Annotated in this window: 44 protein-coding genes (1 of these 44 running past the window's edge); 38 read left to right on the forward strand and 6 right to left on the reverse strand. The window is 67.4% G+C overall.

The window, feature by feature from the left end; translation table 11 throughout:
• From ACZ54P_RS37965 to ACZ54P_RS38000, 8 genes are all read left to right on the forward strand, one after another.
• A protein-coding gene (locus tag ACZ54P_RS37965; protein ID WP_465466451.1) for a phage tail tape measure protein crosses the window boundary here: on the forward strand, window positions 1-881 show its final stretch. It extends 2,131 nt beyond the left edge of the window; only the last 881 of its 3,012 coding nucleotides appear in the window; its start codon lies beyond the left edge, outside the window; the stop codon is at window positions 879-881.
• A gap of 15 nt (window positions 882-896) precedes the next feature.
• A complete protein-coding gene (locus ACZ54P_RS37970; protein ID WP_465466452.1) occupies window positions 897-1,520 on the forward strand; it encodes a hypothetical protein in 624 nt (207 codons plus the stop codon).
• Window positions 1,521-1,562: 42 nt separating this feature from the next.
• Window positions 1,563-5,321, forward strand: a complete 3,759-nt coding sequence (locus ACZ54P_RS37975) for a hypothetical protein (RefSeq protein WP_465466453.1) — start codon at window positions 1,563-1,565, stop codon at window positions 5,319-5,321.
• Window positions 5,322-5,425: 104 nt separating this feature from the next.
• The gene (locus ACZ54P_RS37980; RefSeq protein ID WP_465466454.1) at window positions 5,426-5,980 is read left to right on the forward strand and encodes a hypothetical protein; all 555 of its coding nucleotides are present in this window, start codon (window positions 5,426-5,428) and stop codon (window positions 5,978-5,980) included.
• Window positions 5,981-5,994: 14 nt separating this feature from the next.
• A complete protein-coding gene (locus ACZ54P_RS37985; RefSeq protein WP_465466455.1) occupies window positions 5,995-6,576 on the forward strand; it encodes a hypothetical protein in 582 nt (193 codons plus the stop codon).
• 10 nt (window positions 6,577-6,586) lie between these two features.
• On the forward strand, window positions 6,587-6,862 hold the full coding sequence (locus tag ACZ54P_RS37990; RefSeq protein WP_465466456.1) for a hypothetical protein: 276 nt from the start codon (window positions 6,587-6,589) through the stop codon (window positions 6,860-6,862).
• A gap of 82 nt (window positions 6,863-6,944) precedes the next feature.
• Entirely contained in the window at window positions 6,945-7,934 is a 990-nt protein-coding gene (locus ACZ54P_RS37995) for a glycoside hydrolase family 25 protein (protein ID WP_465466457.1), read from the forward strand.
• A gap of 428 nt (window positions 7,935-8,362) precedes the next feature.
• Entirely contained in the window at window positions 8,363-8,767 is a 405-nt protein-coding gene (locus tag ACZ54P_RS38000; RefSeq protein WP_465466458.1) for a hypothetical protein, read from the forward strand.
• 1,228 nt (window positions 8,768-9,995) lie between these two features.
• On the opposite strand, the gene ACZ54P_RS38005 is transcribed toward ACZ54P_RS38000, so the two are convergent.
• From ACZ54P_RS38005 to ACZ54P_RS38015, 3 genes are all read right to left on the reverse strand, one after another.
• Entirely contained in the window at window positions 9,996-12,206 is a 2,211-nt protein-coding gene (locus ACZ54P_RS38005) for a hypothetical protein (RefSeq protein ID WP_465466459.1), read from the reverse strand.
• Window positions 12,207-12,286: 80 nt separating this feature from the next.
• Window positions 12,287-13,876 carry a hypothetical protein gene (locus ACZ54P_RS38010; protein ID WP_465466460.1) on the reverse strand — a complete coding sequence of 530 codons (1,590 nt, stop codon included), beginning with the start codon at window positions 13,874-13,876 and terminating at the stop codon, window positions 12,287-12,289.
• 23 nt (window positions 13,877-13,899) lie between these two features.
• Window positions 13,900-15,243 carry a hypothetical protein gene (locus tag ACZ54P_RS38015; RefSeq protein WP_465466461.1) on the reverse strand — a complete coding sequence of 448 codons (1,344 nt, stop codon included), beginning with the start codon at window positions 15,241-15,243 and terminating at the stop codon, window positions 13,900-13,902.
• 80 nt (window positions 15,244-15,323) lie between these two features.
• On the opposite strand from ACZ54P_RS38015, the gene ACZ54P_RS38020 reads away from it, so the two are divergent.
• The 5 genes from ACZ54P_RS38020 (at window position 15,324) to ACZ54P_RS38040 (ending at window position 19,270) form a co-directional block, all read left to right on the forward strand.
• Entirely contained in the window at window positions 15,324-16,094 is a 771-nt protein-coding gene (locus ACZ54P_RS38020; RefSeq protein WP_465466462.1) for a GntR family transcriptional regulator, read from the forward strand.
• Between the two features lie 11 nt (window positions 16,095-16,105).
• On the forward strand, window positions 16,106-16,864 hold the full coding sequence (locus ACZ54P_RS38025; RefSeq protein WP_465466463.1) for a protein phosphatase 2C domain-containing protein: 759 nt from the start codon (window positions 16,106-16,108) through the stop codon (window positions 16,862-16,864).
• A gap of 91 nt (window positions 16,865-16,955) precedes the next feature.
• Window positions 16,956-17,246 carry a helix-turn-helix domain-containing protein gene (locus ACZ54P_RS38030; RefSeq protein WP_465466464.1) on the forward strand — a complete coding sequence of 97 codons (291 nt, stop codon included), beginning with the start codon at window positions 16,956-16,958 and terminating at the stop codon, window positions 17,244-17,246.
• A gap of 161 nt (window positions 17,247-17,407) precedes the next feature.
• Entirely contained in the window at window positions 17,408-18,808 is a 1,401-nt protein-coding gene (locus ACZ54P_RS38035) for a hypothetical protein (protein WP_465466465.1), read from the forward strand.
• 54 nt (window positions 18,809-18,862) lie between these two features.
• Window positions 18,863-19,270: a hypothetical protein gene (locus ACZ54P_RS38040; RefSeq protein ID WP_465466466.1), complete on the forward strand. Its 408-nt coding sequence runs from the start codon at window positions 18,863-18,865 to the stop codon at window positions 19,268-19,270.
• Window positions 19,271-20,294: 1,024 nt separating this feature from the next.
• Here the strand turns inward: ACZ54P_RS38040 and ACZ54P_RS38045 are convergent.
• Window positions 20,295-20,492 carry a hypothetical protein gene (locus tag ACZ54P_RS38045; RefSeq protein WP_465466467.1) on the reverse strand — a complete coding sequence of 66 codons (198 nt, stop codon included), beginning with the start codon at window positions 20,490-20,492 and terminating at the stop codon, window positions 20,295-20,297.
• 83 nt (window positions 20,493-20,575) lie between these two features.
• Window positions 20,576-21,790 (reverse strand): helix-turn-helix domain-containing protein, encoded by a 1,215-nt coding sequence (locus tag ACZ54P_RS38050; protein WP_465466468.1) that lies wholly within the window; start codon window positions 21,788-21,790, stop codon window positions 20,576-20,578.
• Between the two features lie 652 nt (window positions 21,791-22,442).
• Here ACZ54P_RS38050 and ACZ54P_RS38055 point away from each other — a divergent pair.
• From ACZ54P_RS38055 to ACZ54P_RS38120, 14 genes are all read left to right on the forward strand, one after another.
• Window positions 22,443-22,922, forward strand: a complete 480-nt coding sequence (locus tag ACZ54P_RS38055; RefSeq protein WP_465466469.1) for a hypothetical protein — start codon at window positions 22,443-22,445, stop codon at window positions 22,920-22,922.
• A complete protein-coding gene (locus ACZ54P_RS38060; protein WP_465466470.1) occupies window positions 22,919-23,791 on the forward strand; it encodes a deazapurine DNA modification protein DpdA family protein in 873 nt (290 codons plus the stop codon). The genes ACZ54P_RS38055 and ACZ54P_RS38060 overlap by 4 nt, the downstream gene beginning before the upstream one ends.
• Entirely contained in the window at window positions 23,788-24,555 is a 768-nt protein-coding gene (locus tag ACZ54P_RS38065) for a zinc finger domain-containing protein (protein ID WP_465466471.1), read from the forward strand. The genes ACZ54P_RS38060 and ACZ54P_RS38065 overlap by 4 nt, the downstream gene beginning before the upstream one ends.
• On the forward strand, window positions 24,552-24,959 hold the full coding sequence (locus ACZ54P_RS38070) for a hypothetical protein (RefSeq protein WP_465466472.1): 408 nt from the start codon (window positions 24,552-24,554) through the stop codon (window positions 24,957-24,959). Before ACZ54P_RS38065 ends, ACZ54P_RS38070 begins: the two co-directional genes overlap by 4 nt.
• Window positions 24,956-25,333, forward strand: a complete 378-nt coding sequence (locus tag ACZ54P_RS38075; RefSeq protein ID WP_465466473.1) for a hypothetical protein — start codon at window positions 24,956-24,958, stop codon at window positions 25,331-25,333. The genes ACZ54P_RS38070 and ACZ54P_RS38075 overlap by 4 nt, the downstream gene beginning before the upstream one ends.
• Complete coding sequence (locus ACZ54P_RS38080) at window positions 25,330-25,830, forward strand: hypothetical protein (protein WP_465466474.1); 501 nt, start codon at window positions 25,330-25,332, stop codon at window positions 25,828-25,830. The genes ACZ54P_RS38075 and ACZ54P_RS38080 overlap by 4 nt, the downstream gene beginning before the upstream one ends.
• Complete coding sequence (locus ACZ54P_RS38085; protein WP_465466475.1) at window positions 25,830-26,066, forward strand: hypothetical protein; 237 nt, start codon at window positions 25,830-25,832, stop codon at window positions 26,064-26,066. The genes ACZ54P_RS38080 and ACZ54P_RS38085 overlap by 1 nt, the downstream gene beginning before the upstream one ends.
• Before the next feature lie 494 nt (window positions 26,067-26,560).
• Window positions 26,561-27,898 carry a hypothetical protein gene (locus ACZ54P_RS38090; RefSeq protein ID WP_465466476.1) on the forward strand — a complete coding sequence of 446 codons (1,338 nt, stop codon included), beginning with the start codon at window positions 26,561-26,563 and terminating at the stop codon, window positions 27,896-27,898.
• Window positions 27,895-28,272: a hypothetical protein gene (locus tag ACZ54P_RS38095; protein ID WP_465466477.1), complete on the forward strand. Its 378-nt coding sequence runs from the start codon at window positions 27,895-27,897 to the stop codon at window positions 28,270-28,272. The genes ACZ54P_RS38090 and ACZ54P_RS38095 overlap by 4 nt, the downstream gene beginning before the upstream one ends.
• Window positions 28,273-29,187: 915 nt before the next feature.
• On the forward strand, window positions 29,188-30,012 hold the full coding sequence (locus tag ACZ54P_RS38100; RefSeq protein ID WP_465466478.1) for a hypothetical protein: 825 nt from the start codon (window positions 29,188-29,190) through the stop codon (window positions 30,010-30,012).
• Window positions 30,006-30,569, forward strand: a complete 564-nt coding sequence (locus tag ACZ54P_RS38105) for a hypothetical protein (protein ID WP_465466479.1) — start codon at window positions 30,006-30,008, stop codon at window positions 30,567-30,569. The genes ACZ54P_RS38100 and ACZ54P_RS38105 overlap by 7 nt, the downstream gene beginning before the upstream one ends.
• Window positions 30,570-30,590: 21 nt before the next feature.
• Entirely contained in the window at window positions 30,591-30,980 is a 390-nt protein-coding gene (locus ACZ54P_RS38110; RefSeq protein WP_465466480.1) for a hypothetical protein, read from the forward strand.
• Window positions 30,977-31,423 carry a hypothetical protein gene (locus tag ACZ54P_RS38115; RefSeq protein WP_465466481.1) on the forward strand — a complete coding sequence of 149 codons (447 nt, stop codon included), beginning with the start codon at window positions 30,977-30,979 and terminating at the stop codon, window positions 31,421-31,423. Before ACZ54P_RS38110 ends, ACZ54P_RS38115 begins: the two co-directional genes overlap by 4 nt.
• On the forward strand, window positions 31,420-31,950 hold the full coding sequence (locus tag ACZ54P_RS38120; protein WP_465466482.1) for a hypothetical protein: 531 nt from the start codon (window positions 31,420-31,422) through the stop codon (window positions 31,948-31,950). Before ACZ54P_RS38115 ends, ACZ54P_RS38120 begins: the two co-directional genes overlap by 4 nt.
• A 57-nt stretch (window positions 31,951-32,007) precedes the next feature.
• Here ACZ54P_RS38120 and ACZ54P_RS38125 read toward each other — a convergent pair whose 3' ends face one another.
• Window positions 32,008-32,835 carry a hypothetical protein gene (locus ACZ54P_RS38125; protein WP_465466483.1) on the reverse strand — a complete coding sequence of 276 codons (828 nt, stop codon included), beginning with the start codon at window positions 32,833-32,835 and terminating at the stop codon, window positions 32,008-32,010.
• A 303-nt stretch (window positions 32,836-33,138) separates the two neighbouring features.
• On the opposite strand from ACZ54P_RS38125, the gene ACZ54P_RS38130 reads away from it, so the two are divergent.
• The 11 genes from ACZ54P_RS38130 to ACZ54P_RS38180 all read left to right on the forward strand — a co-directional run bounded on the left by ACZ54P_RS38130 (window position 33,139) and on the right by ACZ54P_RS38180 (window position 41,074).
• The gene (locus ACZ54P_RS38130; RefSeq protein WP_465466484.1) at window positions 33,139-33,516 is read left to right on the forward strand and encodes a helix-turn-helix domain-containing protein; all 378 of its coding nucleotides are present in this window, start codon (window positions 33,139-33,141) and stop codon (window positions 33,514-33,516) included.
• 87 nt (window positions 33,517-33,603) lie between these two features.
• Window positions 33,604-34,866, forward strand: coding sequence for a DUF6248 family natural product biosynthesis protein (locus ACZ54P_RS38135; protein ID WP_465466485.1), 1,263 nt, complete (start codon window positions 33,604-33,606; stop codon window positions 34,864-34,866).
• Window positions 34,867-34,936: 70 nt separating this feature from the next.
• Entirely contained in the window at window positions 34,937-35,626 is a 690-nt protein-coding gene (locus tag ACZ54P_RS38140; RefSeq protein WP_465466486.1) for a hypothetical protein, read from the forward strand.
• A 99-nt stretch (window positions 35,627-35,725) separates the two neighbouring features.
• Window positions 35,726-36,289: a hypothetical protein gene (locus tag ACZ54P_RS38145; RefSeq protein WP_465466487.1), complete on the forward strand. Its 564-nt coding sequence runs from the start codon at window positions 35,726-35,728 to the stop codon at window positions 36,287-36,289.
• 140 nt (window positions 36,290-36,429) lie between these two features.
• Window positions 36,430-36,771 carry a hypothetical protein gene (locus tag ACZ54P_RS38150; RefSeq protein ID WP_465466488.1) on the forward strand — a complete coding sequence of 114 codons (342 nt, stop codon included), beginning with the start codon at window positions 36,430-36,432 and terminating at the stop codon, window positions 36,769-36,771.
• 102 nt (window positions 36,772-36,873) lie between these two features.
• The gene (locus ACZ54P_RS38155) at window positions 36,874-37,377 is read left to right on the forward strand and encodes a hypothetical protein (RefSeq protein WP_465466489.1); all 504 of its coding nucleotides are present in this window, start codon (window positions 36,874-36,876) and stop codon (window positions 37,375-37,377) included.
• Between the two features lie 22 nt (window positions 37,378-37,399).
• Window positions 37,400-37,723 (forward strand): hypothetical protein, encoded by a 324-nt coding sequence (locus ACZ54P_RS38160; protein WP_465466490.1) that lies wholly within the window; start codon window positions 37,400-37,402, stop codon window positions 37,721-37,723.
• A 135-nt stretch (window positions 37,724-37,858) separates the two neighbouring features.
• Window positions 37,859-38,203 (forward strand): hypothetical protein, encoded by a 345-nt coding sequence (locus ACZ54P_RS38165; protein WP_465466491.1) that lies wholly within the window; start codon window positions 37,859-37,861, stop codon window positions 38,201-38,203.
• 33 nt (window positions 38,204-38,236) lie between these two features.
• Window positions 38,237-39,643 carry a DUF3560 domain-containing protein gene (locus tag ACZ54P_RS38170; RefSeq protein WP_465466492.1) on the forward strand — a complete coding sequence of 469 codons (1,407 nt, stop codon included), beginning with the start codon at window positions 38,237-38,239 and terminating at the stop codon, window positions 39,641-39,643.
• A gap of 37 nt (window positions 39,644-39,680) precedes the next feature.
• On the forward strand, window positions 39,681-40,109 hold the full coding sequence (locus tag ACZ54P_RS38175) for a hypothetical protein (RefSeq protein ID WP_465466493.1): 429 nt from the start codon (window positions 39,681-39,683) through the stop codon (window positions 40,107-40,109).
• Window positions 40,110-40,327: 218 nt separating this feature from the next.
• Complete coding sequence (locus tag ACZ54P_RS38180; protein WP_465466494.1) at window positions 40,328-41,074, forward strand: hypothetical protein; 747 nt, start codon at window positions 40,328-40,330, stop codon at window positions 41,072-41,074.
• The last annotated feature ends 106 nt before the right edge of the window (window positions 41,075-41,180 follow it).

Consider the following 41,180-nt stretch of genomic DNA (forward strand, 5'->3'; position numbering starts at 1 on the left):
AAACCGCCTATGAAGCGACCGTGCGCTTTCTGCGCGAATTACCAGGAAACATTATTGGCTTTCTTTCGGATGCGCACAACTGGTTGGTGCAGAGGGGCCGCGACCTGCTGCTCGGGCTGGGGCGCGGCATCATCAACGGCTACGAGAACGCCAAGCAGTGGTTCATCGAGCTGCCGGGCAAAGTCCGGCAGTTCTTCGCTGACGTCACTAACTGGCTTGTCCAGAAGGGCATCGACCTGCTGACCGGTCTGAACCGGGGCGTCGTCAACGGCTATGAGAACGTCAAGCGCTGGCTTTTCGACCTGCCGGGCAACATCGGCCGCTTCTTCTCCAACGCCGGATCGTGGCTGTGGGATGCCGGAAAGTGGCTGGTCCAGGGTCTCTGGAACGGCATCACGAGCGCCGCCAGCTGGATCTGGGGCAAAATCCGCGACTTCGCGTCCGGGATCGTATCCGGATTCAAGTCCGCCTTGGGCATCCAATCCCCGTCGCGGATCATGGCCGAACTCGGCCAGTTCCTGGCGCAAGGCCTCGCCATGGGTATCGACGACCACGCGGACCAGGCCGTCAGCGCCGCTACCTCGATGGCGCGGCGGGTGACCGACGCCTCCGCGGTCGCGGTGAACGTCTCTACCGGCGTCACCGGACGCCCTGCGTCGAGCACCCGCGGCCAGGCCGGTGGGGCGGCAGCCGCCAACGGGGGAGGGCTCGCCCCGGTCGTGCCGGTCTCCGGGGGCGGCTCCACGCAGATTGTGAACGTCTCCTTGAACGTCGCAGGGTCGGTCCTCACCGAGAACGACCTGCAAAAACTCGTCCAGAAGATCGTGATCCGGTTCGCCGGGCGCAACAACGGGCCGGGCTGGTCCCCGGCCTTCAGCTGACCAGAAGGGGGCCTTGTGGCCAAGTTCTACCGGCAGGCGCTCGCGCTGGCCGCACAAGCGAAATGGAACTGGGTGACCGACAACGTCGTCGCCACCCTGCACGGCACCGGCTACACGCCGAACCTCGACACCGACGCCTATGTTGCGTCGCTGGCAGGGGAGTTGCCGACCGCGAACGGCTACACGGCGGGCGGGGTGGCGCTCACCAGCAAAGCGGTGTCGTACGTCGCTGCGAACAGCTGGAGCACCGCGTGGGCGGGGGCGACGGCGTACGCGGCGGAGTTCACTGTGCGGCCCGCCCCTGGTAACGGGTTCCTCTACCGCGCCGTATCGGGAGGAACGTCGGGCGCGTCGGCGCCGACGTGGCCCACGGTCGTCGGCGGCACGGTCACGGACGGCTCAGTGGTGTGGGAATGCGTCGGCTCCGGCGCCACCCAGTTCACCGCGAGCAACCCGGCGTGGGCCTCGGCCACGTTCTCCGGAGCCCGGTATCTGGTCCTGTCCGACCGGACGCCAGGTTCGGCGGCCGCGCAGCCGTTGCTCGCGATTCACGACTTCGGCTCGAACCAGGCCGGGCAGGGCGGAACGTTCACAGATCAGTGGTCGCCACAGGGAACGCTGTTGATCTACCACCCGTAGTCGTCGGCGGCCGCGGGGCTTCGGGTCGGGGGAGGGGTGGCCGTGTCGTTCGCGTTCGTGAGGTCGTTGGGTACCAACGGTTCCAACAGCACGATCATCACCGGTCTGTCCATTTCGGTACCTGCAGGCGGGGTTCCTGCCGGTGACCTGCTTGTGCTGCGTTTCGCGAGCTTTAACTATCGCTCCGGATCGAATCCGCCCGCCGTGTCAGACTCGCGCGGGAACGCCTGGCAGGCCGACTACACGCGGACGTCATCCAGTGACGGCATGAACATCGTCTATTCGACGGTCGTCAGCACACCGTTGCAGGCAGGCGACTCGATCTCGGTGGGGTTCACCGCGAACAACGCAAACTACGCGCTCGCGGTGGATCAGTTCTCCGGGGTGGCACCATCCGGATGGCGCTGGATGGTCGATCCGAACGGCACGAAAGCCGTGACGACGACGCCGACGAACTCGCTGTCACCGACGCCGCCGTATCCGACGTACACGTTGGTCGTCGGGGTGCTGTTCGTGCCGCTTCCCAGCACGGACGCCTACACCGAGGACACGAGCCAGGCCGGCGGGGACTCGTGGCACACCCTGCCGGGCGCTTTCAGCCCGGCGGGATCGGCGACGCAGGCGGTCCGCGCTTCCTACAAGATCCCCACCTTGGGATCGACGGGCGCCGTGCAGACCTGGGCGCCGACGCTGGGGACGGCGAAGACGACGCTGGAAACCCTGGTGATTTACCAGGGGAAACTGGTCCCGGTCACCATCGAAGGGCCCACCGCGGCCGCGCGCACCGGCAACCCACGCGAAGCCGTCACGATCGGGGTGTCGCTGGCCAGCGATGTGCCTGTGGCGGCCCGCACGGGTGTTCCGGAGAGCAAGCTCGCCGGAACCGCACCCGAACCGATCACGCTCCTCGACGTACCGCTCGCCTCGCGAACCGGGACACCGGTTGACCTGGTTGCAATCGACGTCCCGCTAGAGATCGGTGTTCCGGTGCCTACCCGCACAGGGGCACCGGTTGACGCGGTCGCGATTGGCGTCACCGTTGAGGACGTCCCGTTCCCGGCCCGAACGGGAGCCCCTGCGGATGGGCCGGTCCTCATTGGCGTGACGGTCCAGGACACTGTCTGCGCGGCCCGCTCCGGCGCACCAGGCACCACTCTGGCCATCGGGGTCACGCTGGTCACCGACCGGCCGACCGGAGCTCAGGGAGGAGCGCCCGGCGCCACGATCGGGAACACGGTCACCAACGACGCACCGGCCGCTTCTCGGGCTGGAGCGACGGTGTCGGCGCTGGGCGGCGCGGGGCGCTTCCCTGTGTCCCCCAGCAGTTGGAACGGGGATATTCCGAACCCGAACCGGCCGCTGCTGATCCCGTACGCCGACTTCACCCTGGGCCCGCCGAAGGTGGTCGGGTTCGAGACGCGGCGTTCGTTGAACTCGCGGGCCCGTCGTACGGTCGCCCGGAAGATCTCGATCCAACGTGGACGCCAGTACGAACTGGATCAGGTACAGGCCGGCACTGCGACCTTCGAGGTGACGGACCCTCTGGAGAACCTGAATCCGGTGAATGCTGCCAGCCCGTTGAATCAGAACGGGCAGCAGATCAAGCCGTATCGGGCGATGCGGGTGACTGCGCTATGGCCCAACACCGGCAACATGATCAACAAGTCGCTTGTCGGTGACGATGCTGACGCATCCTTCGAGACCGGTTTCAGCCGGTTCGGGCCAAGCGGTGCGGGCACCACTCAGGCGACGTCGACCGCGCACTTCTGGACCGGTACAAGGTCGATGCAGGTCACGCAGACGACGGCGGGCCGCGGATTCGGCGTGAGCCTGCCGATCGTCGTGGGCCCAGACCTGCGCATGGTGATGTCCGCGTACGTGCGACCCACAGCGGGCACGACGGTGCAGTTGCGGATCACCGACGCTGCGGGTATCGAGCACATTTCACCCGCGGCGACGGCCCAGAACGTCTGGACACGGATCTTCGTGTCGTGGCGGGCGGTCGACATGGCCGAGAAGGTGGAGATCTTCGGCAGTGGAGGGGCGCCGACGCGGTTCTACGTCGATGCCGTGCAGCTGGAGTTCGGGTTGAATCCGACTCTCTTCACCACTACGGGCCCGACCGCGTACCGGCTCTACTCCGGCTACATCGAGCGGTACCCGCTGCACTACGACATGCACGGCACCCGAGGAATCCGTCCGCTCACCGCGGTGGACGCACTCGCGATCCTGTCCCGCACGGAGATCGCGGAAAGCTACCAGGCGACGATCTCAGCGGACGGACCGAACCTCATCGCGCCGCTCAACGACGCCAGCGGCCCGCAACGGATTCTCCGGCCAACTGGTGGCCCTCCCATGGCGGGATACACCCAGCTGGGCAGTAATAGCGCCGCAGTTAACTGGGGCGGCGATTCATTCCTCGACGGCACACCAGCGCTGTCGATAACGCAACAGAACACCACGCCGCCTGTGAAGGCCGATATCACGCAGGTGACGTATGTCGGTACGCGTGGCGGTTCGATCTCCATGAACCCTCGCTCATTTACCTACGAGGGCTGGTTTAGATTCCAAGACGGGTGTATATATTTCGGTCTGGCTTCAATGAAGCGAGGCGAAAGAACGGACACAATCGATACCGTTTTCGGGCCACAATTTGGCGTTCGCTTCTTCACCACGGGTGGCCGATTGGCGGCGGAATTTACCGACCCTAATGGAAGTTCGACCCCCCTGTGGACGATAGATACATCGAAATACAACGCATTACCAGGCGATGAATGGCATTATTTCGCGATAGTTTTTTCCAATGGGAATTGGTCGTTGTATGTCGATGATCAGGCCAGTTGGCGCGATGTGTCGTTGGGATTTTCCCCGTCGTCCTCGGTTCAGCTTGACAACATGTACTTCGACGTGACGACCGTCAACGGTGATCCGGTGTCGACGGCGTCCTTCGCGAACTTCGCCACCTACCCGTACGCGCTCACCGCCGAGCAGGTACTCCGGCACTACCAGCGTGGCGTCGGCTACGAAGGCGAGCGAGCAGGCGTGCGAATCGCTCGCCTGCTGCATAAGTACTGGGCAGGGGACTGGAGGCTGGCACTCGGTCGCCTGCGGCTCGCGCCTGACACCGACTACACCAAGCGAATGCTCCTGGATGTGCTCCAGGAGATCCAGGAGTCCGAACGTGGCCTGGTGTACGCCGATCAGGGCGGCGTGGTCATCTTCGACGATCGAGAGTCCCGATACCGGGGAGAGCAGCAGATCCCGGCGATGGTGTTCGGCGAAGACACCGCGGCGGGGGAGATCCCGTATGAGGACTACGAAGGCGACGTCGACCCCACGTACGTCTTTTCTCAAGCCAACTTGACCAGGCCGGGAAACAACGAGTTCCCGCCGATGGTGAACGCGGCCGCGAAGGCGGACTACGGGCAGCGGATCCTCAGCCACAACGTGCAGGCCACGAACGACTTCGACCTCAGCCAGGCCGGGACGTTCTACCTCGCCCGCTACGGGCAGGCGAAGCTGCGCATCGAGAAGCTGACGGTCAATCCCGTCGGCTACCCGGGCGCGTGGGGTCCGCTGCTTTCGCTCGAGCTCGGACGCCGGGTCACGATCCGTCGCCGATCGGGCCAGCTGGTCATGAGCGGGGACTACTACGTCGAGCAGATCAATCACGACATCGACGCGGACGCCGGGACGTGGCGGATCGATCTCCAGTGCTCGCCGGTTTTCGTTCCCTCGGCATGGGTGCTGGGGGATCCGCAGTACGGGGTGCTCGGCTCGACGACGACGCCGATCTACTGATCAATATCTGGGCCAGTGCCGTGGCCACCAACCTGAACGGAGGTGGCCACGGTGCCAGCCTTTGACGTCCACCCTCGGCTCGTTCGGTTGCGGGGGTGCCACTCGTGACAATGCCGACGTTCGCGGACGGCTCCTTGGTCCACCAGGGGGATCTGAACCTGCTGTCGACGGGGATCAACAACCTCAGCACCATCGTGACGGGCGCGCCCACGCCGCGGTCCTACGTCCCGCACGCAAGCGTGAAGCAGACGATCGGGCAGTCCCTTCCGCCGAATCAGGACGTGCTGATCAACTTCGACGTCGCCGAGTCGAACCCAGACACCATGTGGGTGCCCTCGGTGGCGAACACGATCACCATCCGCACCGCCGGGTCCTACGAGGTCGACGCCCAATTCCCGCTCCAGACCGCCGCCTCCGACATCTACATGTTCCTGCTGGTTAACGGCACATCCACGTCGGTGTCGAACGTCGGCGGCGAGGACCACAAGCCGGGCTTCAACTCCAACGACGGGCAGATCCTGCACGCGAACGCGTTCTTCCCGAGTCTCGCTGTCGGGTCCGTGGTCTACATGTCGGTCTTCCACACGGCCGGGTCGGCGGTCACCACCGTGGTCGGGCGCACCTGCGCCCGGCTCAACATCCGCCGCATGGGCCCATAGAACTGGAGGACACCGTGACCAGCAGTACCGGTTTCGGCGGCGGAACCCGCGTCGTCTCGACGATCACCGTCACCCCGGAAGAACCGACCGGACTGTTCCGGCCGGACGCGATGAGCGAATGGGTCGGACACCTCGTGCAGGTCGCCGGCCTCGACCCCGCGCACGAGCACACCTTGCAGGCGGTCAAGGTCGTACCGGGTCCGCGGATGGTGATGGACATGAACCTCGGCCGGTACGTGGAGCAGGTGGTTGACGGCGGTGCCGCCGAACTGACCGTCCTGACCGAGGCCCCGTACGTGCCCTGCTACGCGAGCTATGTGCGGGTGATCGCCGGGGTGCCGCCCGCCCGCGCGCGGATCGTCCACTCCGACACCGGGGAAGTACTGGTCGAGCGCGGCCGCTACCCGGCTCCCCTCTACAACGGCCAGCTGCTCGCCGTAGGCGAACAGCACTACCGAGTCACGGCGACGGCTTGGCCGAACCGCAACCCCGAGACCGGATCGGCGGGGAAGTCCGAGGACTACCAGCTGGTGACCGTCACCCCGATCCCCGACCAGGAGCCTGTCGCTCCACTGCCCATGCCCAAGAACCCATGAGGTGATCCCCGTGCCCACGGATGAATCCGCGCTGGCGCACAGCTTCGGCCGCCTCGAAGCCAAGCTCGACCACATCGACGGCAAGCTCGACACCCACACCGAGAAGCTGGCCACCCATGGTGTCCGGCTGGATCGGGTGGAGGTCGACGTCACGAAGATCCAGACCGAAATGGCTTCCGACGACAGCCGCATGAGCGCAGGCCGCCAGATGTTCTGGGTGGCCATCGCGGGTGCGGTCGCGTCCGGCGCGGTCGGTCTGATCGTCCAGCTCGCCACCCGCCACTGATCCATCCCCGCGCGCACGAGAGGCCCCGTCATCCGCCGGGGCCTTTTTCGTGCGCGCCGAACCCGAAGAGAGGAGGTGCCCGTTGGGTGACCGAGCGATCGACGTCTACGAGGCGTACCAGGGCCAGGTCAACTGGCCACAGGTCGTCTCCAGCGGTGTTCGCCGTGTGTTCGTGAAGCTCACCAACGGCAACGGACCGGCCCGCGTCCGTGGTGACCGGTACGTCGCCGGGGCCCGCACAGCCGGCGCCCGCGTCGGCGGCTACCACTACGCGTTGGGCGGTGACCCGGTCGCGCAGGCGAACGCCTTCGCGAACGAGCTGATCCGGCTCAACGCGCTCGACCTGGCGCCCGCGCTCGACTACGAGGACCACTCGCTGCCGAAGGGCCCGGCCGCGCAGGCGTGGATCCGCCGCTTCCTCACGCAGCTGAACGACCGGCTCCCGCAGCTGGCGAAGAACCTGCTCTACGGCTCCGGCTCCGACCTCCAGGCGATGCGCGCCTGGGAGATCACCGTGCCGGGCGCCGACGTCCTGGAATGGGCGGCCGAGTACGGCGTCAACAACGGCGCCCAACACTCGATCCGCCACTACAAGGGCGGCCAGGCCGCGGTCCACCAGTACACCTCGGCGGGTCGCGTGCCCGGCATCGCTGGACACGTCGACCTCGACGACGTCCTGGCCAACATCGACGAGGGCACTGTCTTCGTCGGTGATCGGCCGAACCCAACCCCTGGAACCGCGGCCGCGATTCGTGCCGCCCTGATTCAGATGATGGAGGACTGCATGGTCACGCTCCCGGCCGCGCCGACCACCCGTAGCAAGGTGCTGGCGCTCCCGCCCGACTACGACGTGACGCTGGTGTTCGCCGCCGAGTCCACGGTCTTTGGCGGTCACATCTACAACTGGACGGCCGAGAACGGGAAGGGCACCGGCGGTGACCCGGTGCAGTGGCGCGTCGAGGTGAAGGAAGGCGAGCCGATCAGGGTTCCGTCCGGCACCACGAAGGCGCACATCGAGTACAGCTGCGGTACCGAGGTGTCGGTCTTCATCCAGGTGAAGCCGCGCGGCTAACGGCAGGCGCCCCGAAGACCGTGGTCTTCGGGGCGCCTGCGACGTCGACCGCGGCAACGGCCGAATCGTCGATGCCCTGACGCTCTGGCTGCCGCAAGCAGTAGGCCCAGGGTTTCTGTGTCGCTCCGCATCACATGCAGCGACACGTCGAACCCTACAACCGTACCGGCCAGTAGTGATTCGAGTTGGACGCTCTTGGACGGCTTGGGCGCCCTCGAAGATCGCAGGCCGTACGTCAGCGGCGCCGATGCAGCCAGGCGACCGCCATCGCGCCCAGCACCGTGCCGATCACGTTGCTGGCCGCGCCGATGCCCAGCGCGAACCACATCTCGGTGGTCATCCCCATCACTCCGCTCTCCCGATGGTCAAGGGCCGACCGGCCCTCACCTCTTCGGAGCTCCCAACCCCGATCCCACAGGAGGTATCTCTTGTCCCCGTTCTTCATGAACCTCGTCGACCGCGTGCTCTGGACCGTGTTCCAGGCGCTCGGCGGGACCGTCGCCGCCGGGGAGGTGTCCGACGCGCTTCACGTCGGCATCGCCACCGACTGGCGGCCTGGTCTCGTCGGCGCGCTCGTCGCCGGGGTGCTGTGTCTGCTGAAGGTCCTCGGCGTCCACGTGTCGAGTAAGACGCTGACCGCCGTCGAGGACGCCGCCGGTTCGGTCGCCCGGCTCCCTGGTGTCGGGGAGGTCATCGAGAAGGTGAAGTCGACCCCGGCCGGAGGGATCGCTGCGGACGTCATCTCTGGAGTCGATCGGCAGCTGCGCGCCGACGCCGAGACCGTCCCCGGCGCCACCGCCGTCCGGCCCGCCAAGGGCGCGACGAGCGACTGATCCGGTTCCCCGTCCGCCGTCCCCGGCTGACCGTTGAGGCCCCCCGCACCGTTCGGTGCGGGGGGCCTTTCGGCGTCTCCAGGACGGCCACGGGGAGAGTCCTTGCGATCGGGAGCGGTGGTGTGACCTGTCCCCGAAGGAGGCCGCCCAGTCCCCGACTAAGGGGTGCTGGCAGTAAGTCCTCTAACGGAGGCGCTTTCTGCCGTGCGGTGTTTGAGCCGGTGGGTACTCGGCGGCGCTTCGGGGACGGGGATGTGTCCCCGAAGGCGGGTCGCTTCTCCCCGTGTTGGGAGCGCGGGCGGGGACGGGAAGCGTCTGCGGCTGTCCCCGCGCCGGGGCCTCGCGGGGAGACTGCGGGGACCTCGTCCCCGGCGTTGCCGGATCCGGGGACGCGCGCGACGGGGAGGCGTCCCTGCGACTCGGGGACACCGCTCGGGGACTTGGGGAAGGCGGGGAAGACCTGCCTCGGGGATTCGGGGACTCGCAGGTGGAGGCCACATTCCCCGATTCCCTCCCCGGTTGCTGCCGGGAGTCAGGGACGGGCCCGGCTTCCTCCCCGTGGGGATCGCTGGGCCGGTCCCCGAACGGCGCTCTTGGCTCCGGGGAGCTTGTGCGGCCGTGTTCCCGGCTCGGGTTCGGCGACCCGTGACGGCACCCGCAACACACCCGTGACGGGTGTCGCGGGTCGTTCCGGGTGTGTTGCGGGTGCCGTCACGGGCACGGCCTGCGGGTATCGGGTGTGACGGGTCGAAAACGGCGTTACGGGGCGGATGGGGTCTCCACCAGCGGGGACTGTTTTCGACGAGTTTTCGAGGACTTTCCGGGCGTTCGCGTGGGGGAGTCGTGACACCCGTGACACCTCGCGGTCCCCGGTTTCGCGGGCGCTCGGTGACGCTCTCCCCGCCGGCCTCGGGGGCGAGGGATTCCCGACGCCGGAGACGTCCTTCGGGAGTGGTCGAGGCCGATCCCTTGACGGGTTCCAGAGACGGTTCCCCGGGCCGCCGATCGAGCCCGCGGCACCCGTCCCCGGTTTCCGGGGACGGTCGACGGGAGGCACTGAGGGGTGCGTCCCCCGCCAGTCGGGGAGGAGGCACCGGATGGCGCCGAGAGAGAGGGGACAAGGTTCGGGGACCGGTTCCCCGCGACGTCCCCGGAGCCACTTCGGCGGGGACGAAACAGCGCCGTCCGGATTCCCCGAACAGCGCTGTTGACTACCTGACAATAGGGGCTAGGCAGGGGGACGTTTCCCCGTCCGGAACTCCTCGGCCGCATCCCGAAGCGACGCCATGAAGAAGCCCCTCGTGGGCTTTCCGTCGTACTCGGGACGGCGCACCGCCTGCTTGTCCCGGGTGATCGAGAACGGGGGACGGGACAGCAGCAGGCCGAGGGCGGCCGACTCCATGCCGACCGCCTTGGCGAGGTCTTCGGTCGAAACGAACTCACGGTCGGGGAAGGCCGCGATGAGGGCGGGGAGCGGCTCGGGGACCGGCTGGTCGAAGTCGGCAGTCAGTTCGGCGAAGGTGTCGGCGATCGCGGTGTCGTCGGCGTCGAGCACCTTCTTGAACTCCTGCTCGCGCACTTCGGTGCGGTGGCGCCGGGCGACGGCACCGAGTGCGCTGAGGGCGTCTTCGATCGACCTCGGCTGTTCGGCCTCGGGTCGACGTCGACCGGCGTTGGCGACGGCGGCCGCGGCCACCGAAGTGGTCGCGGCAGGGCGGCGGCCAGAGTGCACATACTCCAGGAACTCGTCGACGCTCCCTATCCATCGACGCTGCCACGCGGAGGCCTGCACCAGGACCGGCTCCGGCTCGGGCTGGCCTTCCTCGACCTTCGGCCGTTCCCATCGCTGGCCGACGGTGAGAAAGGCGCCAGCGTCATCCGGAATGTCAACCCGAGTGGTTTGCCGCAGCACTACGAGCTGGGGGATCAGGGGCGTATCCAGGTAGGCGAGCTTCCCAGCCATCGGGACGACGTGGCCCAGCTTGATGTAGGCGACGCCCGGGTACTCCAGCTTCGCGACGTTCATGTCACGGGTGTGGTTGGGGATGGTTCGGTACAGCTCGGCCGGGTCTTCGGTTCGCATGACGATCTTGAGCCTGAGCTGCTTCTTGATGGCTCCACCGAAGTTCCCGTAGTCCGGCACGGTCGCGGTTTGAGTGGCGAGGATGACCTGCACGAACACGCCGGTGGTGCCTCGCGACAGCAGGTCGACCAACTCGGAGCCGGTGCGCATCACACCGTCGTGACAGAGCACCTTCTCGTTCCTGCGCAGCTGGTAGCTGGCCTCGTCGATGATGGCGAAGATCGCGGGCATCTCCCGTGTCGGCCTGGTAGGCCGCTGGTTGCGGGGGATGGTGTAGCGGCGGGCGCCTTCCTCGAAAGCCGAAGCCAGCATTTCCAACGTGTCGTTCGTGGTGGTGGCGACGTAGCCGACGGTCGGCTGATAGCCCTGGCGGAGCGGCTCCACGAACGGCGACAGAAGGTCGTTGACCTTCCAGTTCCCGCCGACCCACGCCGTCCCGTTGAAGGAGGCGGCGATGCGGTCGAGCAGGATGCTCAGAAGGCTGGACTTGCCAGCCTGGGTCTGGGCGACGATCTCGACGTGCAGTTTGAGCAGGTTGATCATGATCGGTTCGCCGTTTTCCCACCGGCCGATCGAGAACTCTTCGGCGATATCGATCGGGCCCTGCTCAGGCACGTAGGGGATGGTCTCGGCGAGCACGGCGGAGGCCGGGGTCCGTTCCACGCGCATTTGGAACATGCCTGCCTGCGGAAGGCGGTAGAGCTTGATGGCGTCGGCCGGGAGTTCGAAACGGTCGGCCATCCGGTTTGCCTCGATCGCGATTTTCTCCTCGATACCGGCCGTGGTGATGGCCTTGAGGGAGTCGCTGGGCACGTTGATGACCACGGTCTCGTTGCCGAGCTTGTCGTAGGTCGGCGTGTTGGTGCGGGCGCCGCGGACGCCGGTGTGGGCGAGGACCTGATCCCAGAAGCTCATGTTCGCGGACTGGTACTCCTCCTCGAGCTTGGCGTGGTGGTGGCTGTCGCGAACGTCGAGCCAGTGGGTCATGAGGCCGGTGCTGTACCAGGTGAGCGCGGTTCCGCCGACGAGCGCGCCGAGACTGGCAAGGCTGTTGGGGTGTCCGGTGGTTTGCGCCCAGGTGGTCCAGGCTGTGGCTCCGGCGCCGATGGCGACCGCGACAGTCTTGGCCAGGCCACGGAACAGCCCCGTGGTGCGTCGGTCTTGCCGGAAGAGGTGGTGGACGCCGAAGACCGCGAGACCGGTCAGGCCGGCGCCGCCGACCGCGACGTGCCAGGCGGCGATGTCCTCGATGTTGGTGAGGAGGAAGGTGCTGCACGCCCACGTCCCGGCGCCTCCGGCGACGGAGTAGGCGAACGCGCTGGGCAGCGTGTGCGGTTCGTCGTGGGCGCGGGGCATGGGTTCCTCTTTCTCTGCGTGGTTCTGGTGGGCAAGGCGGAGCCGGACCAGCGAGGGGCAGGTCCGGCTCCGGGTCGGGGTTACGCCCTGTCGATCCAGTGCTGGGCGTTCGGCTTGTTCTCGGTCTTGTCGCGGAAGTCGAGTTCGGTGGAGTGGGCGTTGTCGAAGTCGCCTCGCTGGGGGGCGGCCGCGCTGCTGGCGGCGCTGATGACGTTGCCGAGGGCGTCGAGGCCGTCCGCGGTGGTGGCCGCGTACGGCAACGTGTCCGCGAGTTCGGCGCCCTTGGCGTGGAAGGCGGCCGCGACTTCGCTCAGACCTTCGGGCAGCGAGTCAAGGAAGCGCTGAGTGTCTTCGGGAGTCTGCGGCTGCCAGGTGCGGATCTGGTCAGCGACGGCACTCCAGTCCATCTGGTTCGTCACGGTGGGGTCCTTTCGTACAAGTCCGTATCCGGATCCAGGTCCGAAGACGGGCGTTGGTGCTGGTGAAACGGAGGGGGAAGCTGGTGCGCGGCCTCGCCCGGTTCCCTTGAGGGGATGGGGCGGAAGGTTCATGCCGAGGGGGTCGGCCGGTGGAGCCGGGGCCGGGATCGCGGCGGCCGGGATCGGCGCCGGTCGCGGCAAGGCGACCGGCGGGCGCCGAATGAACATGTCGGAGAACGGTGCGACGAGGGCCTGGATGACGGAGCCGCTCCGGACGCCGTTGCCGACCTTGGTCGCGGTCCACATCCAGGCGGCGGCGGTGCCGCGCCCGAGCGGACCGCGGTGCAGGCGGGCGATCCGGCGGCCGAGCCGTCCCATGCGCTTGGCGAACCGCTCGATGCTGCGGACCTCGCTACGGCTCTGCCGGTACCGGCGGTCGCGGGCGGTGTTGTCGCTGCGGATGCGGCGGCCGCGTCGCTTCTGCGCGGTGTCGTAGGCGCGCTGCGCGGCGCGCTGGCTGGCGCGGGTGCGGCGTTTCGCCGCGCGGGTTTCCGCACGGTGAAGTCGGGTGGCGGCGCGGCGGGATGGCGTGGTCCGGCGTGCGGCGGGTGCGATCGCGGCCGCCGCGCGACGGCGGGCGGCTGCGGCCTTGCGGGCGGCTTTCGCGCTGGCGGGCTGCCGAGTGCCGCGGGCGTGGTGGCCGGAGGCGAACTGGCCGCGCGCGTTGCGACGCTGCGGGCCGAGCGGTTTCCAGAAGCCGTTGCGGGCGCTCTGCCCTGCGAGGGCGCGCTGCGTGGCGGCGCCGGTACGGGGACGACGTCCGGCGGACCATCCGGCGATGGCGGGGGTGCCGTTTTTCCTCGTGCGGCGGGTCGCGCCGACCGGTGCGGTGGCGCGACGGGCGGCGTTGGTGGCTGCGCGGGCGCGGCCGCGGGCGATGAGGGAGCGACGCGCGGCGCTGCCGGGCGCTGCCGCCGTGCTGCGGCGCCTGGCGCCAGATCGACGGCGGCTCTTGGCGGCAATGACGGCCCCGGTGGCGAGAGTGGCGACGGTCGCGCCGCCGATCGCGGTGGTGGTGGGGCCGAGGGTGAGCAGGGATTGCGTTGTTGCTGCGACTCCGCCGAGGGCCCCGACGCCGATCCCGAGGTTCCGGGTCCGGACCCTGCCCGGCGTGGCCAGGCGGGGCGTCTTCTTCGGGGTGGCCTTCTGCTGAGGCTTGATGTCGGGCGCCGGGGCGCTCGGCTGAGTCATGACCGTTCCTCCAGGGCGCGGGGTTACCCGCTGGCTTGTGCTGGTGTGAGTGAGTGCTGTTCGAGGGCGGTCCGGAAGTCCTTCATCGCCTTCTTGGCGTAGTCCGTCGTACCCACCAAGTCATCGACCTTGGAGAGCGACGGCGGCCTGCCAAGCTCCTGTTCAAGCTGGTAGAAGCCGCGAACACAGGCTTCTTTCTTTTCCGGCAGGTTGAGGAGGGCCAGCACCTCGTCGAGCGGCATTTCTTGCGCAGCGCCCTCTTGTCCGGCGCTGATACTGATCACGGGAGCGAGCGTCCCGGTGTCGTCCTGCCGCTCGATGCGCTGTGCCGGGTCGGCGGCCTGCTCGGGCTGCTGGTCGGTGGCCTTCGGCACTTCGATTGGCTTCGACGCGGGCGTCGGTTGGATCGGTCGACGCTGCGGCGGGGCCTTGACCTGCGGTTTCGACGGGACAGTCTCGCGGCGGGAGGCCTTGGTTTTCGGCTTCGCAGCTTCCAACGCCAGCTCGTCGACCAGGCCGGTAGAGGAAAGCGTCAGGACTCGTTGGGCGCGCGGGAGCGCGATCTCCATGCCGACGTACAGGCCGTGGGTATCCAGCTGGCCCGCCAAGGCTTTACCTAGCTTCTTCTTGACCTGGTTCGGCTTGTAGGCGATCGCGATGGTCCATGCCGTCTGCTCGTCGCACATCAACAGTGGCCTGATCTTGGCCGCGCGCCGGTACAACCCCCCCTGCCGAAGCCGCTGAGCCAACGCGAGCAGTGACGTCTTGTTCGCGCTCGCCACGTTGTGCGTGAAGCGTACGTAGACGTGCCAGATGCCAGGGCCGAGCAGGGACATGCCGCCGATCAGCACGCCGGTCCAAACGTCCTCGACCGACTTGACGTTGTGGATGATGTTGATCGTCGCCGCGTATACCGCGGAGAGCCACATGAGGTTCAGGTAGCGCTGTTCTTGACCCGTGCCCTGCTTGACGGCACTGGTTGCCATCGCACCGAGTGTCCAGGTCAACCCCTCGACGGCGAACGGAATTAAGAGCCACAGGGGGATTACCCACATCAGTGATTCGCTGAGGACGACCGTGAGTTTGTCGATCCCTTTGTAGAACCCCAGCTGCATGATCACGGTAATGAAGCCCATTACGCCCGTCAGGGACCAGGCTCCCACCTTGACCGCCAGGGGCACTTGCCTTTTCTTCTCTTGATCAACAGCGGGGTCGACTGCATCGACGACTGGAGTTTCGGTCATGCCGGAATGGTGTCGTGAGTCGTCACCGAATTCGGCGACCGACTCGCCGTCTGGCTCGTGGTCCTCGGCGGGCGGTATCACTTCACCTCCCTTGACTGCTAGGTCTGCATGCAGACTGTCCATGTTTTGACAAGTTACGTCCTTGTGGCCAAAAGATCAAGAGTCTGTATGCAGACTGTCCGGTAGGCGTTAAGGTGCCCACTATGAGTAGCGAGAAACGGGCGCTCTACCTACAGATCGTCGACAAGATTCGACGGAGAGTCGCCGAAGGTATCTACGAGCCGGGTGATGCCCTTCCACCGATCCCGGACCTGGCGAGGGAGTTCGGCTCATCAGCCGAGCCGGTGCGCCGGGCACTGGACAGGCTCAAGGCACAGGGTGTACTGGTCGGCCGCCAGGGTCTCGGCACGTTCGTGAGGAAGCTTCCGCCACTGCGGCATCACGGCACCGATCGCTACCGGCGCCGGGTCTGGCTGCACGCAGGACAGGCGATCCTCGAAGGCGAGGCCGGCGCCCAGAAGTACAGCGTCGAGCAGGAGGTCCGCGAGCTCGCGGAGGTCGACGCGACCGAGTACGTGGCCGAACGACTCCAAATCGAGCCGGGCGCGAAGGTCTGGGTTCGCCGCCGCCGCACCCTGATCGACGAGATGCCGAACCAGCTCGCGGACAGCTACTACCCGCTGGCCATCGCCGACGCGGTCCCGCAGCTGCGCGAGGAGAACACCGGCCCCGGCGGCGGATTCGCCCGCCTCCACGAAGCCGGGTATGAGCCGACCCACGGTATTGAAGAGATCGTGGTCAGGCTGGAGCCGACCGAGGAAGAGGCTGAGCTGCTCGACCTCCCAGACGAGATGCCGGTGATCGACTGGACCCGCACCGTCTACGACCAGAAAGACCGGCCGATCGAAGTCCTTCTCGGCGTACGGCACCCTCTGCTGGTGAAGTTCGCCTACTCGTTCAACTTCGAGGACTGAGGAGCACGTTCGTGCAGGTCACCTACGCCACCGAGCCGTCGCCCGAACCGGGCCGGATCAACGAGGACTACGTCCTCGCGGGACCGGATTGGGTGGTCGTGCTCGACGGCGCCACCGCCCCGGCCGGGATCGACTCCGGATGCGACCACTCCGTCGCCTGGTACGTGCAACACCTCGCGGCCGCGCTCGGACAACAGCTCACCGAGCCGCCAGACATCAACCTCCGCGCGGTCCTGAGCAACGCGATCATGACGGTGCACCGTGAGCACGCCGACTTCTGCGACCTGACGAACAACGCGTCGCCCTCGGCGACGGTCGCGATCGTGCGCCTGGTCGACGACGAGATGTACTACCTCCTGCTTGCGGACTCGCCGATCGTGCTGGAGGACGGCACCGTGCTGGTTGACGACCGCACCTCGCGCCTCTCCGACTATTCCCGCGAGGGGATCGAGGCCGCACGGAACAGTCCCGGCGGGTTCTTCGTCGCGCAGGCGGATCCGTACGTCGTCGAGGAGGCGATCGTCGGCAGCGTGCCGATCAGCCAGGCCGGCACGTTCGCCATCCTCACCGATGGCGCCAGCCGGTACACCGATCTCCTCGAGCTGGGGGATTGGGGCGCGCTGCGGACGGCGCTCGCCATGCACGGGCCGCGGTGGCTGATCGAGCGGGTGCGCGAGGCCGAATATTCGTCGCCGCCGGTCGGGGATCCGGTCTCCGGGCGCCGGTTCAAGCAGCACGACGACGCGACCGCGGTGCTGGTTCGGCCATGATCCGACACGCCGAAGATCGGCAGATAACCAGGCTTTGGTGTCACCACGCTAGGGTTCGCGACAGATGGACTGACCAGGGGAAAGGGTGGAGATGATCACCGAACGACCAACTCCCGCCCACGCGGCACGGGACAACGAGCTCTCCTTGGAGGCTCGTGGTCTCTTCGCGTGGCTGTGCGAGGTCGCACCGGAACGCATCACCGTGGAGTCGATCGCCGAGGGGACCGGCATCGGTCTGACGAAGGCCTCGCGCATCCGGCGCGAACTGGCAAACCTGGGCTACCTGACACGGCACCGGGGCCACGACGAACGAGGCCAGCTCACCTGGAGCTACGCGATCCACTCGCGCCCACAGCGCGAGGACGAGGCGAAAGCCTCCTAGAAACAGCTCGGCCCGGCGGAGCGGGAACTCCAGCCGGGCCGTGAAGCAAGTGCCTGCATAAGCCTTCCGAACCTTTGCGCGGCCTCTCAAGTGTCACACAGCCCCGATTCCGGAGGCAAGCGACACCCCGGGTGGTCGTGCTCCACAGCACAAGGACCACCGTGACCAGCATCCAATCACCACCGGTTCCGTCTCCGGACGAGTTCATGGCCGGGCTACGCCGCGGCGAGACCGCCGCCAGCCACTTCACGATCGTCGCGAACCTCGTCGCCCGAGACCGCCAGCTGTCGCTCGCGGGCAAAGGGATGATGACCAACCTCCTCAGCCACACCGAGGGTTTCGTCATTACCGAGGAGTTCCTCGCCAGCCAGTGCACGGACGGGATCAAGAAGGTCCGCGCCGTGCTGAAGGAGCTGCGCGAGCGCGGATACGTCTACCGGGGGAAGCGGACCCGATACCCGAAGGGAACCAAGAACGCAGCCGGGAAGGACATCTCCGGCGCCTTGGGTCCGTACCCGTGGTGGGTCACCGACAAGCCGGACGAGATCGCCGTCATCCTCGCGCGCTACGCCCAGGAGCAGCACGAGGCGAACCTGGCCACCGAGCTGCCCGCGCCGGTCGACGAGGCCGGCGTCGCCCTTGATCCGGCGGCGGGCGAAACCCCTGCTCCTGACCACGTGCCCAATGGGGATGTAGTCCTGACCAGCGAAAACACCGAACAAGATCCAGGCGGCGCACTACCTCCCCAAAAGGCCGGTAGTCCTGACCAGGCGAAACAGGGGGAATCTGCTGCTCGCGACAACCGGCCCATCACTACCGGAGGTTCCGGGAGTTCTTTAGAAGACCAACCCAAGAAGACCAGGGTTAAGAAGAACACCGGGGGGACGCTCCCCCCGGACCCCCAGCGCAAGCAGACCCCGTTGGGGTCTGCTGCTGATGAACCCACCTCGCCAAATCCTGTGACTCGTGAAGGTGGTCACCAGCAAGGTGACCACAAGAGGACCCCTCGCGAAGTTGTGATCTCGCCGAACTTCGAGGGCGACGACGACACCGTGAACGAGTTCGCTCGGCTGCTGTGGTGGACGAACCAGAAGGCGACTCAGAACGCGCTGGTCACCGGGGCCTTCCGTGCGCTTCTCGATGCCACGGCCAAGGAAAAGCTCCAGCCGCTCGTCGACGAGCACCAGGCGCAGGGTGCCGGGCTCGTCGAGGCGCGGGATGCTGCTCGCCGGATCATGCTCACTGCGGCCTTCGAGGCGGCGGCCGCCGACGCGGGCGTGCAGCTGCGCATCACCTGGAAGTCCGCGGCCCCGGCCGAGCAGGTGCCCGACCTGGCCAAGGTCCGCGCCCGCCGCGCCGCTCCGGAGGCCGACGTCGACGAGGGCCGCGCGGCCAGGATCGCCGAAATCCGGGCTGCTGCTGGCGTTCCTCGGGGTCCGCGCTACGCCGAGGCACTGCGTGAGGCGCCCCGCGAACGTGTCCAGGAGGACCCTGAGGGACGTCCTGGCGCGAGCGAAGCGAGCCTCCACAATGGACGATCCAGGGGTCGCGCGACCGGCTGAACAGGAAAATTTGTCCTAGGCGCGAGGGTATAGGGCCCTATACCCTCGCGCCTTATGGAGCGTTCCAGCCTGTTCGACCAGCTCGGTTTGCCGGACGAGGTGGAAATCCTTCGGCGTGTTCTCTCACTGCCCGAGGCGGCGTGGCAAAGCACGGCTGAGGACGCCGTCGATCTCTTTGCGCAGCTGCACGGGTGCCTGGCGGCGTTCAAGGCCGCCGAGGACTGGGCGTTCTTCTACTCGCACGAGCGGGGCGTCGACCACAAGACGCTGGGCGAGGCGGCGAGGGCGTCGAAGGCCGCGGCTCAGTCTCGGCTGCGGACGTTGCGGCTGCGGTGGCCGGAAGGCTCGGACCAGTTGCTTGAGCTGATCCGGCGCCGATATGAGCGGCTGAGCACCGAGGCGGGGAGGCCGGCGGATGTTGAGCCGGTCGTGGAAGCCGCGGTGGAAGACCGGGAAAAGTAGGAGCGCCCCCGGAGGGTGGGAAGCCCCGGGGGCGCTACCGCTGGTCCTGACCAGCGGGTGAAGGTCTCCGTCACGCCAATGGGGGGCCTTGCGTTGGCGTGGCAGTCGCCTTCGTTCCTGCGAGTGGGTTCCCTGGCGGCCCAGTCCGCACGGGTCTGAACGGAGCCGGGCCGAACCTTGCCCTCACAGGAGTTGTGAAGTTCTGGGCGCTCCCGGTCGGGAGGCCGGGAGCGCCCACCGACCCTCCCGAGACTGGATCTCGGTTGGCCGGTTGGTGCACACGAGCCCCGCTACGGAGCAGAGATCTGTGCACCCGCCCGTTTTTCTCGGCTTCCGTCAGCTGTGTAACCCGGAATTCGAGGGAACGGGCGCACCTCCGTGGTAGGAGGCTGATCAGGGCGGATGAAGTTGTAGGGCGCTCCCGGGGCGATGCATGGTCCCCGGGAGCGCCTGACGACCGACCGGAGCGCTTACTTCGGATCGGTTTTTGGTGCACGCGATCGCATCCCCATGCGTCCGTGCACCGTGCCCATCTCCGTGGTCTCAAGGAGAGGAGCGGGCTGAAGAAACCCACGGACCTTGAGACGGAGAGGGGTTGGAGACCTCCGGTCCGCGCGCTCTTGGGAGAGGACGAACCGCATCGAGAGACGCGGATCTGGCGCGGGCCGGAGGCTGTTTCAGGGGGTGGCCAGCATCTGCTGACCTCCTACTCGCTCTCGGGGAGCCCGAGGTTGGGGTAAGAGACCGTGGACGACAACGGTTTCGCCGTTCACGACGACTACGTACGGGTGGGTGGCCAACCAGGACCGGCACCCTAGGCACGCGACGAAGTTGTTGCCGAGGTTCTTGAACGGCCATCTGCCGACCATGTCGAAGATGTGAGACGGCCCAGGAAGCGATACACCGAGGTGGCACACCGGCCGAATCTCGATGTTGAGCCGCTTCTCCAGGTCTGCGAGCTGGTCGGCCAGGTACGCGTGTCGGAGGGCGAGGTGTGAGCGGATTCCGACGGGTACGGGCTCGTTCATGACGGCCCCGCCTTCGCATCGTCGTTGACTGTTCCCCAAGGCCGGCACTCGGCGCCGGTCACCAGACGCGTATCCGCGATCCAGCGCCAGACGTCGGTTACGAGGTCGGCAGGCCAGAACGACGCCGCGCATGCCTGCTGCATCGGGGCTCGGGGAGCCTCGTTTGCGCTGGTAGAACGCTCGTCGTTGGTCACGGCGAAGACGTTAAATGCGGTTGACCTTGAGCAGGTACTACGCCTTGTAGCACTACTCTTTCGGACTAGTCCACTGCAGAAAGTTATGACTCTTCGCTGTTTGCGCCGATCTTCTGCGCCAGCTCATGCAGCGGGGTCTTCATCAGCCGGGCATCGAGCTCGCCCACGACATGCTTGTACAAGGTCTGATGACTGATCCAGTCTGGGGCGCTCGCGGAGATCGACAAGACGGTGTTCGACGCGTGGTCGTCCATGCCGAGCCGGGTCTGCGCCAAAGCGACGTCCGTGAGGTGACGACTGCGAGCTGCCAACGGGAGGCCGGCGTCGCGGGGCATCTGCCGTGCGGTCCGCAAGACCTTGGAGTACTGCTCAGTGACCACCTGAACGTCGGCGGTTTGCATGATCACCTGGTTGCGCCCGAAGGCGGATTCGTAGTCATTGCGCTCGCCGGTCCGCTCCGCGATAGCGCGGGCCTCCTGAAGGAAGTCGTCCGCCTTCGCGGCGCGGGTGCGCAACTTGATGTTGCGCCCGGTGGCGGTGGCCGCGGACAGCATCAGCTGGCCGTACACGGACAGCTGCGGAAGCGAAGACTTTCCATCGACCTCGATCTTCTCGGCGGTTTTGATCGCCACCTTCACCGCGTCTTCGTACCGACCTTCAGTCAGCAAGAGCCACGAGGCACTGCCCTGGAGCGCGGAAACACGAAGCGGATCACTGCCGCGCTTGGCGGCCTGCTTTGCCCGATCCCAGGCCAGCCATGCCGTGTCCGGGTGCCCGAGATGCACCAGCGTGCAGCTGGCGACCTGATACAGCTGGGCGAGCTTGTCCGCTACGGCCTCCCGATCCTTGGATGCGCTGGCGTGTTCGGCCGCGCGGGCGCGAATCATCGCCTGCGCCAGCAGCGCGGACAGCTCCTCGTACCGGCCACCCCAGTAGGCACCCCACGCGTAGGTGGAATCTCGCGATGCTGCTCGGAGACTGACCGGCTCATCGGTTTCGACAACGTCGTCAAGGAGGTCGTCGACAGAGGTCAGCACCCGCCGAATCGCCACAATGCCTGAGTCCGGAGTCTCTCCAGGGAGCGCCTTCGCCTTCGCCAGCAGATCGGCGATAGTGACGTCGAGTGCGTGGGCGACAGCCTGAAGAGTGCCGATCGACCCGGACCGCAAGCCCTGTTCCAGCGCTCGAATCGTCCCGAGGCTCAGGCCGGCGCGTTCGGCCAATTCCCGTTGGGTCAGCTTCACTTTCGTGCGCTTCCGCTTGATCGTTGCGGCAAGGGCTTCTGCGCGCTCGTCCATGACGGACCTGCCTTCTACGCGGGGGTGATCCTCTGCGCGTGCCCCCGGTGGCCAAACCGGGGGCGTCCTCCGCGTAGAGGATGCACACGGGGTGCCTATTCAGCGTAGCGCCGCGGGGAGGTGTCCCCGTCGCCGCGGCGCGTGGACTCAGCCCGCCATCCCGGGTTCGCTCCCCGGCGATTCGGGTGTCCCCGTCCCCGGGGAAGCCTCCCCGCCAACCTGCTCGTGGGGACGGCGCGCTCCCGGGGATTCCCCGGTTTCCCCGTCCTCCCCGGGCCGCGTTGCAGTCGGGGAATCCCCTGCTTGACCTGCGGAATCCCGGGCTTTCCCGCTGGTTTTTCCCGACTTCAGCCGGAGTCGGATCGTTTCCCGGGAGACCTTGAGAAGGGCCGCTATTTCCTGCTGCTGGAGGCCTGCGGCGAGTCCTTCCTTGATCGCGGGGACCTCGTCCTCTTGCGCTTTCTGGATCCTCGCCAGCCGCGTTCGAGCAGCCCGTCGTCGGGCTTCGGCGTCGCTCGCGTCCGCGGGGAATCGTTCGTCTTGCACGCGCGCATCATGCCAGAAACCTTGGCGCGAATCAGACTGGAAAATGCCAAAAAATTTGGCATAAAACCCTGGCCATCTGACCTACCTCTATGCCAAGTTTTTTGGCATGAAATCGTCGCTTTTGGGCGGGGCGGACGAGGAAGCTCCGGCACTGTGGGAGCTCTCCGAACTTCCCGCGATCACCACACCTTCCGACCGACCAGTCACCCGTTCCGCGTGGCCGCACTACCGTGCGCTCCACTTCATCGGCGCCGGGCATCTCGTGCTCAAGGTCAACGTCTTCACCGGCCGCGCCGACCTCAACGACCCCCACTGCGACCTGGCCGACACCCGCAAACGCGCTGACCGGCTCAAGGACTTCTTCCACCTGCCGGAGGAGCGCGCCGCCCGCGAATTCGCCGCGAACAAGAAGTACGTCGTCTTCGCCCCAGTGCGGAAGCACCGTTTCGGGAGGGTGTGGCTCAAGGGCAAACAGCTCCAGCTCACCCCGGCCGGGAAGGAGCTGCTGACCCGATGGTCCCGGCTCCAGGACCCCGCCAAGGCTTTCGACGACCGGATCGACGCGTACCTGGCGGCGAGACGGTGAACGTCGAGACCGACTTCTTCCTGGGTATCTCCGAGCCCCGGCACCTCGTCGCACCTGTGCCGGTGTGCATCGCCCACCAGCGGCTCCAGCGCACCACCTGGTGGGTGCGCCGCGACCGTGGTCTCCCGCCGTACATGGTCGACTCCGGGGCCTACGGTGCGCTCGACGCCATCAAGGACGGCACGCCCCGCTCCGAGCTGGAGGAACACGGGTACTGGCGCACCGACCCGCGCGACTACGTCCTGGCCGTCGCCGAGTACCACCACTGGATCGGGCCGCCGGTCATGGTCGGCATCCAGGACTGGATGTGCGAGGACCACATCCTCGCCAAGACCGGCTTGACCATCGGCGAGCACCAGGACCGCTCCACCGAGAACTACCTCGAGCTGACCTCCCGCTGGAATCAGCACTTCCGCACGGTCGGCGATTCGAAGTTCATCCCGACGCTTCAGGGTGGCACGCCGCGCGACTACGTCGCCCACATCGGGAAGTACCGCCGCGCCGGTGTCGACCTGCTTGCCGGGCCGGTCGGTGTCGGCTCCCTCTGCCGCCGCCAGGCCACCAGCGAAATCGTCGCGATCCTCCGAGCCATCACCGCGGCCGTGCCCGGCATCCGCCTGCACGGCTACGGGGTCAAAACGCTCGGCATCCGCCGCGTCGGCCATCTCCTCGCCACGTCCGACAGCGAATCGTGGTCGGTCGACGCCCGCCACAGCGCCCCGCTGCCGGCCTGCGTCGGCACACACAAGAAGTGCACCTCGTGTCTTGACTACGCCCTGGAGTGGCGGGGGCGTCTGATCCACTCCCTCCGCTCGCCGGAGCCCGCCGGGGGCCAGCTGGACCTGTTCGGGGAGGGGAACGCGGCGTGAGCACCATCGACGGCATCCGCTGGTCCCCGTCCGGCCCGGTCCGCGACACCACGCGGGACAACCCGCGCTCCCGACGCTGCCCAACCTGTGGCGCCGCCCCGCTCGAAGCCTGCTTCCGGATGCGCCCCGGCGGCCGCCAGGTCCTCGCCGACTACCACGACGCTCGCAAGCAGCCGCCCGCCGATCAGCCGGCGGCCAAGCCGGACCCGGCCGCCGCCGGGCGCCGGATCGCTGCCCTCGGCCGTCTCGAAGCCGCTATCCGCGCCGCCCACCAGCGGTACGCCCTGTTCGATCTCGGCCAGCGTGCCTATCAGGCATGGGCCGCCGGGGACGTCGTGCCGTACCGCATCACCCAGGCCCTCGACCTGCGCGGCCTCGACGGGCCCGGCGTCGACGAGGCCTGCGGCGTCACCGAACCCCAGGTGGACATGTGGGAAGCCGGGCAGCTGTACCCGACGTGGGAATCGCTGGTCCTGCTCGCCGAGCTGACCGGGTTCCCTCCCGAGTTCTTCACCCTCGCCTGCGACCGGCCGCCGCTACGCGCGGCCGACACGTCGCTCGTCCACCACATCCGCCAGCTGCCGCCCGACGTCGACCCGGGTCCTGGAGTTCCTGCCCTCCGCGGTCGCCGCCGTCGTCCCCGCCCGGGAGGTCCCGTGATCACCGACCTGACGCGCTACGTGCGCCGCTGTCTCTACGCCCTGCTCAACGGCCGCGCGACTAGTCGCGACCGCCACCTCTACCAGCGAAGGAACCGCCGATGACCGCGCCAGCCGAAGCCACGCTCGTCGACCTGATCGCACGCGCGGTGACCGACGACGACCAGATCATGGGGACGATCGAAGACTTCGTCGGCCAACGCCTGCGAGCACTGGCCAAGCTCGAAGGCATCCGGCAGGACGAACCCGACCCGGCCAAGAGCATCCTCGACGAGGCCATTGCCCAGACCGCCGAAGTCATCGCCCGCAAACTCCTCGACCACGGCATCTACCTGATGCCGGGCGGATTCAGGCCGGGTGAGCGAGTCACGATCGGCCCCACCGCCCTGCTCGGCGGCGAGATCCTGCCGCACGTCGACGTGCGCGTGCAGCTCGACGACGGCCAAAAGCCGCTGCACCTCCCACCCTCGGCGCTCACCCTCGACCACGACCAGGCGACGACCGCGTGATCCCCGGCAAAGCCTCCACGCACCGCGTCCTCGGCGACGTCTTCACCGCGTGCACCGCGCAAGACCGCGCGGCTGCTGCCGCCGGCCTCGGCCCGCTCCCGGACGGCACCGGACGCCCCCGCGACCAGCACGCCGCGACGAAGGCCGCCGAACTCGTCGCCGCCGACACCGCCCGAGGACAGCTCACGCACCGCGCCGTCCTCATGCAGCACGTCACCGCCGCCTTCGCCGAGCTCGACCCGACACGGCTGCGCGAGCACCTGATCGGGCTCAGCGCCGCAGCCGCGCGATGGGCGCTCGCCCTCGACGAACGACAGGCCGGGCCACGGCTCGCCGCAGGTCCCGAGCCGACGTTGTTCCCGGAGACGCCGTGACGGAGTTCGAGCGGTACCTGCGCCGCGCCGCCGACTACCACGACGCCCACCCTGACCAGCGCGAAGGACAGGCAGCGTTCAACCAGCTCCTTCGCGAACGCCGCGATCTCGCCGCGGAGATCCACGGCACTGACCTGGACCCGTTCGACGACAGCGAACGCGTCCCCGTCTTCCTCGACCACCTCGCCACCCGCATGACCCGCCCCGTGTACCTCGACCCGGAAGGCCCCCTGATGAGCACCTGGCACACCGGTGACGCCGAGCCAGGCCCGGACGTCACCGTCCTGATCGACACCAAGCCGTCGAAGACGCCCTACCTCGCCCGACACCAGAACGGCTGGCTCTGGACCGATGGCCTGCGCTACCTCAACCGCGAGTCGAAACCGAGCGAACGAACCCCGCTTGCCTGGCGTTTCGCCATCTCGGCCGACGACGGCGTGCCGTGCGAGGTGCGAGAGCTGACCGATGTCGAGCGCGAGCACTGGGAGACCACCTGATGCTGACCGCGGCTGAACTGCGGGCCCGCGCCAGCTACGGCCTCGCGGTGCTGCTTGGCGTCCGCCGGCTGCAAGTCCGGGCCGCGCGGCGCCGCGCGGCCAAGCTCGATGAGATCGCCGACCGGCTCGACGAGCTGGGGATGAACGGCCGCGCGCAGATGCTGCGCGCCCAGGCCGCCCGGAACCGGGAACACTGGGGCCAGGAGGTACCGCGCCCGCCTGCGGATAGCTGCTAAAGTACGGGCTGCGCGACGGCACACCTGTACCCACAGGAGTCGCGCGAACGGGGCCACGGCCCGGGTTTTCCTGCGTGAACAGTTGGTTGCGCTAGGCGGCGAGAGGTACCAGCTCTTGCGCTAGCACGATGAGGGCGGGGGATCAGCCCGCCTTCATCGAGAAAACTGAAGAACAGCCCTGCATCCAGTGACAGGCAGGCGGTTAGAGCCAGTGGACGAGAGTCGTGACCTCTCCCACTAGCGTCGCCAGCGATGAGGGCGGGACGCAACCCCGCCCTCATCGGGCGAAACCCCAAATTCCCACATTAGGCCCGAGACACATTCTGTCTCGGGCCTTATTCATTGAGATCAGACGGCAAATAATGCTTATTGACACCTGATCACTATTTCGAATAGCGTTTCGGCATCCCCAAAACAATCCGTTCATAAAGCGCGCTTTCATCCAACACTGGAAGCGCGCCAGGGGACCGTCATGTCAGAAACGAGGAAAAGAAATGACCGCAACACTCGACGCCCCGGGCAGCACACCGACCGGCGCCGGGACCTCGCTCGACAAGGCAACCGCCGAGCTGGAGCGCCTGCTCAAGATGGTTCCGACCGAGACGCCGACCGGCGCGGTGCCGTGGCCGATGGTCCTGGTCGAGGGCGAGGAAAAGGCCGGGAAGTCCTGGCTCCTCGCCGAATTCACTGGCAGTGAAAAGGTTGGCCGCGCGTTCTGGCTCGAATTCGGTTTCGAGGGCACCGCCCAGCAGTACGGCGCTGTTCCTGGCGCGAAGTACCAGGTCGTGAACTTCGTGAACCTCGCCGACTTCATGGAGAAGCTGGCGTGGCTGCGCCACGTCGGGAAAGCGGCTCTCGCTGCCGGGGAGAGGCCCATCCTCGTGTGCATCGACTCCATGTCGGGGGAGTGGAAAGCTCTCGGCGCGCTGGCGAAGTGGCGGGCCAGGCAGTCGCGGAAGAACCGCGCGATCCTGCGGCAGGATCCGAACGCGGAGATCAACCCCGGCCCCGCTTACTGGAACCCGGTGATCGACAAGCACTACGAGATCCTGAACCTGCTCGCCGCGATCCCCGGCATCGTCGTCTACACCGCGCGCGGCCGCGACGTCTCGGCGATCGGGGATGACGGCAACCCCACCGGTGACAAGGTGTGGTCCACGCAGGCACAAAAGGACCTGTCGTTTGACTCGACGGCGGTCCTCCGCGTCCGGCGCGGCACGCGCGGCCGCCGCGCGAAGGTGGAGGTCGTTGGCTGCCGCAGCGTGTTCGCGGGCATCCAGTCCGAGGACGAGGCCGTGGAGCCGCCAATGGGCCGCAACCCCCTGGAGTGGCTCATTTTCGACTACATGAAGTGCGACCCCGACAAGGCGTACTGCCGCGAGGTCCGCCGCGACGGCGCGGACGAGGACCGCGAGGAGGAAAGCCGCCGCCTGGCCGAGCGCGACGCCCGAGCCCAAGGCGACGCGCGGCCGCCGCAGTACCGCCAGGCGCCTCAGCAGCGCACCCAACGGCCCCCGGCCGCGCCGAACTCGACGGACACCAAAGGGGTGCCCGTCGAGCAGATGACCGGCGAGCAGCTGCTCGTGGCCATCAAGACGGGCCTGGAGTACCTGGAGGTCAGGGACCGGGAGAACCAGCTCCGGGTGTTGTCGAACATCCTTCAGTGCCCGGTGGAAGACCCGAACCTGCTGACCATCGAGGACCGGCGCACAAGTCTCGTGTCGCTGCGCAACTACGGCGCATTGGACAAGGAACAGCGCCAGGACGCGATCGCGCTCGCGATCGAGCAGGCCATGCAGGACGAGGCCCGCGCCGAGGAAGACGCGTCGTGAAGAACAGCAAGTGGTCATGGCCGGTGCCCGCCGCCCCCGCGCGGCGGGCACCGGCCCCCGCCGGGCCGAGGCCGGCGAGGACCGAACAGGACACCGCCCCGTGGTCGACGTTCGCCATGTCCGAAGAGGACGCACTGCGAGCCGGGCTGAAACCCGCCGTACGCAACGGAACCCCCGCAGGCCACGCCAGGTGGCTGATCTCGAACGAGCCGACCGCGAAGGTGGTGGAGGAGTGGGAAAGCACCAGACGCTACCTGGAGCGCACCGCGGACGGCGGGGTGCCCAGCTGGGAACGCGAGGCGATGGCGGAGTTCTTCGCCGCGCTGGACGACTACGTGGCCCCACGCGGCGGCTACCACGCCTTCCCGACGTGAGGCTGCGGCCGTCCGCCGAGGCCCCAAACATGCAATTGCACGGTAAATCCGCAATGGCGAACACTATTTATCGCCGGACGGCCCTTTGTTGTTACTGTGACTTATCCGGGGCTAGTGCAAAAGTCGCAACGCGCGTACGGATTCAACCCGGCTTGACGCGAGGTGATCGATCCGGCACCGAAGGTGATCAAGCTCGGAGGGTGTGCGTCCGGTCACTGTGGACAGTCCAAGGCCCTTCCTACCTGCGGTTACCCTTACCTGACTTACCCAGCGGTAGTGACCCGTTGTCGCTGGTGAGTGCTAGCGACGCTATGCGCGTTACAGGTTTCAGGCTGGAAATTGTCAGAAAAAGCCATCACCCGAATGGCGGCTGCGACTCATTTCCGGAGACCACAGTGTTACGGCCCTGTTATTGGTTGCGGACCTTTACTAACATAGGTTTCGTTGAGAACTCAATGTCTCGGGTCTACAGGCGGAGCCCCGGAGTGGATCAGCACAATCCACTCCGAGGCCGAGACGGCGAAAGCCGTCTCACCGCCCCTATGGCCCGTTCCGACACAGACGAGCACCAGGGGGGCCAGCGTGGATCGTACCCACGACACGGCAAAGCGAAGCCGATACGAGCGTCACATCTCCGGCATCTCGCCGTAGAGATCCGACGATCGTCGCACCGCCCGCCGCGCTGCGGGCGCCTTAACCCCGCCTAGGGGCCACTTCCCACCCACGACGTCCCGACGTCAACACGGTCATTCCTGCGAACCCACGGGTTCGGACCGTGTGCCGTCGCGCGCCGAAGGGTTCTCCCGGCACAGCCCGAGCCGCCGCATACCCGCGCGTCCTCCCTGCTGTCCGGACCACCTCCCACGCCTGGCGTTCCTGCACGCCCGCGCGCGGACTCACAACCGGAGCACCATCTTGTTCGACACGCACGACCCCGACGCCGAGATGGCCATCCGCCACGGACGCGGATTCCCATACACAACGGTCGGTCAGTGGGTCCTCCTCGCTGATCTCCCCTCCCAGTCGAAGACGCTCTACAGCCTGCTGCGGATGCACGTCAACGGGCAGCGCGGCGACAACACCGCGTGGCCCACGCAGGCCACGCTCGCCGGCCTGATGAGGCTCAAGAAGCCGACCGACGTCGGGAAGTACACGCGCCCGCTCGTGGAGCTCGGCGCGGTGGAGATCGAGGAGGTCCGATGGGGCCCGAACCGCATGTACAAGCGGCTGATCTACACCGTTCACGAGGCCCCGCCCGGGAACTTCGGCGGCCACATCACCCTGACCAGCTTCTACGGCGCAAAGGTGCAGGTCAGTCCGAACATCCCTTCTGAGGGAGGTCCGGTAGTCCCGTCCAAGGGACGTCCGGTCACCCGCTCCAAGGGACGTCCGGACCTCCCTCAGAAGGGAGATCAACAACCTGAATCCTCAACAACCAGAAGAGAAGAACAAGCCGAATCGAAGGAAGGCGCTGCCGCGCCGCTTCCGGTCCTCGGTCGCTCCGCTCCCTGCGGTCCGGGTCGGCTTGCCCTCGACAACCCTGCTCACCGAATCAGTGGCCAGCTCGAAACACACGTCGGCGAGGTAACTCACCACACGCGCGCCCACGCGCGTGAGATGCCACCAGTGCCGCGCCCCAGAATCGTCCAGGACGTCACACAGCTCCCCGAAGCCCTCCACCCCGACGACGACCGCCCGTTCGCGCAGGCGGCCAATCAGGCGGGAGTAACGACGTGCTGAACGAGCCCGCCTGGGAGCCCGCCGACGCGGAGAAGACCTACCGCACTCCCACCATCGGCGACACCATCGCCTACGACCGGCGCGCCTGGATCGTCCAGGCCGTCGACGCCGTCCCGCGCGAACAATGGACCACGCCCGACCGCTTCATGCGCGAGACCCGCGGCCGCGGCGCGACCCCGAGTCTCGTCACCATCCGGCCAGCGACAGGAACCGGCCACACCATGCGCCTGCGCACATGGTCCGGAGTTGTCGCCTGGTGGATCTACCCCACCGGCCACTACCCGGTGTGCGGCTGCTGCCACGAGCCGGTGCCCTGCCGCGTCCAGGAGACCAGCCGGGCCGCCGAACTGGCCTTCGCCCGCGCCCTGCGCTTCTCCGAATCCGGCCGCTGCCCCGAATGTGGCGGCGAGGTCACCGCGAACCAACGGCCGATCCGGTTCACCGAGAACAGGATCTGGCCACTCGGCCCCGCCCCGGTCTTCCACGGCCACCGCAAGATCTGTCGCGCGGCCGCCGAACGCTACGCCAGCGAATCCAACACCACCACCAGCCACTAAGCCCCGAAGGGAACACGAGCGATGATCGCCCCAGCAGCACCTGGGACGGCCGACGCCGCCGCCGTCACCGGAAACCGCCACCTCGACAAAGTCCTCCCGCACGTCCAACAGGTCATCGACCTCGTGCACCGTGGAGACGTCGACGGCATCGGGCTCGCGCTGGCCGACGCAGACCGCGTCCTACGCCGAGCCCTCAAGAACGACCGCACCCCGGCCCCGACCGGGATCGAACTCGGCACCCGCGCCGTGCTCACCGTCCTCGCCGGCCTCGTCCTCGAAGACCGCTCGCCCACCGACCTGCTCGGCTGGCTCCAGGACCCCGTCGAGTACGAACGCCTCGTCGCCAACGGCGTCGATGCCGGAATCGCCCGCACCCTGTGCTCCCAGAAGAGAGCGGGGGCAGCCGCGTGACCATCCCGATGTTCGACCCCGAACCCCAGCCTGTGCTCGACGAGTTCGCCGTCACCCTCGCCTGCGAAGGCATCATCGCCTTCAGCCGCCTGCTACCCGACGAACAACGGGAGGTCCTGCGTCGGCTGGCCGCGACCGGTCGGCACGCCGTCGAGATCGTCGACCAGACCGGCGTCAGCAAACGCACCGTCGAACGCGTCCGTGCCGAACTGCGCCGCGAAGCCCCGGCAGTCGTCGCCATCCCCACGCAGCGGAAGGAGCACATCCCCGAGCAACAGCTCGAACTGCTCCACGCCCTCGCGGCGACCCCGCTCACGGCAGCCGTCGTCGCCGAGCGGACCGGCGTCAGCCCGCGCACCGTCGAACGCGTCCGTGCCGAACTGCGCCGCGAAGCGTCCGTGACCACGCTCCGCGTACCGAGCCGCTGGCAGGTGGCCGCATGAGCGTCCCGAACCTCGGCACGGTCTACGAGATCGACGTGCCGCTTGTCCTGCCGCCACAGCCGAAACGGCGAGGCGGCAAGGCCGTCAACCGAACCAGGCCGCCGCGGCTGTGCCCGTACAACCTGAACTGGCGCATCCACTGGTCCAAGCACGCCGAGCACAAACGCGTCATCGCCGAGGCCGTGACCTGGAGAGCACGAGCTGCGCGGATTCCGAGAACCCATCACCTCACCGTGCAACTGCACTGGGCACCAGGGGACAACACCAGCGCCGACACCGACAACCTCGCCGCCTCCGCGAAACCGGCCTACGACGCGCTCGCTCGCCCCGCCCGCCGGGCGAAAAGTGCCGACTGGATCGGGTTGCAGCTGGTGCCCGACGACAGCCCGGAGTACATGACCAAGCTCGCCCCGGTCATCCACCGTGGACCGCAGCACACCCGCCGGCTGTGGCTCACCGTCCAAATCGGATGCGTCTGCTGCTCTGGCGGGGACCACCAGCTCGAGCAAGACCGACCAGGGGAGTGAACGACGAAGGGCCCCGCCTCCCGATACGGGGGCGGGGCCCTTCGTCGTTGCCAGCGGTTACCTCCCGGCCAGCCTCTCCACGATCTCCTGGCGGTAGACGACGCGCCGCGTGTCGCCGTCTCCATCGGTGACGGGGCGGCCGACCAGCTCGCCGCGCTCGTGCATGGCCGCGACCGACTTGGGGTTGACTCCCAGGATCTCGGCCGCCTGAGTCCCCGTCAGCAGGGCGGGGAGTCGACCGTCGTCAGCTGGAGCGTGGAGATCTTGCGCGCCACGCTGGAGCAGTGTTGCCTCGCGGAAGACCAGCAGCTTCCGCTGCGCCCCGTCCGTTGTTGTCGGCGTCGCACCGGGAATCCGGCCGTAGTGGAACCAGGTCATCACGTCCTGCGCGTTGATCCCGAGAACCCCGGCCGCGCCTTCCCGGGTCAACAACCCGGCCAGCTTCTTGTCCTCGACAGGTTCGCCCGCGCCGACCTGCTCGCCATGCGGACCCGGAGTGAGCTCGTCGACGTCGAGACTTTCGATCAGCGCCCGTCGGAACAGGACGAACCCTCCGAGCTGCACACCGGGGAGCTTCCCGCTCCGGTACAGCCGGTCGACCGCCGTCGTCGAACGCTCCCAGCGTTCCGCCACCCACGCTGTGGTCACCAGCTCCGGAATCCGGCCGTCTGGCTTCGGCTTGTTCGGCCGTGGGTTCTCCCTCAGCCGGTTGAGCGTCGACTCACGGAACACGGTGAGGCGGTCGCCGACCCTGCGGCCCGGCAGCAGGCCAGCGAGGTACTGGTACTTCACCGTGGTCTGCGCGACGCCCGCCGCGGCCGCGAGCCCTTGCAGGGTCCACAGCTCCGGCAGCGCGGTGTCAATCGCGCGGTCATCCTGTGCCATAATCCGTCCCACTCCTCTCGTGGATCCGCTAGTTCACATTTATGTGGCTGGTCCTTCAATGCGTTGCTGACACGACTGCGTTGAGGCCCGGAGGAGCGGGGCCCGTCACTTCGGTGACGGGCCCCACCTTTTTGCCTAAAACCTGCGAAAACCTAGCCTGTCGTGTTGCTGGCAGCAAGGACGATACTACGGGCTGCGCGCCGCGGCGAGCCCGAGACTCCTTCGCGTGGCGGGGCCTGCCCGTAGCTTTCGGCCAGGTGTCGCCGCGAATGACGCGGCGACCTGCACGAGCAGGGGTACAGGATGAGCACTCGGTTCGACGCGGACAGCTTCCACGCCGCGCTCGACACGGTCCGACTCGCTCGTCGCATGACCTGGCTCGACGTCGCCCGCGCCACCGGAGTTTCCGCCGCCATGCTCAGCCGCATGAAGCACGGCGCCGCCCCGGCCGCCGATGGCCTCGCCGCGCTCTGTCGATGGGCCCGGCTCGACGTCGCCGACTTCCTCGCTGGCGCCGAACTCGTCGACGAGCCCAGTCAGGACCCCATCACCGTCGCCATGCTCGCGATCGGCCAGGACCGCTCACTCAATCGGTCCGCACGAACCGCGCTCACCACCGTGTTGTTGACGACGTATCAGCAGCTGCTCGCGATGACGGCGGCCGCGAAGACTGACGCCTAGGCGGCAGAGGTTCGCTCCCGTGGACATTTGACCATCGGCGGGATGACAGTTAGTGTCCTTTGTGTCAGCAACGCATAGGGAGATCCCATGACTGTCACGGCACTACCGCAGATGTCCGAAGAGGATGCCACCTGGATCCGCGAGACCGTCTGGCCCGCGAAACTCCGGCAGCAGTTCGACGCGTCCATGAAAAAGGGGAGAGACCCCCGAATCTGCGACTGCCAGCTCGACGTCACCTATCCCTGCAAGGCTGGGAACCATCACCTGTGCACCGCGACGTCCACCTACGACTACCCCGAAGCGTGGATCTGCCGATCGGACGGCGTCACCGGCGCCAAGCTCCCCGACTTCGGCCTCTTCTACGACGCATGGACCGGCGAGGCCCGCTACTCACAGCTCGTCCCGGTCTGGCTCGCCGACCGCGTCTGCAAACGGGATTGCCAGTGCGATTGCGGCAAGCACCACACCGGCCAAGCGAAGGATGACCGCTCCAGCACCACTGTCTACAAGGGGCGGGCGGTCACCGTCCGCGAGGTCTTCACCTACGCCCAGCCCTGCGAAACGCAGGTGAAGATCAACGGCGTCCGTGTCGCGTCCGCCATCGGCCAGCTGTTCTTCTATCTCTCCACCTGGATCTGCGGTGTCATCGACCGGATCGACGACACGCTCGACCTCAGCCAGCTGCCGGAACACTGGAAACCGCTGCGCGACAGCGAACGCATGAAGCACATCCCGACGATCCCGCCGCCGGCCTGGCTCCCCAGGGGGCCGAACGTCGGCGACGTCGTACAGCACCCCGATCACGGCCGCTGCGAAGTCCTGTGGGCCCACGACCACACCGAAGGCCGACGCCTCGACCTGCACGTCATCGACGACCACTTCCGGGAGACGAAGCTCCGGCCGACGCACCTCGCGCCCGCCGTCCCGGCCGCCGACGTCACCGTGCTCATCCCGGCCCGCCAGCCGTTGCCGCCGATGCCGGAAGAGTCCGCGGCCTGGATCCGCGACACCGTATGGACGAAAAAGATGCGGGCCACCCACCGCAACACCCCGAAGTACTTCTCAAGCTGCGATTGCCAGTACGGCCCGACCGGACACTGCTCCTCGGGATTCCATGCCGACTGCCAGTTCTCCGACCCCGACCATGCGCCAAGGCGCGGCGGCGAAACGTGGATCGCGAGACGGGATGGGTCGGCCATCTCCGACGCGGAGGTGTGGCTCGCGGACCGGACCTGTGTCTGGCGCTGCCCCTGCACGTGCGGGCACCAGGCGCCGCCAAAACCCCGTGGCAAGTTCCGGGACTGGGGAGCCGTAGAACCGCAACCGGAACAGCTCTCACTGTTCGGATAGGCCGCTTGACCAGGCCAAACGTAACCATTAGGGTCCTTTCTGTCAGCAACGCAAACCGAAGTGAGGACCCATGCGCACCACCGAACTCATGCTCCGTGTCCAAGCGCGTCGCGCAATCGCCGAAGGCCGCCACGTCGATGCCGCCGCAGCCGCGGCCAAAGCCGTCCGGGTCGCGGCCGCCGCTGGCGACCGCAAGCGCACCAACTTCCACCCCACCCCGCCCGGCCTCGCCGCCGAGCTCGCGGACGAGCTCGGCGCCCTGGTCACGGCGGACGGCCCGCTGCTGCTCGAACCGTCCGCCGGTAACGGCAACCTCGTGCGGGCCCTGCACGCCGAGTTCGCGAACCGCAACTACTACCTCACCGCGATCGAGCCCGAGCACGGCCTGGCCGACCACATCGAACCGCACTACCGCCAGGACGTCCGGCGCATGACCTTCGAGGACTACGGCCCCCACGTATACGACCACTGCGATTCGCTCGCAGAGTTCGACGGCGTGCTGATGAACCCGCCGTTCAGCGTGTACGGCAACCGCACCATCTGGATCGACCACGTGCTCAAGGCGTGGGACCTGCTCGCACACGGTGGCTCTCTCGTCGCCGTCGTGCCGAACGGCTTCACATACCGCCAGGACGGCAAGCACCGCGAGATCCGCGCGCTCATCGAGGAGCACGGCGGCCACCGCGCGCTCCCGGCCGACGCGTTCGACACCTCCGGCGCCTCAGTGCTCACTCGTGCCATCTGGGCCACCAAGCCGTAGAGCGAACCAGGAACCACGGGCGTCAACACAGTGGTTGACTCCCGTGGTTCCCTCCCGTAAAGTCCTGCCTGTCAGCAACGCAAACAGGAGGAAATTCCCATGTCTGTCACGATTAAACCTGTCACCATGCGGCAAAGTGGTCTGGTCCGTCATCGCCTCCGGAACGCCGGCCTGCCGGTCCGGAAAATCCAGTCCCAGACCAGCGAGGCCACCCTCGTCACCACGATCGCCGCGCCCCGCACCGCGAACGCCGCCCGCTACGAGGACGTCCTGCTCGACCTGCCCCGCCTGGACAAGCGCGTCGACGGCAGGCGCCGCATCACCGTCGAGTACACCGAGCACTACCTGCTCCTCACGGTTTCCTCCCGGCTCGCCGGTGCGACCATCCCCGCCCTGAAGGCCATCCGGGGAGACGATCAGCCGCGGATCCCGCTCGACCTCGTCCAGCCCGGAGACGTCATCCAACTGCCTGGCGTCTGGGTCGGCCAGAACGGGAAGTCCTGGGTGCGGGGCTGGAGCCCCATCGGCCTCGTGCAGAACCTCAACGTCGTGCGCGGCCGCTGGCGGATCTCGTGGATGCACGGCCCCGCCGAGCTCGTCGACCACGCCGCCCTGCCCTACGGAGCCCGCCTCATCTCCCGCACCCGCTACAGCATCGGCTGATCCAGGCCGACGCACCCCGAGACCGGTCCCCGCGCCACTTCCCCGGCGCGGGGACCGCCTCGTGTCAACACGTAGGTTGACACCCGCAGGTAATTCAATTAGAGTACTTCATGTCAGCAACGCAAACGTGAAGGAAACCCATGAGTGCCAACGACATCCTTGCGGCAACAGTAGAGCGTCCCGCCATCTTTCCGGATGACGTCGATCGGTGGCGCGAGCTCGTAGCTCTCGCCGAGATGCGTCGCGAAGGCTACGCGGCGGCGTTGAGCGTGTCGCCGATCCGCCTCGATGGTTCCGTCGACACGATCGATGAGAATCAGTGGTTTACGGGATGGCTTGCCCGTTACGACCTGCCGATCTTCGCAACGCGCGCCGATGCGGAGGAGTGGGCCCGCCGCAGGTTGTCCGGATATGAGGACCGCAGCTTCGTGGTGCGCCGCGTGATCCGTGGTGCGCGCACTCCGCTTGTCGTGGGTCAGTAGTCCGCAGTCCATAAGGGACGCCCGTCAACTATATGGTTGACGGACGTCCCTTATTCATTTACAGTCCTTACTGTCAGCAACGCAAGCAGTGAGGACAGCGAGATGTTTCTCTACGTCGTGCCCACCGATCCAATGCTTCGCAACTTCATCGGGCCACTCGATACCGCCCTGGTGAACGAAGCCACCATCCGCGAATACGCCAAGGAATACGAGCGGCAGAAAAAGCCGTGCCTCGTCATCCCCGGCCGCCCCGGCATCCCCAAGGGCTCCACCCTCGATGCCTTCAAAGGTTTCCCGGCCACGATCTACCGCGCCCCGCGAACCCACGAGACCGGCCGCCGCCTCATCCGGCACCGCGAGGTTGTCATCACCGGCGACGCCATGCCGCGCGGGCTCCGCGTCAAGATCCCCACCCTGGGAAAGCCGCCCGTCGTCCTCGCCAGTGTCCGCCAGCAGCTGCACGCCCTGCCCGCGGAAGTGCCGGGAGACGACTACGGGCCCTACCGCTTCGGCGACGCCTTCCTGTGGTCAGGCCATCCGGGCTGGCGTCACCTCGTCGGCCATACCCGGCCTATCCCGCTGCACGACTACACCGAACCCGCCTGATCACCCACGGAGGCAGCAGACCATGCAGCACACCAAGCGGCCCGGCCTCGTATCCATCAGGACCGTCGAAGGCGACATTGTCGAGATCCCTGCCGACACCACGGTCCGGATCACCTATGACCGCAACGTCATCGAGACTCACACGGCGTTCGTCCCGATCGGTGACCTGATCCGGGACGGATTCGCCACGGGCGAGCCATTCGACTTCGCCGACGAGAACCCGGCCCAGGACGGCCCCGAGTCGCTCGCGACCTTCATCAACAAGCTGCCGGTCTCCAGCGTGGAAGACCAGAGGTGGGGCGACATCGGCCGCGTCACCTTCCAACGGCCAGACCTCGACGACTGATCAACCGCCATCCAGCGACGCCGGACCCAAGGGGTCCGGCGTCGTCGCACTTCAGGGGTCAACAACGCGGTTGACACCTGATCAAGTGGTTCGATAGTGTCCTTTATGTCAGCAACGCAAAGCGGAAGGAATGTCGTGGACGACATGACGAAAACCCTCGAACTCGCCCAAGAAGCCGAGGCATGGAACCTCAACGAGCAGTGGGACCTGTGCATCGCAGGCGGAACCGCGTTCTTCCTCGGCATCGCGCCGAGCACATACGACCACCCCTACTACGGGGCCACCTGCAACTACTGCCACACCCCGGTCGACACGCACCGCGAATTCGCCTACCGCCAGCGCGGCCGCCTCCTCGGCCTCACCGACTACCACCGCGTGGTCCTGACGAAGAACGGCGCGGCGGTTCGCGGGTTCTACCTCGGCGAGGACCGCGCCCGCCGCTACGCCGACCTCATCCGCGCCAAGCGCGCCACCCGCTGACCCCGCCCGAGAACTCGCGCCAGGAGACCCGAGATGACCACCAGTACGCAGAACCTCGAACCAGGCAAGGTCCACCCCGGCGAGGCCACCGCGCTGTTCGACCTGATCCTCACCGACCAGGCCGACGACCGAGGGCGGTTCGGCATCAGTGTCCAGCCCATCGAGCTGGAGCCCGCCCCATGCAGCCCGCCGCCGTCCCCGCTCGACATCGACGCCGCCCGGAACGCTCCCGTCGAGCAGCCCGTCGACGAACCCCCGGTCGAGAGGTCCGCTCCCGGTGAGCCTGAGGCCGGCGAGCCCTCCGAGTCCGCGGCTGAGCCGGAGCTGACCGCCGAGCAGGCAATCGAGCAGACCGATATCCAGATCGAGCACACCCCCGAGGGCGGAACCCTGCTGTTCGGGTCGGTCAAGGGAGACGGCAGCTGGGACGCCATGGTCAAGGCCGGGTACCGGTGGCGCGGCGCCCGCAAGGGATCCGGCCTGCCGTCCGGAACCCTGTACATCCCGCAGTCCCGCGACCGGCCCGCCAAGCGCTACATGATCAACGGCTCGGCGAAGGCCCTCCGCGAAGCCGGTTTCACCGTGTGGGTGTCCATCAACGACACACCGCGCGACCACGCCCAGGCCGTCGAGGACAAACGCGAGCGCCTGGAACAGCGCGTCGACCGGCTCGAAGACCTCACCGAACGGCGACTGTCCAAGGCAGACGCCTACCGGGCCGCGCACGATCAGATCTCCGAGCGGTTCGCGTTCGGACAGCCCAAGCTGGTCGACCACTATTCCTACAAGCGTGCTTGCAAGGACGAGGAGCGGATGCACTCCGCGCAGCGCAAGGAAATCGAGTTCCTGGACAAGGCTGAGCGGTCTGCCACCTCGGCCGCCATCACGCAGGCGAACCTCGACCGCGAGCACGAGCACCCCGCGAAGATCACGCGGAAGATCGAAAAGCTCGAATCCGAGCTGCGGAAAGCTCGCCGCGACCTCGACGGCTGGACGCAGCGGCACCTGGGCGCGGACGGCCAGACGGTCTACATGATCAGCGAGCACAAGCCCGCCTCAGGCAGGCATCGCGAAACCCTCCTCGCCAGGATCCCGTACCTCGAAGAGGAGCTGGCCTACGACCGGAAGCGCCTGGAGGCGGCGAAGGCCTCCGGGAAGTTCACCCTCGTCGACCCGGCCGAGATGACCAAGGGGCGCATGGTCGGCTCCCGGCGAGGCTGGAACCCCGTGGTCCGCGTGAACAAGAAGACCGTGACCGTCCGGGACCAGCACGGCTGGACCGCGACGATCCCGTTTGCGGAGATCAAAAAGGTCCGGGACGCCGAACCGCACGAGGTCGAGAAGTGGGCGCAGATCGAGGCCGACCACGCGAAGTTCGTCGCCGACCACAAGGCCAAGGAGAAAGAGCGTGCCGAGCGGTACGCGGCCGCCGCGAAGTAGCCCGTCCCCTGCCCGCACTCCCAAGAACGGACCAGCCATGAAGACCAAACGTGCCGCCGAAGCCCGCGCCGCGATCACCTCAGCGGCCGCCGCCCTGAACGACCTGATCACCCGCATCCACCCCGAAGACGGTTGTCTCCCGGTACCCCCGATCACCGTGCCCGCCGACCAGGCCAGCCTGGACGCCGAGCGCGAGGCGATCGCCCTGAACCTGTTCGAGGGGCTAGGCCACCACCGTGCCCAGCGGTGGATCACCATCCGCATGACGTGCAGCCACCTCGACAGCGACACGCTGGATGACCTCTATGAGCAGGTCTACCGGTGGTACCAGCTGCTCAACGCCGCCTACGAACACGTCGAGGTGCGCTCACCCATCCGCCGCCTCCACGAACTCGCGGACGTCAAGGCCAGGTTCGACGCGGGGATCAAGGCTGAGGTCACCGGGCTCAGGCCCGAGATCAGATGAGAACGTGCCGCCCTCGCCCCGGTGTGGCGAGGGCGGCGCCCTGATGGCCCGCTCGCCGGCCTTCAGCCCGCGCCCGGCCCTGCGCGCCGGAGCAGCGGAAGACCCGGCCTCGGCCGAACAGAACCCCGAAAAATCGGTGTCAACCAATGTGTTGACACTAGTCGGATGGCCCACTAGTGTCCTTTATGTCAGCAACGCAAACGGAGCAGGGAGCCACGATGCACACCACCGTCACCGTCGAGTTCGTCCGCGACGACATGGGCGACTACACTGCGCAGACCGAGGCCGGGGATTTCTACCTCACCCGCGACGGTCGCGATTGGACGGTCGAGCTCGACGGCGAACCGTGGAACACCTTCATCAGCCGTATCGGCGCCCAGGAGGCCATCGCCGAGCTCGTCGCCACCGTCGTGGCCGAGACCGCGACCACCCCCGAGGCCGCTGAGGGCGCCGCGAAGGTGTGGGAGTTCGCGACCACCGTGGAGGCCTACGACACCTCGCAGTGCAACGACGCGATCGAGGACGGCGCGGTCCTGGTCGTCGAGTCCGAACGGGTCGTCGGCATCCTCTTCCAGGCCTGGCCTGCCGCGATCACCACCGCTTACGGCGCGTTCCACGGCTGGTTCACCGCCGAAGAGTTTGCCGCCCTGGATGAGGAGCGCGGCGAACCCCTCTACGCCGCGTCGTACGCCGTCGCCCTGCGGGAGGCCGAGAAGCGCGGCTACGCCGTCGCCACCGTGCCGATGTTCCCCGAGGGGGAGCCCGCCGCCGAGGTCGAGGAGATCGTTCCGGACGTCGCCCCCGCCGTCGAGGAATCCGCCGTGCCTGCCGCCGAGCTGGGGACCGCGCCGGAGCTGGTGCCCGCCACCGATGGTGGCCTGTTCGGGTTCGCGTTCACCGAGGGCACTCCCGAAACCGGCTTTGGATTCACCGCGACCGCCCCCGAAGCGCTCGCCCTGTTCTGACCGGCCCTGACCGGCCGGAGCGGGAGCTGACCCCGCCCGGCCGGTCACTCCACCCCGGACACCCCGAAGGCCGCCGAGCCGCCGAACAGGACCGAATCCACAACCC

The sequence above is a fragment of the Amycolatopsis sp. NPDC034160 genome (assembly GCF_055575355.1).

Excerpts from the sequence above, each read along its gene's own strand:
- ACZ54P_RS38005 (WP_465466459.1), bottom strand. The coding sequence starts at position 12,206 with ATGCCCCGCGCCCACGACGAACCGCACACGCTGCCCAGCGCGTTCGCC.
- ACZ54P_RS38010 (WP_465466460.1), bottom strand. The coding sequence starts at position 13,876 with ATGACTCAGCCGAGCGCCCCGGCGCCCGACATCAAGCCTCAGCAGAAG.
- ACZ54P_RS38015 (WP_465466461.1), bottom strand. The coding sequence starts at position 15,243 with ATGGACAGTCTGCATGCAGACCTAGCAGTCAAGGGAGGTGAAGTGATA.
- ACZ54P_RS38020 (WP_465466462.1), top strand. The coding sequence starts at position 15,324 with ATGAGTAGCGAGAAACGGGCGCTCTACCTACAGATCGTCGACAAGATT.
- ACZ54P_RS38030 (WP_465466464.1), top strand. The coding sequence starts at position 16,956 with ATGATCACCGAACGACCAACTCCCGCCCACGCGGCACGGGACAACGAG.
- ACZ54P_RS38040 (WP_465466466.1), top strand. The coding sequence starts at position 18,863 with ATGGAGCGTTCCAGCCTGTTCGACCAGCTCGGTTTGCCGGACGAGGTG.
- ACZ54P_RS38050 (WP_465466468.1), bottom strand. The coding sequence starts at position 21,790 with ATGGACGAGCGCGCAGAAGCCCTTGCCGCAACGATCAAGCGGAAGCGC.
- ACZ54P_RS38055 (WP_465466469.1), top strand. The coding sequence starts at position 22,443 with ATGAAATCGTCGCTTTTGGGCGGGGCGGACGAGGAAGCTCCGGCACTG.
- ACZ54P_RS38070 (WP_465466472.1), top strand. The coding sequence starts at position 24,552 with ATGACCGCGCCAGCCGAAGCCACGCTCGTCGACCTGATCGCACGCGCG.
- ACZ54P_RS38085 (WP_465466475.1), top strand. The coding sequence starts at position 25,830 with ATGCTGACCGCGGCTGAACTGCGGGCCCGCGCCAGCTACGGCCTCGCG.
- ACZ54P_RS38090 (WP_465466476.1), top strand. The coding sequence starts at position 26,561 with ATGACCGCAACACTCGACGCCCCGGGCAGCACACCGACCGGCGCCGGG.
- ACZ54P_RS38110 (WP_465466480.1), top strand. The coding sequence starts at position 30,591 with ATGATCGCCCCAGCAGCACCTGGGACGGCCGACGCCGCCGCCGTCACC.
- ACZ54P_RS38120 (WP_465466482.1), top strand. The coding sequence starts at position 31,420 with ATGAGCGTCCCGAACCTCGGCACGGTCTACGAGATCGACGTGCCGCTT.
- ACZ54P_RS38125 (WP_465466483.1), bottom strand. The coding sequence starts at position 32,835 with ATGGCACAGGATGACCGCGCGATTGACACCGCGCTGCCGGAGCTGTGG.
- ACZ54P_RS38130 (WP_465466484.1), top strand. The coding sequence starts at position 33,139 with ATGAGCACTCGGTTCGACGCGGACAGCTTCCACGCCGCGCTCGACACG.
- ACZ54P_RS38135 (WP_465466485.1), top strand. The coding sequence starts at position 33,604 with ATGACTGTCACGGCACTACCGCAGATGTCCGAAGAGGATGCCACCTGG.
- ACZ54P_RS38140 (WP_465466486.1), top strand. The coding sequence starts at position 34,937 with ATGCGCACCACCGAACTCATGCTCCGTGTCCAAGCGCGTCGCGCAATC.
- ACZ54P_RS38145 (WP_465466487.1), top strand. The coding sequence starts at position 35,726 with ATGTCTGTCACGATTAAACCTGTCACCATGCGGCAAAGTGGTCTGGTC.
- ACZ54P_RS38150 (WP_465466488.1), top strand. The coding sequence starts at position 36,430 with ATGAGTGCCAACGACATCCTTGCGGCAACAGTAGAGCGTCCCGCCATC.
- ACZ54P_RS38155 (WP_465466489.1), top strand. The coding sequence starts at position 36,874 with ATGTTTCTCTACGTCGTGCCCACCGATCCAATGCTTCGCAACTTCATC.
- ACZ54P_RS38160 (WP_465466490.1), top strand. The coding sequence starts at position 37,400 with ATGCAGCACACCAAGCGGCCCGGCCTCGTATCCATCAGGACCGTCGAA.
- ACZ54P_RS38170 (WP_465466492.1), top strand. The coding sequence starts at position 38,237 with ATGACCACCAGTACGCAGAACCTCGAACCAGGCAAGGTCCACCCCGGC.
- ACZ54P_RS38175 (WP_465466493.1), top strand. The coding sequence starts at position 39,681 with ATGAAGACCAAACGTGCCGCCGAAGCCCGCGCCGCGATCACCTCAGCG.
- ACZ54P_RS38180 (WP_465466494.1), top strand. The coding sequence starts at position 40,328 with ATGCACACCACCGTCACCGTCGAGTTCGTCCGCGACGACATGGGCGAC.